A 40,708-nucleotide genomic window follows, 5' to 3' on the forward strand; every position below is an offset into this window, starting at 1 on the left:
GGGTCGTCGTGGCCGGCCGCGCACCCGTGGGGCCGTTCCTGATCAGCTGTTGGTGAAGATCAGACAGGTCAGGATGAGACAGGTGTACTGGCAGCCGCTGCCGTGGCCGGTCAGCTCGACGGACTCGGTCTCCGGCAGGTCCTGCAGCGCCGCGAGGTCGGTCTCGAAGTCCACCATGTTCTCCATGATCGGGTCCTCCCCTTGAGGGTGTCGCCCGCCGCGATCTGCCTGCGGGCGTCGGGTGTTGACCCCCGGCGCGGCCTCCATCCGCCGCACCGGGGTGGTGCCCCGGGCCTCGACGGGCCCGGGAGTCTGTGGGTGGCCGGGCGGGATCAGCCCGGTCGGCCGGTCCGCAGGAACGCGGCCAGCAGTTCGTGCAGCACGGCGGCGCCCTCCTCGGCGAGCACCTCGTGGCCGGAGCCGGCCGCCTCCACGTACCGGAAGTCCGCGCCCTCGACCCGGCCGATCCGCAGCAACTCGTGCCGCAGCGAACGGGATTGGCCGACCGGTACCACCTCGTCCCGGTTGCCGTGCACGACCAGCAGCGGCGCGCTCAGCCGGTGCGCGAGCTGGAGCACGTCGCGCGGTCCGCGGGCGTCCAGGATCGGGTCGCCGCCGCCCAGCCGGGTGGTCAACGCCCGTACGGGGGGCGCCGCTTCGGCCATCAGCCGGGCGCCGGACAGGAACGGTGCGACCACCGCGCAGCGGGCGACCTGCTCGGTCGGCGCGTGCGCGGCCGCCAGCAGCGCCAGGAAGGCGCCGTAGCTGACCCCGAACAGGGCGGGCGGTTCCAGGCCGAGTGCCGCCCGCTGGCCGGCGATGCCCTCCAGCAGGTAGAGCACGTCGTCCAGGTCGGGGCCGCCCCAGGCGCCCCGGATGGCCAGCGCGTGCGGCACCCCGTAGCCGGTGGAGCCGCGCTGGTTGGGCGCGACCACGGCCAGGCCCTCGGCGGCCATCCGTTGCAGCGCCGGGTCGAACTCCAGCCGCCAGGCGTCGGCGGGGCCGCCGTGCAGCGCCAGCACCAGGTGCGGGCTGCTCAGCCAGGCGTCGCCGCCGTACACCACGGCCTCCAACGGACCCGCTGGGCCCGCGAGTTCGAGGCTCTGCGCGGGCTGCCAGCGGCTGCCGTCGCCGGGCTGGGTGCTGCCGTCCAGACGCCAGCCGGCCGGCGGGGTGCGGGTGACGCGCGGTGCACCGGGCTGCCAGGGCAGGACGGTGTCCCGCCACGGGCCGGGCAGGCCCGAGCCCAGGGGCGCGAGTTGCAGCGGCAGCGGCATCGGGGCGGTCTCGGCGGGGGCCGGGCCGTGCGCCAGCAGGGCGTCCACGTCCAGGGTGGCCAGCGCCGCCGGGTGGTCGGGCGAGGAGTACGGGATCCGCAGCCCGGCGCCGTCCCAGTGCCCGACCGCGCCGAGCCGCCCGGGTGGCACCGGCAGCGGGTCCAGCCGCCCGACGGCGGGCCGCCACAGGGCGAGCGCCGAGCCGGCGCCGTGGTCGATCTGCACCGCGACCCGCGGGCCGTCCGCCGCCTGCCGCAGTGCCACCGGGCGCAGGAACATGCCCGAGACGTGCAGGCATTCCGGGAACCGCAGTGGTTCCCCGCCGCCCAGCACGCCCCAGCCGAGCCGGTCGGTGCCGGGCGCGTCGCTGCGCACCATCGCGAAGCGGCTGTCGGGGTCGAACAGCACCAGCCGGTCGTTGCTGTGCTCGCCGATCTCCAGCAGCGGGGTGGTGGTGCCGCTGCGCAGGTCCAGCACCACGCTGCGGACCAGCCCGCCGGCCACCCGGTCCAGGGCGAGCAGCGCGCCCGCGTGGTCCAGCCAGGCGCCGCCGCCGTGCAGGCCGGGGATCTCGGCGACCTGCACGGGCTCGCTGCCGTCCGCCCGGATCAGCCAGGCGGTGGTCGCCGGGCGGGTGTCGGTGCCCAGGGCGATCGCCACCGGGGTGCGCGGGTCGGCGCCGGGGGCCACCGGGAGCGGCAGCAGGCGCAGTCCGGGCATCCGGAGCGAGGCCAACTGCTGTTCCACGGTGCCGTTCCCGCCGTGCGAGAGGCGGACCAGGTCGTGCCGCTCGCCGTCGTGCCGGCAGACCAGCACCGAGCCGTCGGGCAGGGCGACGAGCTGCGAGCGCAGCTGCTCCGACCGGTTGCCGGACAGCGGCAGCGCGGCGGGTACGGCGGGGGAGCCGTCCGGTGGGAGTCGCCAACTCTCCACGTACCAGCCGCTGTCGGCGGCCGCGGCCAGGCAGGCCGCGTGGCTGCCGTCGGCGGCGAAGGAGAAGCTCAGCCGGCGCAGGGCCCGGGTGGTGGCGCGGGTGGCCGTGTTCACGTCTCGCTCACCCCGTCGCTGTCGCACGGCAGTTGGTCGCGGGCGGGGGTCGGCGGGCAAGGGGGAGCGAGCGGGTGGCTGGGGGAGGGTGGGTCCAGCCAGAGCCGGGGGCCGCCGTGCCGGAGCCGGAGGAGGAAGGCCAGCGGTCCTGCCGTGCCGGTGCCGTAGGCGGCGGCGCAGCCCGTGCCCGTCTCGTCGGGCAGGACCAGCAGGCCGTCGCGCAGTGCGCTCCGGGCCGCGATCAGTCGGGCCAACCGGCCTGCCCCGGAACGGAATTCGGGCTCGGCCGTGGCCTCGGCGAGGTCCAGCAGGTACTCGCCGTCACCGGCCAGGCCGTGGCAGGCGCTCACTCCGCCGTGCCAGCGGCCGGCCAGGACGGCCCGGCCGGCGGCCCGGGCGAGGCGCAGCGCCTCGGTGTCGCCGGTGGCCCGCCACAGCCGCAGCAGGAAGCTGCCCGCGCCGGAGGAGCCGCTGCACCAGTGCGGGAGCCGGATGTGCTCGGGGTCGGCGGCGCTCTGCGGCCACCAGGCGCAGGCCCGGTCGGTGCGGCGATCGGCCGCGCCGTTTCGGTCGCCGTCGCCCTCGCTCCACCGCACGGTGGCGCCGAGCGTCCGCCCGGCGTCGAGGGCGGCCGTCGTGCAGGCGTCCCGCAGGGCGCGGTCGCCGGTCGCCCCGGCGGCGGCGAGCAGGAAGGCGCCGACGCCCGCCACGCCGTGCGCGAAGCCGAGGTGGGTGATCCCGGCGAGCGCCGAGTCGAAGTCGGCCGGCACCGGCCAGACCGTCCCGTACGGTTCCCGTCGCGCGGCGGCGAGCAGGGCGCGGGCGCAGCGGTCGGCGCGCTCGGCGAAGCCGTGGTCCGCGCGGAAGTCCTCCCCGGCGAAGCGGAGTTGGGCGAAGCCCGCGCCCGCCGCGCCGTGGCAGACGTCCGGGTTGGGCCACTCGACGGCGATCCGCCGGGCGAGTGCGGCGGCCCGCTCGGCCGCCTCCTGGTCGCCCAGCACCCGGGCGGCGTCGAGCAGTGCCCAGGCCGTTCCCGACCGTCCGAAGTGCAGCCCGGGCAGTACCACCGGCTCGGCGGCGACCCGCCGCTCGATCCAGTCCGCGGCGGTCCGGGCCGTACCCGCGGCCGTCGCCCGGACCTCGGCCGGCAGGCCGGGTGCCGCGGCCGCCCGCGCCAGTACGGCGAGCACGCCCGCGGCGCCGTGCTGGACGTTGCACGGGTCCGTCCGTTCCCCGGCGGGCACTGCGGGCCACAGCCGGTCGGACCGTTCCGGTGTCGCGCCGGCGGCGAGGTGCCGCAGGCCGTCGTGCAGCAGCCGGTCGAGGGGCGGGGCATCGGCGTCCGTGCCCGGCCGAGGGGCGGCCTGCCACAGCGGGGCGACCAGAGCGGACACGGCCGGCCTCGCAGCCGCACCGGGCACGGCAGGAGCCGAAACGGCGCCGGGGTCCACGCGAGGGTCCACGCCCGGCACTCCGCCGCCGCCCCGCCTGCCCAGCGCCTTCCCGCCGAGAGCCTTCCCGCCCAGAGCCTTCCCTCCCAGCGCCTCCCGGGCCCGCGCCAGGCTCCACCGCAGCTCCGGCTGCTCGGCCCGCAGCCCCAGGACCACCGGCGCCAGCCGCCGCGCGGTGGCACCCGAGCGGGCCGCCAGGTCGAGCCAGCGGCCGAGCCGTTCGGCGACCGGGCGGGCCCGCGGCAGGTCCTCGGGCAGCAGCGGGTCGTGCCCGGTGGCCAGCAGGAAGAACAGCCCGCCGAGGGCGTAGCGGTCGGCGGCCGGGTCGGCGGTGCCGGCGCCGGCGAGGGCGAGCCGTCCCTGTTCGGGGGCGCGGTAGCCGGGGGTGCCGGCCGTGCCGGCCCGGTGGCCGGTCTCGGCGGCGAGTTCGAGGTCGATCAGCCGCAGGCTGCCGTCCGGCCGGACCATCACGTTGCCGGGGGAGAGGTCGCGCAGCACCAGGCCCTGGCCGTGCACCCGCCCGACCAGGTCGAGCAGTCCGTGCGCCACCGGTCCGGCCTCGGTCCAGTCGACGTCCGGGCTGCCGTCGCGCCGCAGCCGGGCGGCGACCCAGGCGCCGAGCGGCTGCCCGGCGATTCGTTCCTGCACCAGGAAGACGGAGTCGTCCTGCTCGATCAGTTCGACGGCGCGCGGTACCAGCCCCTGCCCGTCCAGCCGGGCGAGCAGCGCGGCCTCGTGCCGCAGCGCGTCGCGGGCGTCGGTCCCGGCGCGGTCGACCTCGATGTGCGCGCGGGCCTGCTTGACCACGACCTCCGCGCCGCTCGCGGCCTCGCGCCCGAGGAACACCCCGCCCTTGGCGCCGTGCCGTACGGCGGCGGTCACCGCGTAGCGCCCGGCCAGCAGCACCCCGCCGCCGCGCCCGCCCCCGGGCCGGTCGCCGCGCCCGCCCCGGCCTGCGTCCCCACGCCGGCGGGGGTCGTCGGCACCGCGGAACGGGTCCCGGACCCACCCCGGCGCCCGGTACGACCCGCCGCGCACGTCCTCGGCCCGTTCCCCGCCGGGCCCGCGCAGCACCGAGCGGTACTCCCCGTCGTTGCCGAGCTCGGCCCGGGCCGCGAACGCGCCGTAGCGGTAGTGCACCCGGCTGCCGGGCCGGTACGGCCGGTCGGAGAGCACCACCGGCCCGGGCAGCCCGGCCGTCACCCGGTCCAGTTCGGTTGCCAGCCGCTGGAACTGGGCGTCGTCCGCCGGGTAGACGGTGATGAACTTGCCCGCCGAACCACGGTCGCTGTTACGGGAGTTGAGCTCGCGCAGCCGCTCCTCGGCGGCGGCGAACTTGAAACTGCACGGGTCCGCGGCGAGCACCCGGACCACGCCCGCGAGCACCTCCCCACCGACCACCGAGGCAGCGCTGACGTGGAGCTTCCACCCCTGCGCCGGTAACGGCGCGGACGCGGACGGCCGGGCCGTGCACCAGAAGCCCCCGACGGTGACGTCCCAGTCGCCGTCGCCTCCCCGGCCCCCGGTGCCGGCCAGGGCCGCCCGCGTCGCCTCCGGCCACCCCATGCGTCACCACACCCCTTCGTCCTCTGCTCGGCTCCTCGCGACCCCCCTCCAGGGGCTCCCGGCCGAGGTGACCGGGGCAACTCCCGTTCGCAGGAATGAAGTTAGTTTCGAGAAATCCGAAGCCTCAACGCAGAGACGGTCACTTCACTCGTAAGGGTGATCAGTGGGCGGTTTCGAATTCGTACGAGAACACTGCTGTGAGTAACGGGCGCACGGCGTGCGGGCGCGTACGGCGCGCGCGGGACCCGGACACGCGCCCCAGCTGCAGGTTGACGCGCATCCGTACGCCTGCGGCACCCGCGTCCGAAGCACGCCCGCCGCCGCCCCGCCGTAGCCCCGGCACCGTCCTGCCGCCGTTCCGCCGCCGTCCCCCGATCGGCCGAGGCCCGACCGGCCCCGCGCGCACGGTAGTCTCGACAGGTGCCGAAACTGTCCGACGTCATCACCGCGCTCGAAGAGGTCTACCCCCCGCAGTGGGCGGAGTCCTGGGACGCCGTCGGCCTGGTCTGCGGTGATCCTCAGGCCGAGGTCAGCCGCGTGCTGTTCGCCGTCGACCCCGTCCAGGCGGTCGTCGACGAGGCCGTGGAGTGGGGCGCCGACCTGGTGGTCACCCACCACCCCCTGTACCTGCGCGGCACCACCAGCGTCGCCGCGACCACCTTCAAGGGCCGGGTGGTGCACACCCTGATCACCAACGGCATCGCCCTGCACGTCGCCCACACCAACGCCGACCACGCCGACCCCGGTGTCTCGGACGCGCTGGCCGAGGCCGTCGGCCTGCGGGTCACCGGCCCGCTGGTGCCGGACCCGACCGACCCGCTGGGCCGTCGCGGCACCGGCCGGATCGGCCTGCTGGAGCCCCCGCTGACCCTGTCGGCCTTCGCCGCGCAGGTCGCCGCCGGTCTGCCCGCGACCGCCGCCGGTGTGCGCGTCTCCGGTGACCCGGACCGGCTGATCGGCCGGGTCGCGGTGTGCGGCGGTTCGGGCGACGGCTTCCTCTCCGACGTACGGGCGGCCGGCGTGGACGCCTACGTGACCGCCGACCTGCGCCACCACCCGGCCTCCGAGGCCACCGAGGCCGCGCCGGTCGCGCTGGTCGACGCCGCCCACTGGGCCACCGAGTGGCCCTGGCTCGGCCTGGCCGAGCGCGCCCTGCGGGCCGTCGCCGACCAGCACGGCTGGGCCGTGGAGACCAAGGTCTCCCACCGGGTCACCGACCCGTGGACCGCGCACGCCCCCATGTCCTTCACCGCCTGACCCGATCCACAGGAGCTTTCCCCTTGAACGCCGCGCCCGCCGACCAGATCCGCCTGCTCGACCTCCAGGCCTTCGACTCGAAGCTCGACCAGCTGGCCCACCGGCGCCGGAGCCTGCCCGAGCACGCCGAGATCGACAAGGCCACCGCCGACCACACCGCGCTCAAGGACCTCGTCGTCGCCGCCGAGGCCCAGAAGGGCGACACCGCCCGCGAGCTGACCAAGGCCGAGCAGGACGTCGAGCAGGTCCGCGCCCGCTCCGCCCGCAACCAGCAGCGGCTGGACTCCGGCGCGATCACCTCGCCGAAGGACCTGGAGAACCTCCAGCACGAGATCGGCTCGCTGGCCAAGCGCCAGGGCGACCTGGAAGAGGTCGTGCTGGAGATCATGGAGCGCCAGGAGAGCGCCAAGACCCGGGTCGACGAGCTGACCGCCCGCCTGGAGCACGCCACCGTCGTCCTCGCCGAGGCCGAGGGCCGCCGCGACGCCGCGTTCGCCGAGATCGACGGCGAGGCCGACAAGGTCAAGCGGGACCGCGAGACCGTCGCCGCCGTCATCCCGGCCGACCTGCTGAAGGTGTACGCCAAGCTGCGCGAGACCCAGGGCGGCGTCGGCGCGGCCCGGCTCTACCAGCGCCGCTGCGAGGGCTGCCGCACCGAGTTCTCGATCACCGAGCTGAACGCCATCAAGGCCGAGCCCGCCGACAAGGTGGTCCGCTGCGAGAACTGCGGGCGGATCCTGGTCCGCACCGCCGACTCGGGCGCCTGATCCGGTGGCGGCGCGCTTCATCGTCGAAGCGGACGGCGGGTCCCGGGGCAACCCGGGGCCGGCCGGCTACGGCGCGGTGGTCCGGGACGCCGACACCGGGCAGCTCGTCGCCGAGGCCGCCGAGTTCATCGGCCACGCCACCAACAACGTGGCCGAGTACCGGGGCCTGATCGCCGGGCTCAAGGCGGCCCGCGCGCTCGACCCGGACGCCTCCGTGGACGTCCGGATGGACTCCAAGCTGGTCGTCGAGCAGATGTCCGGGCGCTGGAAGATCAAGCACCCCGACATGCAGCCGCTCGCCGCCGAGGCGCGCGCGGTCTTCCCGCGCGGCCGGGTCGGCTACACCTGGATCCCGCGCGAGAAGAACAAGGACGCCGACAAGCTGGCCAACGAGGCGATGGACGCCGGCCGCGACGGGCGCCAGTGGGAGCCCAGGCCCCTGGCCGAAGCCGGGGCCGCCGCCACGGCCGAGGAGCCGCTGCCGAAGCCCCCCGCCCCCAAGGCCGGCTGGGCCGCCCCGGCCGACCTCGGCACCCCGACCACCTTCGTCCTGCTGCGCCACGGCGAGACCCCGCTCACCCCGGAGAAGCGTTTCTCCGGCAGTGGCGGCACCGACCCGGAGCTGTCCGACAAGGGCCGCTGGCAGGCCGAGCGGGCCGCCGAGGCCCTGGCCGCGCGCGGCAGCGTCCAGGCGGTCGTCGCCTCCCCGATGCGCCGCACCCGGCAGACCGCCGAGATCGTCGCCGCCCGGCTCGGCCTGGAGGTCCGGTACGAGGAGGGCCTGCGCGAGGTCGACTTCGGCGACTGGGAGGGCCTGACCTTCGCCGAGGTGCAGGAGCGGTACCCGGACGACCTCTCGGCCTGGCTGGGTTCCGCGAAGGCCAAGCCGACCGGCAGCGCCGAGAGCTTCACCACCCTCACCCACCGGGCCGGCGTCGCCCGGGACAAGATCCTCGCCCGGTACGCGGGGAAGACGGTGCTGGTGGTCTCGCACGTCAGCCCGATCAAGACCCTGGTCCGGCTGGCGCTCGGCGCCCCGCCGGACTCGATGTACCGGATGGAGCTGTCCGCCGCCTCGATCTGCGCCGTCCAGTACTACGCGGACGGCAACGCCTCGCTGCGGCTGCTCAACGACAGCTCCCACCTGCGCTGACCCTCCCCACCCGGGGGGTCAGTGCACCTCGGTGACCACCACGTCCAGCTGCCACGGCTTGCGCGCCGTGCCCTCCGCCGCCAGCTCGACCCGGTGGCCCAGCGCCAGCAGCGCGTCCATCAGCTCGGCCGGCGTCTTCGGCTCGGCCCCGGCGACCAGCAGGTCCCGCACCAGCCGCCCCTTGGTCGCCTTGTTGAAGTGGCTGACCACGCTGCGCTTGCCGTTCCGCTCCTGGAGCACCCGGACGGTCGCCGTACGGGAGGCCACCTCGCCGGCCGGCTTCCAGGCCGCCGCGTACGCGGAGCTGCGCAGGTCCAGCACCAGCCCGTCCGCCACCTCCGGGAGCACGTCGGCCGTCACGCCCCGCCAGTACGCGCCGAGCGCCCCCAGCTCAGGGAGTTTCACGCCCATCGAGCAGCGGTAGGACGGGATCCGGTCGGAGATCCGCACCGCGCCCCAGAGACCGGAGAACACCAGCAGCGCCCGCTCGGCGCGGTCGTACGCGGCGGCGTCCAGGGTGGCCAGCCCCAGGTTGTCGAACAGCACCCCGGTGTACACCTCGGCCGCCGGGCGGGCCCCGGCGGTGAGCAGCCCGGCGTTCTTGGCGATCTCGCCGCGCAGCCCGGGGGTGAGGCCGAGCACCTCGGCGGCGGCGTCCTCGTCGCCCCGGCAGAGGCCCACCAGCGCCTCCAGCACCGCGCCGCGCGCCGCCGTCAGCCCCGGCAGCGACAGCCCGTCGAGCGCGAGCGGCGCGCCGTCCCCGGACGCGGCCTTGCCCTCCGAGGGCGGCAACAGCACCAGCACAGCGGACTCCTCAACAATCTGTGGCGGACGAACCCCGCCACCCTACTGCGGCCGCTCCGGCTCCCAACGCCACGCACAGGGGCGAGTAGTAGCGCAGGTTCAGCCGCCGGAACCGCGCCGAGCGCTCGCTGAGCCGCCCGAACACCACCGGCCCGGTGAGCCCGCGGGCCAGCAGCACCCCGGCCGCCGTCCGCACCCCGGCCCGTTGCAACCCGGCCCGCCGCAACCCCCGCGGGCCCGCCGCCGGCAGCAGCCCGGCCTCCGCCGCCACCAGGTAGGAGGCCGTCCCCAGCAGCCCCGCCACCACCAGACAGGCCGACGGCGGCGGCGGCCCCTCGCCCGCGCCCACCACGGTGTCCACGAACTCCTCCGGCGTCCGCAGCGGCCAGGGCGTCACCGCCCACACCGCGTGCAGCGCCCCCGTCACCGCCAGCCCCGCCGACACCACGCCCCCGGCCGCCTTGACCGCGTCCATCGCCCGCACCCCCTCCGTGAAGCAACGCCCGACCCCACCGTACGAGCCCTTACACCCCTCCGGCCCCCGGCCCGCCCGGGCGGCAATTCGGTGGGCCGGCCCGGCGTTGCCCACTACGGTGACCGGCGAAGGAGAGTGAACGAGATGACCATGCGACCCCTGGACCTGGTGCCCGGCGACGGCGACGCCGAGGAGGAGTCCCTGCCCGTGCGCCTGCCCGCCGGCCTGCCCGCGGAGACCAGGCAGGCGCTGGAGTTCGCGGTGCGGGCGGCGGCCGAGGCCGTGCTGGCCGGCCGGGTGCGCGTGACGGGGTCGGCCACGGAGGCGGACACGGCCGAACTGGCCTTCGAGGTCCGCCAGTCCGAGCTCCCGGAGGCGCTCGCGGACCCGCTCCCGCCGACGCCCGCCGACCCGGCCCCGCAGGACAGGGCCGCGCGCCGGGCCGCGATGGTGGCCCGGATCCGCGCCGGGAACGCCGAGACGCTGGAGAGGTTGAAGGACCTGTGACCACGGAGTACCTGGACCTCGACGACGTCACCTACCTCGCCGGGGGCCCGCAGAACGTCCGCGACCTCGGCGGCCTGCTGTCGGCGATCGCCCGCCCGCAGGCCACCCTGTTCGGCGACGACGCCTACCCCGACCTGTGGACCAAGGCGGCCGCCCTCGGCCAGAGCCTGGCCCGCAACCACCCGCTGGTCGACCGGAACAAGCGCACCGCCTTCGAGGCGATGCTGCTGTTCCTGGACTACAACGCGGAGCCCTACACCGACCCGCACCCGGACGACGCCGTGGCCTTCGTGCTGCGGCTCGCCACCGGCGGCTACGACGACGCGATCGCCCTGGCCGCCAAGGACCTCAGGTCCCTCCTGGGCCGTTGAGCCCCGACGGGCGCGGCCCCCGACGGGCGCGGGCCGCCGGCGGACGCGCCGGGGGCCTGCGCCCGGAACCTCCCGGTCCGCCCTACGCTGGCCTGCATGCCTCGCCGAAAACTGCGCGTCAAGGCCGTCGACTCCGCCCGGATCAACACCGAGCTCACCGAGCTCCGCACCCGCCTGGAGATCCACACCGAGTGGCCCGAGGCCGTGCTCGCGGAGGCGGAGGAGGCCGCCGGGCACCCCCGGCTGCCGGAGTACGACGCCACCGACCTGCCGCTGTTCACCGTCGACCCGCCCGGCTCCCGCGACCTCGACCAGGCCATGCACCTGACCCACCGCCCGGGCGGCGGCTACCGGGTGCACTACGCGATCGCCGACGTCGCCGCCTTCGTCCGCCCCGGCGGAGCCGTCGACGCCGAGGCCCGCCGCCGGGTCGAGACCCTCTACTTCCCGGACCACCGCGTCCCGCTGCACCCCGCCCGGATCTCCGAGGACGCCGCCAGCCTGCTGCCCGGCGAACCCCGCCCGGCCCTGCTCTGGCAGCTGGACCTGGACGCCGACGGCGCCGTCGTGCTGGCGGACCTGCGCCGCGCCCTGGTCCGGTCGCACCGCCGACTGGACTACGCCGCCGTCCAGCGCGCCGTGGACCTCGGCGGCGCCGACGAACAGCTCGCCCTGCTCGCCACCGTCGGCCGGCTGCGCGAGGAGCAGGAGCGGGCCCGGGGCGGGATCAGCCTGCCGGTGCCCGAGCAGGAGGTCGAGGAGACCCTGCACGGCTACGTCCTCGGCTACCGCGCGCTGAGCCCGGCCGACGGCTGGAACGCCCAGATCTCGCTGCTCACCGGCATGGCCGCGGCCGAACTGATGCTGGACGCGGGCGTCGGCCTGCTGCGCACCCTGCCGGCCGCGCCCGCCGCCGCGTACGAGCGGCTGCGCCGGATCGCGGCCGCCCTGGACGTCGACTGGCCGCAGGCCCTCCCGTACCCGGAGCTGATCCGCTCGCTGGACCCGGACGCGCCGCTGGACGCCGCCTTCCTGAACGCCTGCACCGGGCTGCTGCGCGGCGCCGGCTACCACGCCTTCGACGAGTCCCGCGGCCTGCCCGCCCCCGCCGAGCCCGGGCACGCCGCGCTGGCCGCCCCGTACGCGCACTGCACCGCGCCGCTGCGCCGGCTCGGCGACCGCTTCGCCCAGGAGGTGTGCGCGGCGGTCGCGGCGGGCGAGGACGTGCCGGACTGGGCGCGCGAGGCGCTGCCGGCCGTACCGGCGCTGATGGCGAGCGGGGACCGGCGGGCGGCCGAGGTGGAACGGGCCTGCGTGGACCTGGTGGAGGCCGAGCTGCTGGTGGGGCGGGAGGGCGAGGAGTTCTCGGCGGTGGTGATCGAGGTGGACGGCAAGCGCCCCGGCTCGGGCGTCGTCCAGCTGCGCGAGCCCGCCGTCCGGGCCCGCTGCGACGCCGCCGACGGCACCGGGGGCGGGCCGCCGCTCCCGCTCGGCCGGGTGATCGACGTCCGCCTCGCCCGGGCCGATCCGGCCACCCGTACGGTCCGCTTCGCCGCGGTCTGAGCCACCCTCACCCGGCCCGGGGTGGGAGGATCGGTCCGTGCCCGATGCCCAGCCTCCCGTCGCACCCGCCGCCGGACCCGCTGCCCCGTCACCCGCCGTGCCGGACACCGGTCGCCGCCGCCGGCTGCTGGTCCTCGCGATCTGCTGCCTGAGCCTGTTCATCGTCGGCCTGGACAACACCGTGGTGAACATCGCGCTGCCGGTGATCCAGAAGGACCTGGACGCCCCGGCCTCCGGCCTGCAGTGGATCATCGACGCCTACACCCTGGTGCTGGCCTCGCTGCTGATGCTGTTCGGCTCGGTGGCCGACCGCTTCGGCCGCCGGCGGGTGTTCCGGATCGGGCTGGCCTGCTTCGCCCTGGGGTCCCTGCTGTGCAGCCTGGCGCCGAGCCTGGAGTGGCTGGTGGCCTTCCGGGCCCTGCAGGCGGTGGGCGGCTCGATGCTCAACCCGGTGGCGATGTCGATCATCACCAACACCTTCACCGACCCGAGGGAACGGGCCCGGGCGATCGGCGTCTGGGGCGGCGTGGTCGGCATCTCGATGGCGCTCGGCCCGCTGCTCGGCGGCTTCCTGGTGGACGGCGCCGGCTGGCCGTCGATCTTCCTGATCAACGTCCCGGTGGCCCTGGTCGCCATCCTGCTGACCTACCGTTACGTTCCCGAGTCGCGCGCGCCGCGGCCCCGCCGGCTAGACCCGGTCGGACAGCTGCTGATGATCGTCCTGCTCGGCTGCGGCACCGCCGCGATCATCGAGGGCCCGGGCAACGGCTGGACCTCCCCGGTGATCCTGGCCCTCGCCGCGGCCGCGGTCGCCGCGCTGATCGCCTTCCCGCTCTGGGAGCGGCGGGTCGCCGAGCCGCTGGTGGACCCGCGCTTCTTCGCCAGCGCGCCGTTCACCGGGGCCACCGTCACCGCGGTCTGCGCGTTCTCGGCACTGGGCGGCTTCCTCTTCCTCAACACCCTCTACCTCCAGGACGTCCGGCACTACAGCCCGGTCGAGGCGGGCCTGTGGACGCTGCCGATGGCCGGGATGATGCTGGTCTGCGCGCCGCTGTCCGGGCGGATCGTCGGCAGCCGGGGCCCGCGCCTGCCGCTGGTGGTGGCCGGGCTGGGCCTGGCGGCGAGCGGCCTGCTGCTCACCCGGCTCGGCGCCGACTCCCCGGCCGCGCTGCTGCTGGCCGCGTACGCGCTGTTCGGCTTCGGCTTCGGCCTGGTCAACGCGCCGATCACCAACGCGGCGGTCTCCGGCATGCCGCGCTCCCAGGCGGGCGTGGCCGCCGCCGTCGCCTCGACCAGCCGCCAGGTCGGCCAGTCGCTGGGCGTCGCGGTGATCGGCACGGTCGTCACCTCGGCCGTGGTGGGCCCGATGGCCACCGGCTTCGCCCCGGCCAGCCACGCCGGCTGGTGGATCCTGGTCGGCCTCGGCGGCGCCGTCCTCGTCCTCGGCCTGGTCACCACCGGCGCCTGGGCCGACCGGACCGCCGCAGGGGTGGCCGCCCGCCTCGGCGGCGAGCCGCCGGCGGCCCGGCCCGGTGTTCGGGAGGCTCCGCCCGAGCGGCTACCATGACCACTACGGCGGAAGAGCCGGCCGGGCGGTCGCGACGGGTCCCTGACCCGCCGAGGAACGTCCGGGCTCCACAGAGCAGGGTGGTGGGTAACGCCCACCCGGGGTGACCCGCGGGACAGTGCCACAGAAAACAGACCGCCCACCGCTTCGGCGCGTGGGTAAGGGTGAAACGGTGGTGTAAGAGACCACCAGCGACCGGGGTGACCCGGCCGGCTAGGTAAACCCCACCTGGAGCAAGGTCAAGATCGGTGCCCTCGGGCACCGTGCGCGAGTGTTCGAGGGCTGCTCGCCCGAGCTCGCGGGTAGACCGCACGAGGCTGTCGGCAACGGCAGCCCTAGATGGATGGCCGTCTCCCCGGGCCGCGCGAGCAACCCGGGTGACAGAACCCGGCGTACAGGCCGACTCTTCCGCCCCTCGAACAGCCGAAGGCCCTCCGACCCGCAACGGGTCGGAGGGCCTTTCGCGTCGTCCTTTTCGCGTCGTCCCTTTCGCGTTGCCGCGGGGCCTTCGCGCGTCGCGGGGCCGGGTTCAGGCCGGGTGGGTGCCGACGGCGTCGCGGATCTGTTCGCCGAGGCCGCCGTTGACGCGGGCGCAGTTGGCGCAGCAGAAGAACATGCCGGCCACCTCGACGCCGTGTCCCACGATGCGCACGTTGCAGTGTTCGCAGCGGGGGGCGAGCTTCTCCATCGCGCACTCGAAGCTGTCGAAGGTGTAGGTGTCGCCGGTGACCGTCCTGATCTCGAAGGCGAGCCAGTAGTCGTTGCCGCAGGTGACGCAGATGGCCATGGCGGCCGTCTCCTTCCGGTGGGGGCCGGCCCTGGCGGGGCGGCTCCCTCCAGTCTCGAAGGCGTGCCCGGCGGCGGCCACCCGGCGGGCCCGTCCGGCGGGGCGGGCCGGTGGGAGCGGTCAGCCGGAGTCGGCGGAGAGCTGTTCCAGTGCCCGGACGGCGCGGTCGGCGTCGTCGGCGGCGACGAACAGGTGGTCGTGGTGGAAGCCGGCCACCACGTTGCAGCTGATGCCCTGCTCGGCGAGGCGCCCGGCGACGGCCGCGGTGAGTCCGACGGCCTCCAGTGCGGAGTGGATCTGCAGGGTGATCCAGGCGGCGACGTACTCGTAGCGCAGCCCGAGCGCGTCGGCCTCCTCCTGGGTGACCACCACCGTCACCCCTTCGGGTTCGGCGACGGTCACCACCGGCCGCATGCCGGCGGGCACCTTCGCGGGGAGGGTGCAGTAGACGTACCGCCCCGGGTTGAGCTGCGGGCGCATCCCGCGCAGCAGAGTCGCAAGGTCTCGTTCACCGGCCATGCCCGTCACCGTATCCGTTCCGCCCGGGCCCGCGCGGTCTGTCGCAACCGTGTCGGTATCCGTTGACGAGCGACAGTCACCGATATATCGTCGAACTATCGAGACAGTGACTCGACTGTCTCGACGGAACCGAAGGAACCATCGAGGAGGTGGGCGCCATGCGCTCAGGAATGCGATTTCGCGCGGAGGACCCGCGCGGCGGCGGACGCCGTAGCGGTCCGGGTCCGGAGTTCCGGGGGATGCCCGGAGAGGGCCCTGGCGGCTTCGAGGGGCGGGCGGCCTTCGGCGGCTTCGGCCCGCCGTTCGGCGGCGGCGGCCCCGGCCGGCCGATGGGCGGCCCGTTCGGGCACGGCTTCGGCGGCCACGGCGGCCGGCGCGGCGGCCCGCACGGGCGGCGCGGCGGCCGGGCCCGGCGCGGCGACGTCCGGGCCTCGCTGCTGGCGCTGCTCAAGGAGCGGCCGATGCACGGCTACGAGATGATCGCCGAGATCGCCGAGCGGACCAACGGGGCCTGGCGGCCCAGCCCCGGCTCGATCTACCCGAACCTCCAGCTGCTGGAGGAGGAGGGCCTGATCACGGCGGAGGAGGTCGGCGGCAAGCGGCTGGTCTCGCTCACCGAGCGGGGCCGCGCCGAGGCCGAGGCCGGCCCGGCGGAGCCGTGGGCCGAGGCCGGCCGGGAGGTCGACTGGGAGGCCGTCCAGGAGGTCGGCCAGGCGCTCGTCGCGGTCGAGCAGGCGGTCCAGCAGGTCATGCGCACCGGCACCGAGGCGCAGCGCGCCAAGGGCCTGGCGGTGCTGACCGAGGCCCGCAAGAAGCTGTACCTCGTCCTCGCCGAGGATGACTGACCGGTGCGGGGGGCCGGTCCCGGCGCAGGCCGGTGGCCCGGGCGGTGCCGCCGCTCAGGGGCGGACCAGGAACAGGCCCACGCAGGCGAGCAGCAGCACCGCCCAGCCGAACCAGAGCCAGCCGTCGGGCCCGATCGTGACGCTGTAGAGGCAGACCACCAGCAGCAGGGCCCCCGTCACCCAGGCGACCTGCCGGTTGTGGTGGGCGGCAGCCCGCGCGCGGCTCCTGCCGTGCCGTTCGGGGTGCGGAACCGTCCTGGCCATGCCGACCTCCCGGGGAGGGCGAAGGGGGAACGGGCGGCCGGTCAGTCCACGGGCCCGGTGGGGCCGGCCGGCTCCGTCGGTCCGGTCGCCTCCGCGGACCCGGCGGGCCCGGCGCCGGTGGAGGCCGCCTCGTCGTACTCGTAGCGCCAGAACCAGCTGAGCCCCCGCACCTGCTTGCTCCGGACGTACACCAGTGTGCGCGCGGGGGAGTCGCCCTGCGCGGGGACCGGGACCTTGTACTTCTTGGGCACGCCCAGCATCGGCCCCAGCGGGATCGGCAGGACCGTCCCGTCCAGGGGCCCGCCGACGAATTCGGTGTCCGCGCTCTTCACCCCTCCAGGGTCTCACCTCCACGGGGTGGCCACGCCGGGAGCACCCGGGAGCGGAGGCACGGTGACGGCCGGGTGCCCGGAGTGTGGCCCGCGTGGCCGGGGTGTGACCGGAGAGGCACCGCCCCCGGTCATCCGCAGGCCCCGCGCACCCCTATCCTTTCCTGTACGCCCCCGGGGTCCACCCCGGGTCAGCGGGCCCCGTACGGGCCGGGCGAGGCGCGAGTCAGTGTGCCCTCCGGCCGTCACCGGCGCGGACAGCGTGCTGCCGCGACAGGCGTACCGAGACCCGGGCGTCGGCCGTCCGGTGACCCCGGCCGCGGTCGGCGGGGCGCGGACAGCAGGGCCGAGCACCGCCCCGGGAAGCAGCGGGGGATGCCGCGCGTTGCGTCCGAGTGGTACGTCGAACGCTGTGTCGCACCAGGCACGGCAGTTGCGCGGAAGGGGCACGATGGAAGCCGGCAGCAGGTGGACGACCTGGTGGCAGAAGCGTGACCGTGAGCGGGCCCGCCCGGGAGGCGCGGACCCGGCCGCCAGACTGGAACAGCTGCTCGGCGCCGTGCGCGCCGGATTCCCGCTCGCACCCGCCGCCCACCCGGCCGGCTACCGCTGTTCCTGCGACCGGGTGGCCTGTCCGGCCCCGGCCCGGCACCCGGTCTCCTTCGCCTGGCAGACCCAGGCCACCACCGACCCCGAGCAGCTCTCCCGCTGGCTCTCCCGCGACCCCCAGGCCAACTTCGTCACCGCCACCGGCCGGGTGCACGACGTCCTGGACGTCCCCGCCGAGGCTGGCCGGCTCGCCCTGGAGCGGCTGACCGCGCTGGGCGTCGAGGGCCCGGTCGCCGCCGTCGGCGAGGACCGCTACCTCTTCTTCACCGCCACCCGCGGCACCCCCCAGGACGAGGACGAGTGGTGGGACAGCGCCCTCGACTCCACCCCGGACACCGTGTCCGAGCACCCCGGCCTGCGCTGGCACTGCCGCGGCTCGTACACCCTGCTCCCGCCCGCCGCGCTGCCGGACGGCTCCGAGGTGCGGTGGCTGCGCGGGCCCGAACTGCCGCTGCCGGACCCGCTGCGCGTCCTGGACGTGCTCACCGACGCCTGCACCGAGGTGGGCGCCGTCGCCGAGGAGCAGTGGCTGATCGGCTGATCCGGCGCCCACCGGGTGGCACGGCTACGGCAGGGTGAGGATCTCCGCGCCGTCCGCCGTGACCACCAGGGTGTGCTCGAACTGGGCGGTGCGCTTGCGGTCCTTGGTGACGACCGTCCAGCCGTCCGGCCAGATCTCGTAGTCGTAGGTGCCCAGGGTGAGCATCGGCTCGATGGTGAACGTCATGCCGGGCTTGATGACCTCGGTGGCCCGCTCGCTGTCGTAGTGCGGGACGATCAGGCCGGAGTGGAACGACGTGTTGATGCCGTGTCCGGTGAAGTCCCGCACCACGCCGTAGTCGAAGCGCTTGGCGTAGGACTCGATGACCCGTCCGATGACGTTGATCTGACGGCCCGGCTTGACCGCCTTGATCGCCCGGTTCAGCGACTCCCGGGTGCGCTCGACCAGCAGCCGGGACTCCTCGTCCACGTCGCCGACCAGGTAGGTGGCGTTGAGGTCGCCGTGCACGCCGTGGATGTAGGCGGTGGCGTCGATGTTGACGATGTCGCCGTCCTGCAGCACGGTCGAGTCCGGGATGCCGTGGCAGATCACCTCGTTGACGGAGGTGCAGACGGACTTGGGGAAGCCGCGGTACCCGAGGTCGGACGGGTAGGCGTCGTGGTCGCACATGTACGCGTGGGCGACGGCGTCCAGCGCGTCGGTGGTGACGCCGGGGGCGATCAGCTTCGCCGCCTCTTCCATGGCCCGGGCCGCGATCCCGCCCGCGATCCGCATCTTCTCGATCGTCTCGGCGGTCTGCACCTCGGGCCCGGTGTACGGCGTCGGGGCGGGCTTCCCGACGTACTCGGGGCGCGCGATGTGCGCCGGGACCTTGCGGGTGGGGGACTGGATGCCGGGTACGAGAGCCATGCCGGCGAGTCTAGTCGCCGCCCCCGCCGCCACCCGGCGGTTCCCGCGCGGTGTGCACGGCGGCCCCGCCCGGGGAATGATCGGTACCGACCCCCATGTCTGGACGGGAGAACGCGATGCCCCTCGGATTCCACCGCAAGCCGACCGGCCGACCCGGCGAATGGTTCTACTGCATCAAGCACGCCAAGGTCGAGGAGGGCCCCGAGTGCCCCGCCAAGGACCGCCTCGGCCCCTACGCCACCCGCGAGGAGGCCGCCCACGCCCTGGACATCGCGAACGAACGCAACCGCGAGTGGCAGAACGACCCGCGCTGGGACGACCGCCCCAAGGACGAGGGCAAGGAGTGACGAGGGGGCGGCACGACGGGGCGGCGCGGCTGTCAGGGGCGCCATCCATGCGCCCAGGTGTACACCTGGGACATCGGGTACTCTTGGGCACATGACGCAACCGCTACCCGTGGAGTCGATCCGCGATGTCCGCGCGCACCTGGCCGAGGTCGTGGAGCGGGCCGATCGGGACGACGTCCCCACCGTGATCACGCGTCGGGGCAAGCAGGTCGCCGCTGTCGTGTCGATCGAGGTCCTGAGGAAGTACCAGGAGTGGGAGGAGCGCGAGATCAACCGGATCATCGACGCCCGCATGGCCGACTCCTCGCCGGGCGTTCCCGTCGAGGACGTCATGAGGGAGACGCTGGCTCGCAGTGAGTGAGTGCCGCACCGTCTTCCGGCCCGAGGCCCGGGACGAACTCCGCAAGATCCCCCGTGACATGGCGCTCCGGATCCTGGCCAAGATGACCGAACTGGAAGGCGATCCGCTCGGCTGCAACACCACCGCACTCGTGTCGCAGCCCGACCGTCGGCGCCTGCGCGTGGGCGACTACCGCGTCGTCTACACGATCGACAACGGGCAGTTGGTGGTGTGGGTCGTCCACGTCGGCCACCGCTCCACGATCTTCGGCACCTGACGGTCCATCACCCGCCCCGGGGCGGTCAGGCCGGGGCGGGGGTGTCGAGGGCGTTGCGTTCGTGTTCGGCGCGGACGGCGGCGGTGTGCGGGTCGGTGCGGTCGTCGTAGGCGAGCAGGCGGGGGAGGGCGGCGGCGAGGGCGAGGACGCCGGCGACGCAGGCCAGGCCCCCGGTCCAGACGGCGGCGCGGACGCCGATCAGGCCGGCCATGGTGCCGGCCCGGACTTGGCCGAGCTGGGGCCCGACGGAGTAGCTGAGCAGCTCGACGCCGGCCATCCGGCCGCGTACCTCGTCCGGGATGGACTGGTTCCACATGGTGGAGCGGGCGATCCCGCTGATCTCGTCCGCGCCACCGGCCAGGGCCAGCCCGAGCAGTACCACCCAGACGCTGCCGGACAGTCCGGCCAGCGTCATGGCCGCGCCCCAGCCGACCGCGGCGGCCACCAGCAGCCGTCCGTGCCGGTGCACCCGGGACGTCCAGCCGCTGGTCGCACCGACCAGCAGGCCGCCGACGGCGGCGGCGGCGTACATCGGGCCGAGCGCCCAGTCCGCGCCCAAGTCCGAGGCCAGGAACGGGAAGACGGCCACCGGGAAGGCGAACAGCATGGCGCACAGGTCGATCGCGTAGGTGCCGAGCAGGTCCTTGCGGCTCCACGCGTACCGCACGCCGGTGAGCACCGCCCGGATCGACGGGCGCTCGGCGCCGGTGGCCGGCGGCACCGCCCTGATCCGGACGAGCAGCAGCAGCGAGACCGCGAAGGTCAGCACGTCCAGCGCGTACGCGGTCTGCACCCCGGACACCGCCACCACGACACCGGCCAGCGCCGGACCGGCCACCGAAGCGACGTTGTGGTAGAGCGACTTGAGGGCGAAGGCGGCCGACAGGTGCTGGTACGCGACCACCCGCGGCAGCAGCGAGTCCAGCGCCGGGCGCTGGAGCCCGTCGCAGGCCGCGACCAGGGCGGCGACCAGGTAGATCGGCCAGAGCACCGGGTGCGGCAGCAGGGCGTTGAGCAGCAGCAGCCCGGCGAGCAGCCCGAGCGCGGCCTCGGAGCGCAGCACCAGCCTGCGGCGGTCCAGGGCGTCGGCGAGGGCGCCGCCCCAGAGGCCGAAGACGATCAGCGGAACGAGTTCGACGGCGCCGATCAGGCCCACCGCGAAGGAGGAGTCGGTGAGTTCCTTGATCTGCATCGGAACGGCGACGTACGTCAGGAAGCTGCCGAAGCTGGTGACGCAGCCGCTCGTCCACAGGTAGCGGAAGTCGCGGGAGGCGCGCCAGGGGGACAGGTCGGGCGCCAGCGAGCGCAGCAGGGCGCGCGCCCGACTGACGGGCGGTGGTTCGTCGTCGTTCACGAACGACCATCCTCGGACGGTCGGTTCCCGGCCCGCAACGGATTTATCACCAGCGCGTGAACGCCGGCGGTGAGGTGAGCCGGCCGGCGAGGTCGGCCAGCCGGTCCAGGGCGGAGCGGCGGCCGACCGGCTGTCCTGCGGCGGCACTGACCAGGTGCTGCGCCAGGTCGAAGGGCTCCTCGGCGGCGGTGCCGACGGCGAGCCGCTCGTGCGCGAGACCCGCGAGGTCGGCGAGACCCGCGCGGTCGGCGAGGGCGGTGGGACCGGCCGGGGTGGTGGGGTCGGCGCCCTCCAGGGCCAGGACGGTCGCGCCCTGCCGGCGGGCGTCCTGCACCCGCTCCAGCAGCGGGGCACCGGCCGCGCCGGGGGCCACCACCAGCACGGTGGCGCCGCGCCCGGCCTCGGCGAGCCGCCGCAGACCGTGCGCCAGGTGGGCCGGGGCGGCGGCGGGCGGTGCGTGCCGCAGCAGAGTGGGCGCCAGCCGGGGGACGGCCGACCAGGCGGCCTCGTCCTCCAGGTGGGCGGCCAGGTGCCAGGGCTCGTACGCCTCGGTGCCGACCAGCAGCAGCGCACCGGCCCCGCGCCGGTCCACCGAACGCCGCAGCGCACCGGCGAAGCCGCCGACCGCCTCCAACCAGCCGGTGCCCGTGAGTCGTTCACGAAGTGCCGAAACTCTCACTGCGTCCATGCGGGCCAGGATGTCGCGCCGGGCCCGCGGTTTGGGAAGATCGGCCCATGACTTCCCTCGATTCAGCGACAAACCCGGCCCACGAGCTGCCGGACGTCTCGCAGTTGGTGGTCGGTGTCCTCGGCGGCACCGGCGACCAGGGACGCGGCCTGGCCCTGCGGCTGGCCAAGGCCGGCCAGCAGGTGATCATCGGCTCCCGCGACGCCGCCCGGGCCGAGGCCTCGGCCGCCGAGCTGGGCCTCGGCGTGCGCGGTGCCGACAACGCCACCGTCGCCCGGGAGAGCGACGTGGTGATCATCGCGGTCCCGTGGGACGGCCACGCCGCCACCCTGACCGCGCTGCGCGAGGACCTCGCCGGAAAGATCGTCGTCGACTGCGTCAACCCGCTCGGCTTCGACAAGCAGGGCGCCTACGCGCTCAAGCCGGAGGAGGGCAGCGCCGCCCAGCAGGCCGCCGCCCTGCTGCCGGACTCCCGGGTCACCGCAGCCTTCCACCACCTCTCGGCGGTGCTGCTCCAGGACGAGTCGGTGGAGCGGATCGACACCGACGTCATGGTGCTCGGCGACGAGCGGGCCGCCACCGACGTCGTGCAGGCCCTGGCGGGCCGGATCCCCGGCATGCGCGGCGTCTTCGCGGGCCGGCTGCGCAACGCCCACCAGGTGGAGGCGCTGGTGGCGAACCTGATCTCGGTCAACCGCCGCTACAAGGCCCACGCGGGCCTGCGGATCACCGACGTGTAGCAGTCGGAGGTTCGTGTCGACCTCACCCCTGGACCCGCTCCGGAGGTGAGGTCGGCGACAATGGGTGGCGGCCGACCCCGGCCGTCCGCACCCGGTCCTAGGAGCTCCGCGCCATGCCTCGCACGTCCCTCTTCGCCCTGCTCGTCGTCGTCCTCGCGCTGGCGGCCGCCGTGGTCTCGATGGTCGAGGGCTTCTGGATCGGGCTGATCTGGCTCCCGCTGGCCGGTGTGGCGAGCAACGTGCTGTGGCTGAACCGGCGCAAGGCGAAGATCGCCGAGGCGGCGGCCGAGCAGGGCTGAGCGGCCGCCGACCTCACGAGCGCCCCCGGGGCGCTCAGCTCTCCCAGAAGCGGAACAGCAGCTGCCCGTAGGCCGCGAAGTTGTCGTCCGTCACGCCGAACAGGTGCATCACCGCGAACACGGCGTCGAAGAGCAGGCTCCGCACCTGGGGCTGCCACATCAGGGCGAACACCGCGAGCAGCCCGTACGGCGCGAACGGCTCCACCGCGCGCCGGGTCTTGTACGACAGCCAGGGCTCGACGATGCCGTAGCCGTCCAGGCCGGGGATCGGCAGCAGGTTGAGGATCGCGGCGCTGACCTGGAGCAGGCCGAGGAAGGCGAAAGCGCAGGCCAGCGGGGTGTAGCGCCACGGCCAGTCGACGCCGTGCCACTCCATCGAGAAGCCCGGGTTGTCCAGCCACCCGGCGCCGACCGGGATCAGCAGGGCCGCCCCGATCACCAGGTTCACCAGCGGGCCGGCCGCCGAGATCAGGCTGTGCTTGAGCCGGCCCTGGATCCGGCTGCGCTCGATCCAGACCGAGCCGCCGGGCAGGCCGATGCCGCCGAGGATCACGAAGATGATCGGCAGCACGAAGCTGAGCAGGATGTTGGCGTACTTCAGCGGGTTGAGCGTGAGGTAGCCCTTGGCGCCGACGGTGATGTCGCCGCCGTGCAGGGCGGTGCGGGCGTGGGCGTACTCGTGCAGGCAGAGCGAGACCATCCAGCCCGAGACCACGAACAGGAACACCCCGAACGAGGCGTTGCCGTAGCCGGAGTACACCGCCCAGGCGGAGGTGCCCAGGGTGGCGAGGAGCACCCAGAACACCGGACTGATCCGGCGGTCCTCGCTGCGGGAGCGCGGCGTGGCGGCGAAGGTCATCTGTGGGTGCTCCGTGGACAGAGGGAAGGGGGATACCGGCTGGGACCGATCATGCCGGGCGGGCCGGTGGCCGGACAAGCCGCCCAGGGTGAACGTCCGAGGGGAGGCGTCCGGTTCCGACGCGCCCCGGGGCCGGGGAGGGGACGGCACAATTGTGCGGCCGCGCCGCCGTCCATCGACCAGAATGGTCCGGTGCACTACGGCATCCTCGGTACCACCACGGCCCACCACGACGACGGCACGCCGGTCCCGCTCGGCGGGGCCCGGCTGCGGGCGCTGCTCACCGCGCTGGCCCTGCGGCAGGGCCGGCCGGTCCCGGCCGACCTGCTGGTGGACGAGGTGTGGGACGCCGAGCCACCGCAGGACTCCTCCGCGGCCCTGCAGACCCTGGTCGGCCGGCTGCGCCGCACCATCGGCCGGGAGCGGGTCGGCTCCGGGCCGGCCGGGTACTGGCTGGCCGAGCCGGCCACCGACCTCGCCGACTTCCAGCGGCTGAGCACCGAGGGCCGGCACGCCCTCGACGCCGGTGACAGCGCGCTGGCCGCCGAGCGGCTGCGCGCCGCCCTGGCGCTGTGGCGCGGTCCCGCGCTCGCCGATCTGCCCGACCGCGCCGCCGCGGCCGCCCGGCTGGAGGCCCAGCGGGACGAGGCCCGCCGGCACCGGATAACCGCGGACCTCGGCCTGGGCCGGGCCGCCGAGCTGGTCGCCGAACTGGCCGAGCTCTGCGAACGGCAGCCGCTGGACGAGCCCTTGCAGCTGCTGATGCTGCGGGCGCTGCACGGGAGCGGCCGTACCGCCGAGGCGCTGCGCCACTACGAGCGCACCCGGCGCGCCCTGGCGGACGAGCTCGGCGTCGACCCCGGCCGTCAACTCCGGGACTACTACGCCGAGTTGCTCAGCTCGGCCGAGCCGACCCCGACCCCGGCAGCGCCCCCGGTCGCCGCCCCGGTCCGACCGCACGAGCCGCAGCTCCTGGCCCCGGCGCCCCAACTCCCGCGCGCCACCGGGAACCTGCGCGGCCGGCTGACCAGCTTCGTCGGCCGGGAGGGCGATCTCACCGCCCTGCGCGGCCTGGTGGCGACGAGCCGGCTGGTCACCCTGACCGGTCCGGGCGGCTCCGGCAAGACCCGGCTGTCGGTCGAGGCCGGTCGCGCCGAACAGTCCGCCGGGCACTGGCCGGACGGCGTCTGGCTGGCCGAACTCGCCCCGCTGGAGAGCCCGGAGGCCGTTCCGGCCGCCGTGGTCTCCGCGCTCGGGATGCGCGAGATCGTGCTGCACGCCAGCAGCATGGTCGCCGAGGTGATGGAGAAGCGCGCCCAGGACCCGGTGCGCCGGCTGGTCGAGTACTGCGGCCAGCGCCGGATGCTGCTGGTCCTGGACAACTGTGAGCACCTGATCCAGGCCGCCGCCGATCTGGTGGACACGCTGCTCGCCGAGTGCCCCGGGCTGACCGTGGTCGCCACCAGCCGTGAGCCGCTCGGCGTCCCCGGGGAGACCGTCGTGCCGGTCGAGCCGCTGCCCGACCCGGTGGCGCTGCGGCTGCTCACCGAGCGGGCGGCGGCCGCCCGTCCGGGCTTCGACCCGCAGAGCGACCCGGAGGCCTGCGCCGAGATCTGCCGTCGGCTGGACGGCCTGCCGCTGGCCATCGAACTGGCCGCCGCCCGGCTGCGGGTGATGACGGCCCGGCAGATCGCCGACCGCCTGGACGGCCGCTTCGCCCTGCTCACGGCCGGCAGCCGCACCCTGCTGCCGCGCCAGCAGACGCTGCGCGCGGTGGTCGACTGGAGCTGGGAGCTGCTGGGCAAGCGGGAGCGGGCGGTGCTGCGCCGGCTCTCGGTGTTCGCGGGCGGCTGGCAGCTGGAGGACGCCGAGCCGATCTGCGCCGACGGCACCGAGGTGGTCGCCGTGGAGGTCGCCGACCTGCTGCTCTCCCTGGTCGACAAGTCCCTGCTGGTGGCCGATCTGGCCGACGACGGCGTCCAGCCGCGCTACCGGATGCTGGAGACCATCCACGAGTACGCCACCGAGCGGCTCGCCGAGTCCGCCGCCGAGCGCGACGCCACCGGCGCCCGCCACCTGGCGCACTTCCGCGCGCTGGTCGCCACCGCCGACCAGAACATCCACGGCCCGCGGCAGCTGCACTGGCTGACGGTGCTGGACCGGGAGCAGGACAACATCCGGGCGGCGTTGCGCCGGGCGATCGACCTCGCGGACGAGCAGCAGGCGCTGGTCATCGCCGTCGGCCTGGGCTGGTACTGGTCGCTGCGCGGCTACAGCCTGGAGGCCCGCGGCTGGTACACCGCGATCGCCGCGCTCGGCCCGGACCCGTTCGGCCCGGACGCCCCGGCGCCGGTGCCGCTGGAGCACAACGTGCTCTCGTACGACCTGCCGATGCCCGACGGGGTGGTCGAGGAGGCCCGCCGGCTGGTCGCGATGTTCCTGCTGCTCGGGATGTTCGAGGGGAACCTGGACATCCTGGGCGACGCCGGTGCGGTCCGGACGGCGGAGCGGCTGCTGGACACCTACACCACCGAGCTGCCGCAGGCCTACCGGTTCCCGGCGCTGATGCGGGTGTTCGCGGCCTTCCTGGCCGGCCGCCTGGAGCTGATGAAGAGCCTGCTGGACGACGCGGTCCGGGGCTGCGAGCTGTACGGCGACCCGTACGACCTGGCGTTCGCCCTCCAGGTCCGGGCCAGGATGCTGAACGACTGGCCGGACGGCGAGGAGCAGGGCGTCCGGGACGGTCTGCGCGCCCTGGAGCTGTTCGAGGAGGCCGGTGACCTCTGGGGGGTGTCCCAGGCGCTGGCGGTGCGCGGTGAGTCGCTGGCCATCCGGGGTGACTCCCGGGGCGCCGCCGACGCGTACGAGCGGGCGATCCGGCTGGCCGAGGAGCTGGGCGCGCCGCACGAGGTGCCGATGCTGCGGGTGAGCCTGGGCAGCGCCCTGCTGGAGCAGGACACGGAGCGCGGGGAGCGGATCGTCCGGGAGGCGCTGGCCGCCATCGACGGCACGGGCCTCAACGAGTCCACCACCGGTGCCCTGCTGATCGGCCACCTGACGCTCAGCGGCCTCCACGCCCAGCGCGGCGACTTCCAGCAGGCCCTGGACGGGCTGGACGCGCTGGAGGGGGTCGGCATGGGCGGCTTCATGCCGGGTGTCGTGGGCGGGCTGCTGGTCAGCACCCGGGGCTGGATCACGGCTCGGGCCGGGGATCCGGACGCGGGGCTCGCCCTGCTGTGCGAGGGTCGTCGGATGCTCCTCTCGGTGACCATGGCGGCCGGTTTCGCCGAGCAGATGACGGTCATGGTGGTGCCGGCCGTGATCGGCGTGCTGCGCTCCTTCGCGGAGCGGGACGGCGACCTGGAGCGGGCCCGGCGGGCGGTGGTGCTGCTCGGCGCGCACAAGGGGCTGAACGGTCCCAAGGGCGGCTACCTGGACAAGGTGGAGCGGGAGCGGTCGTCCGCCGCCCTGCGGGGGCTGCTGGGCGACGCCGCGTACGAGGCGGCGTACGCCGTGGGCGAGGCGATGGCTCCGGAGCAGACCCAGGCGATGCTGTCCGAGCTGCTCGCCTGAGACGCCCGGAGGGCGGTCGCCCGGTGCCCGTCCCCTGGTCACCGGCCGACCGCCCGTTCGTCCCGGGCGGCGTCCTGTCCACGGTCGCCGCCCGGCCCTCGTCCCCGGCCCGCTCAGGTCCGCTTGCGGAAGCGGGCCACCGCGAGCGGGGCGAAGATCGCGGTCGAGGCGGCGGACCAGATCAGCACGATCATCACCGGGTGGGCCACCGCCCCCTCCCCGTTGAGCAGCGCACGGGAGGCGTCGGCCAGTGCGGACAGCGGGTTGACCTTGGTGAAGGCCTGGAGCCAGCCCGGCATGGTGCTGGTCGGGGCGAAGATCGAGCTGCCGAACTGCATCGGCATCAGGACCAGCATGGAGACGCCCTGGACGGCCTGGGCGCTCTTCATCGACATGCCCAGCAGCATCGAGATCCAGACGATCGACATGCCGAACACCAGCGACAGGCCGACCGCGGCCAGCAGCTCCGGAACGCCGGTCCTGAGCTCGAAGCCGAGGATGAAGGCGAAGGTCAGCAGGATCAGCGAGGAGAGCAGGGCCCGCAGCGTCTCCGCCACGATCTTGGAGAGCAGGACGGAGGCCCGGCCGATCGGCAGGGTCCGGAAGCGGTCCATCACCCCGCTCTGGAAGTCGGTGTTCAGGCCGGTGCCGACGGCCAGCGCCAGCGTCATGCCGGTCTGTCCGAGCAGCCCGGGGATCATGAACTGCTTGTACTTGTCCTGGTCGCCGCCCATCATGGCGCCGCCGAAGACGTAGACGAACAGCACGGTGAAGACGATCGGCATCAGCACGGCGTCGAACATCGACTCCGGGTCGGCCTTGATCCGCATCAGGTTGCGGCGGGTCAGTGCGCCGATGTGGCGCAGGGTGGCGGCCGGGCCGATCCGGGTCTCGTCGGCCGCCGGGTCCCGGAGCGCGGCGGGGGTGAGGGTGGCGGTGGTCATGCGACGGGCTCCTTGACGAGGGCGTCGGCGGCCGCGGCGGTCGCGTCGGCGGCGGGCTTGCCGGTGATGGCGAGGAAGACCTCGTCCAGGCTGGGGACCTTGGTGTCGATGCCGGCGATCGCGAAGCCGCGGCCGCCGAGCACCCCGATCACGGCGGTGAGCTGCTCCTCGCCGGTGAGCGGCACCGCGAGCAGGCCGTCGTCGGGGGAGAAGGTGGCGGAGGCGACGCCGTTCTCGTGCAGGCAGCGGGCCATCTCCGGCAGTTCGGCCGGGTGGGCGGGGCGGACCTGGAGGATCTGGCCGCCGACCTTGGCCTTGAGCTCGGCTACGCCGCCGGCGGCGATCACCTTGCCCCGGTCGATGACGGTCAGCTCGTCGGCGAGCTGCTCGGCCTCCTCCATGTACTGGGTGGTCAGCAGCACGGTGCTGCCCTCGGCGACCATCCGCTGCACCTCGTCCCAGACCTCGTTGCGGGTGCGCGGGTCCAGGCCGGTGGTGGGCTCGTCCAGGTAGAGCACCCGGGGGCGGCCCATCATGCTGGCGGCCAGGTCGAGGCGCCGGCGCATGCCGCCGGAGTAGGTCTTGGCGATCCGCTTGGCGGCGTCGGTGAGCGAGAAGCGCTCCAGCAGCTCGGCGGCCCGGGCCTTGGCCTCCCGGCTGGGGAGGTCGAGCAGCCGGCCGATCAGGTAGAGGTTCTCGTAGCCGGAGAGCAGCTCGTCCACGGAGGCGTACTGGCCGGTCAGGCCGATGGTGCGACGCAGTTGCTTGGGCTGGCGCAGGACGTCGTAGCCGCCGACGAACGCGCTGCCGGCGTCCGGCTTGATCAGCGTGGAGAGGACCCGCACCAGGGTGGTCTTGCCGGCGCCGTTGGGGCCGAGCAGGGCGAGGACGGTGCCTTCGCGGACGGTGAGGTCGACGCCGTCGAGGGCCTTGGTGGTGCCGAAGTGCTTGACGATGCCGTGGACCTCGACGGCGTTCCCGGCTGTTCCCCGCGTGTTCGGGGCGGTCGCGATTCCTGTCATGCCCCCAGGTTGTCCGCCCCGGCTGTCAGCCCCCTGTCGCCCGCCCGCCCCGGCTGTCAGCCCGCTGTCACGGCCCTCGGCGGCATGACAGCGCCCCTGCTCCGAGCGGCTCGGAGCAGGGGCGGGGGAGCCGTCCGTCAGTGGAAGCTGTGCTCCGCGGCCGGGAAGGCCCCGGTGCGGACCTCCTCGGCGAACTCGCGGGCGGCGTCGCCGAGGACGCCGCGCAGGTTCGCGTACTTCTTGACGAACTTGGGCACCCGGCCCGCGGTCATGCCGGCCATGTCGGTCCAGACCAGCACCTGGGCGTCGGTCTCCGGGCCGCCGCCGATGCCGACGGTGGGGATCGCCAGCTGCTCGGTGACCTGGGCGGCCAGCTCGGCCGGGACGGCCTCCAGCACCACGGAGAAGGCGCCGGACTGCTGGACGGCCTTGGCGTCGCGGAGCAGCTGGTGGGCGGCCTCGTCGCCGCGGCCCTGGACGGGGTAGCCGCCGAGGGCGTGCACCGACTGCGGGGTGAGGCCGATGTGGGCCATCACCGGGACGCCGGCCTCGACCAGCAGCTCGATGGAGCGGGCGCTGCGCTCGCCGCCCTCCAGCTTGACCGCGCCGACCCCGGCCTCCTTCATCAGCCGGGCCGCGTTGTGCATGGCCTGGGCGGGCGACTCCTGGTAGGAGCCGAACGGCAGGTCGGCGACGATCATGGCGCGCTGGGTGCCGCGGACGACGGCGGCGGAGAGCATCACCATCTGATCCATGGTCACCGGCACGGTGGTCTCGTAGCCGAGGTGGCAGTTGCCGGCCGAGTCGCCGACGAGCAGGACGGGGATCCCGGCCTCGTCGAACACGCCCGCGGTGAGGGCGTCGTAGGCGGTGAGCATCGCCCACCTCTCGCCGCGCTGCTTGGCGGTGGCGAGGTCGCGGACGGTGACGCGGCGGTTGGTGACCCCGCCGTAGAGGCCGGCGGTCGACGCCTGGTTCTGGGCAGGCGAAGGCGAAGAAGCGTTCATCGAACGGACTCCTGAAGGGTTGTCGTCTCGTGGCGCCGTACGGCGTCCCCGGATCACCTCCATGCTTGCACGCCCCGGCGTGAGCGCAAAGAGGGGTGCGGTCGGCAGGGTGCGATCCACGCCACACCGGCCCCTCGCGTCCCTCGGGCTTTGCTTCCATTTTACGAAACGGACTCGTCTCGTATCGTATTGGCCGCTACTCTGGTCCAGGGGGTTACGAGACGCAAGCGGCTCGCAAATGCCCGCCAGTGCCACGCCAACACGGACGGGAAGACCAATGACCACCGCAGCCGCGCCACCCCGCGTGCCGGAAGCCATCCACCGCCGGCGCTGGGCGATCCTGGGCACCCTGGTGCTCGCCCTGCTCGTCGTCGTGCTCGACAACTCGATCCTCAACGTCGCGATGAAGACCATCGCGACCCCCGCCCCGGTCGGACTGGGCGCCACCCAGAGCGACCTGGAATGGGCGATCAACTCGTACACCCTGGTGTTCGCCGGGCTGCTCTTCACCTCGGGCCTGCTCGGCGACCGCTTCGGCCGCAAGCGCGCCCTGCTCGGCGGCATGGTGGTCTTCGGGATCGCCTCGCTGCTGTCCTCGATGGCCGCCTCGCCCGGCGAGCTGATCGGCTACCGCGCCCTGATGGGCGTCGGCGGCGCCCTCGCGATGCCCGCCACGCTGGCGATCATCATGAACGTCTTCGAGCGCGAGGAGCAGCCCAAGGCGATCGGCATCTGGGCCGGCGCGGTCGGCCTGGCCATCGCCATCGGCCCGATCACCGGCGGCGTGCTGATCGAGCACTTCTGGTGGGGCTCGGTCTTCCTGGTCAACGTGCCGATCGTGATCGTCGCGCTGATCGCGATGGCCGTCCTGGTCCCCGAGTCCAAGGACCCGAACCCGGGCCGGATGGACCCGGTCGGCGTGCTGCTGTCGGTCATCGGCCTGGTCGCGCTGATCTACGGCATCATCAAGGGCGGCGAGCTGGCCGACTTCACCGCGTTCGCGGCCTGGGGCCCGACCCTGCTGGGCGTGCTCGCGCTGGCCGCCTTCGTCTGGTTCGAGCGCCGCACGCAGTTCCCCGCGCTGGACGTCACCTGGTTCCGCAACAAGGTGTTCAGCGCCTCGGTGGTGGTCGTCGCGGTGATCTTCTTCGCGCTGATGGGCGTCTCCTTCTTCGGCGTCTTCTACACCCAGAGCGTGCGCGGCTACAGCGCCCTCCAGGCCGGCGTGCTGATGCTCCCGCTGGCCGCCGCCCAGCTGCTGTTCGCCCCCCGGGCCCGGCTGGTGGTCGAGCGCCTCGGGGTCGCCGCCACGGCCGCGGGCGGCATGGTGCTGGTCGCGCTCGGCTTCCTCGGCTACACCGTGCTGACCGCGACGACCCCGATCTGGGTGCTGGTCGTGCTCGGCCTGGTGATGGGCGCCGGGATGGCCCACGTCATGCCGCCGGTCACCGTCGCGATCATGGGCTCGCTGCCCCGCGAGAAGGCCGGCGCCGGCTCGGCCGTCAACAACACCTTCCGCCAGGTCGGCGGCTCGCTCGGGGTCGCCGTGCTCGGCGCGGTGCTCTCCACCGTCTACCGCGACGGGATGACCGGCCCGCTGCACCAGCTGCCCCAGGCCGTGCAGGAGAAGGCCGGGGCCAACCTGGACCGGGCCGCCGAGTCGCTGGAGTCCACCCGGGCCTTCGTCGAGCACGTCCCCGGCGGCCTGGCCGACGGGCTGATCGGCCCGGCGAACGACGCCTTCATCCACGCCATGCACGTGGTGGCCTCGCTCTCGGTCGGCATCTCGCTGGTCGGCGCGCTGGTCGCCTGGTTCCTGCTCCCGCGCCGCACCGCCGCCCCCGCGGGTGTCCCCGGCGGTCCGGGCGGGCAGGTTCCCGGGCAGCAGGACCAGCCCCGGGCGGCCGCGGCCGCCTGACCTGCGGACGGCTGAGCGACAATGGCCCTGCCGGTCGGTGCCCCCCACCCGCAGGGTCCAGGTCCTGGACGGGGTCGCCCGGCCCGGACCGACGGACCCACCGCGGCGCCCGCGCGCCCGGGACCAGCGAGCGAGAGGCAGCGGGGATGAGGACGGACACGCCGAGCGCCGACACCGGGCAGGCCTGCGCGGCGGTACGCCGCGGCCGGCCCCGCAGCGAGGCCGCCGAGCAGGCCATCTTCACCGCCGTCGAGGACCTGATGGCCGACGGCAAGGCGCTGTCCGAACTCACCATCGAGGGCATCGCCACCGCCGCCGGCGTCGGCAAGGCGACCATCTACCGGCGCTGGCCCAACAAGGAGGCCCTGCTGGTCGACCTGGTCAGCCGGCTGGAGGAGCCGATCCCGGCCCCCACCGGCGCCGGCGCCCGCGAGGACCTGATCGCGATGGTCGACTACATCCGCCGGCGGGGCCTGGCCAAGCGCACCCGCTGGGTGCTCAAGGCGACGCTCGGCCAGATGCAGGCCCTGCCGGAGCTGCACAACGCCTACCGGGAGCGGGTGATCAAGCCGCGCCGCGAGGTCGGGATCCTCGCGATCCGGCGGGCCGTCGCCGAGGGCCTGATCCGCGACGACCTCGACGTGGAGCTGCTCGGCGACCTGCTGATGGGGCCGATCCTCTACCGCAGCGTCCTCTCGGACGACACCGACCTGGAGGACCCGGACCTGTCCCGCCAGCTGGTCGACTCCGTGCTCGACGGCATCGCGCGGCGCTGAGGTTCACTCCTTCGTGTCCGACGTGGCCTGGCTCACCAAAGCGGGCCACGCCGGAACCCGCTCCCGGGGCCGCGCGTCTGTCCCGGCATAGGCTGAGCCGGGTCACCGATCAAACCGGCACCAGTCCGGCACCGCGCCCGTACCCCCACGGACCGGACGACGGACCGGCGACGGCACGAGCGACGGGAGCCACGGCATGGCGCAGGCGGACAGCACCGAACGGACCACGTCCCGTGGCGGTGCGGGCGCGGACGCCGGCCGCAGCGGCGGCTTCCTCGGCCTGCGGCACTGGGGCCGGGACGCCCGCGGCAGCGGCACCTGGCGGCGCGGACTGCTGATCGCCCTGCTGGCCCTGCTCACCGCCGTGCTGCTGGGCTTCCACGCCCGGGTGCCGAACAGCGTCGGCAACCTCGGCAGCCTGCTGGAGACCTTCCTGCCCTGGGTGGGGCTGGCGGTCCCGGTGCTGCTGGTGCCCGCGCTGCTGCGCCGCTCCGCCACCGCCCTGATCGCCCTGCTGGTGCCCGCCGTGCTGTGGGTCAACCTGTTCGGCGGGCTGCTGTCCGACAAGAGCGGCGGCAAGGGCGACTGGACGGTGGTCAGCCACAACGTCGCCGCGGGCAACACCGACGTGCCGGGCACCATCCGCGGCCTGGTGGCCTCGAACGCCCAGATCGTCGCCCTCCAGGAGCTGGCCGGCAGCCAGCTGCGGGAGTACGAGACCGGGCTCGCCGCGGCGTACCCGTACCACTCCGTGGAGGGGACGGTCGGGCTCTGGTCGAAGTACCCGATCGACGGGGTCACCCCGGTGGACCTGAGGATGGGCTGGACCAGGGCGTTCCGGGCCCAGGTCACCACCCCGCAGGGCCCGCTCGCGGTGTACGTCGCCCACCTGCCGTCCGTCCGGCTCAAGGCCGAGGGCGGGTTCACCGTCCACCAGCGGGACATCAGCGCCCAGGCGCTCGGCGACGCCGTGCAGGCCGAGCCGGTGAAGAAGGTCCTGCTGCTCGGCGACCTCAACGGCACCATGAACGACCGCAGCCTGGCGCCGGTCACCTCGCAGATGCGCTCGGCCCAGGGCGCGGCCGGGGACGGCTTCGGGTTCAGCTGGCCCGCGGCGTTCCCGATGGCGCGGATCGACCAGATCATGAGCAAGGGCGGGCTCCGGCCGGTGGACTCCCGCACCCTGCCCCGGGACGGCAGCGACCACCTCGCGGTGGCCGCCGCCTTCACCTACAACTAGGGCGTGTCAGACACGCCCTAGCCGCCCGGTCAGCCGCGCCGCCAGCGGTTGGTGATCGGCAGCCGGCGGTCGCGGCCGAAGTTCTTCACCGAGGTCTTCGGGCCCGGCGGGTACTGGCGCCGCTTGTACTCGGCGGTGTCGACCAGCCGGACCACCCGGTCCACCACGGCCGGGTCGAAGCCCGCCGCGACGATCGCGTCCCGGCCCTCGTCGCCCTCGATGTAGCGCTCCAGCACGCTGTCCAGCAGGTCGTAGTCGGGCAGCGAGTCGGCGTCCACCTGGTCCGGCCGCAGTTCGGCGGACGGCGGCTTGCTGATGGTGTTCTCCGGGATCGGCGGCACCTCGCCGCGCCGCTCGGCCTCCTCGTTGCGCCAGCGGGCGAGGCGGAAGACCAGTGACTTGTAGACGTCCTTGATCGGGCCGTAGGCGCCCACCGAGTCGCCGTACAGGGTGGAGTAGCCGACCGCCAGCTCGCTCTTGTTGCCGGGCGCGAGCACGATGTGCCCCTCCTGGTTGGAGATCGCCATCAGCAGGGTGCCGCGCAGCCGGGACTGGAGGTTCTCCTCGGCCAGGCCGGTCAGCTCGGTGGCGCCCAGGTAGGCGTCGAACATCGGGGCGATGGAGACGGTCCGGAAGTGCAGCCCGGTGCGGCGGGCCAGTTCGGCCGCGTCGTCCCGGGAGTGCTGGGAGGAGTAGCGGCTGGGCATCGAGACGCAGTGCACGTGGTCGGCGCCGAGCGCGTCCACCGCGATCGCGGCCACCAGGGCCGAGTCGATGCCGCCGGAGAGGCCGATCAGCACCGAGCGGAAGCCGTTCTTGACCACGTACGCCCGGGTGCCGGAGACCAGCGCGGCCCAGATCTCGGCCTCGTCGGACAGCCGGGGCGCGATGTCGGCGGCGGGCCGGCCGGCGGGCACCGGGGCCGGCTCGTCGCTCAGTTCGGTGCGGACCAGGTGCAGCCCGTCGCTGAGCAGCAGGCCGTCGGTGTGGTCGCTGCCGGCGGCCGGCAGGTCGAGGTCCAGCAGCACCAGGTGTTCCTCGAACTGCGGTGCGCGGGCCAGGACTTCGCCGTCCGCGCCGACCACGATCGAGTCGCCGTCGAAGACCAGCTCGTCCTGGCCGCCGACCATGTTGACGTACGCCAGGGTGCAGCCCGCCTCGGCGGCGCGGCGCTGCACCAGCTCCAGCCGCTGGTCGTCCTTGTTCCGTTCGTACGGCGAGCCGTTGACGACCAGCAGCAGGCCGGCCCCGGCCTCGCGGGCGGCGGTGACCCGGCCGCCGTCCTGCCAGATGTCCTCGCAGATCGCCAGGGCGACGTCCACCCCGTGCAGCCGCAGCACCGGCAGCTGGTCGCCGGGGACGAACCAGCGGTACTCGTCGAACACGCCGTAGTTGGGCAGGTGGTGCTTGGCGAAGCGGGTGAGCACCTCGCCCCGGTGCAGCACCGCGGCGCAGTTCTGCGGCGACCCGGCGGGGCGGTTGAAGCGCGGCGAGGGGTGGTCGGAGCGCCCGAGGTAGCCGACCACCACCGGCACCTCGCCCAGCCCGTCGTCGGCCAGCCGGCCGGCCAGCTCCACCAGGGCGCCGCGCGAGGCCTCGACGAAGGAGCCGCGCAGTGCGAGGTCCTCGACCGGGTAGCCGGTCAGGGCCATCTCGGGGAACGCGACCAGCTGGGCACCGGCCTCCACGGCCTGCTTGGTCCAGCGCACCACCTCTTCGCTGTTGCGGGCGAGGTCACCGACCCAGGGGTCGATCTGGCTCAGGGCGAGACGGAGATTGGGCATGGTCCGAAGTCTAATCGTCTAACTGACGCAATGTCCCGTGGGGACGACTCCTCGGGGGTCGGCCCTGCCGTGTCGCGCGGGGATCGGCCATGATGGGGGCAACCGCTCGACGAGGTCTTCCGGGTGCCTCCCGGGCGTAACACGAGCGTAAAGAGCAGAGGTGAGACTGTCCCCATGGGCAAGCAGCAGCAGTTCGTGCTTCGGACGCTCGAGGAGCGTGACATCCGGTTCGTCCGGCTGTGGTTCACCGATGTTCTCGGGTTCCTCAAGTCGGTGGCGGTGGCGCCGGCCGAGTTGGAGCAGGCCTTCGAGGAGGGCATCGGTTTCGACGGCTCGGCGATCGAGGGATTCGCCCGGGTGTACGAATCCGACATGATCGCCAAGCCGGATCCGACCACCTTCCAGATCCTGCCGTGGCGCTCGGAGACCCCGGGCACCGCGCGGATGTTCTGCGACATCCTGATGCCGGACGGCTCGCCCTCCTACGCCGACCCCAGGTTCGTGCTCAAGCGCACCCTGGAGAAGGCCTCCGACCAGGGCTTCACCTTCTACACCCACCCCGAGATCGAGTTCTTCCTGTTGAAGAACCTGCCCGGTGACGGCACCGCGCCGATCCCGGCCGACCAGTCCGGCTACTTCGACCACACCCCGCGCGGGGTGGGCCACGACTTCCGCCGACAGGCCATCACCATGCTGGAGTCGATGGGCATCTCGGTCGAGTTCTCGCACCACGAGGGCGCCCCCGGCCAGCAGGAGATCGACCTGCGCTACGCCGACGCGCTGTCCACCGCCGACAACATCATGACCTTCCGCCTGGTCATGAAGGAGGTCGCGCTGGAGCAGGGCGTGCACGCGAGCTTCATGCCCAAGCCGTTCTCCGAGCACCCCGGCAGCGGCATGCACACCCACCTCTCGCTCTTCGAGGGCGACCGCAACGCCTTCCACGAGTCCGGCGCCGAGTACCAGCTCTCCAAGGTCGGCCGCTCGTTCATCGCCGGCCTGCTGCGGCACGCCGCCGAGACGGCCGCCGTCACCAACCAGTGGGTGAACTCCTACAAGCGGATCTGGGGCGGCTCCCAGCGCACCGCCGGCGCCGGCGGCGAGGCCCCCTCGTACATCTGCTGGGGCCACAACAACCGCTCGGCGCTGATCCGGGTGCCGATGTACAAGCCGGGCAAGCAGGGCTCCACCCGGATCGAGGTCCGCTCCCTGGACACCGGCTGCAACCCGTACCTCGCCTACGCCGTGACCCTCGCGGCCGGCCTCAAGGGCATCGAGGAGGGTTACGAGCTCCCGCCCGGCGCCGACGACGACGTGTGGGCGCTGACCGACTCCGAGCGCCGCGCCCTCGGCATCCAGCCGATGCCGCAGAACCTCGGCGAGGCCATCGACCTGATGCAGCGCAGCGAGCTGGTCGCCGAGACCCTGGGCGAGCACGTCTTCGACTTCTTCCTGCGCAACAAGCGCCAGGAGTGGGAGGAGTACCGCTCCGAGGTGACCCCGTTCGAGCTGCGGAAGAACCTCCAGGTGCTCTGAGCAGGCGCTCCGAGCACCTGCGGTGAGCTGCGGCTCCGACCTCTTCCGGCCCCGCCGTCGCCCGCCCGGGCCGTGGCGGGGCCGTCGTCACGGGGGCGGTCCGCCCGGTGGTCACGCCCGGCGCGGGGCCGCCGGTGAGCGTAACCTGCCTGCGGGGGCGGGCCCCCTTGGCGGACGGGATGGAGGGGCCGATGGCGGTGGAGGAACAGCGGGCCGGGAGCCGGGTCAGCCGGCCCGAGATCAGGCTGGTCCGGCGCGGGTTCACCGATCCCGCGAAGGCGGTGCGGCTGCTGGACGGCCCCGGGCTGGAGGGCCTGGCCGACGACCCGGTGGTGCTGGACGCGCTCGGCGCCACCGCCGACCCCGACCTCGCGCTGCTGGGCCTGGCCCGGCTGGTGGAGGCCGCCGACGAGGCCGAGCGGCACACCCTGCGGGACACCCTCACCACCTCCAAGCCGCTGCGCGACCGGCTGCTCGGCGTGCTCGGCGTCTCCACCGCGCTCGCCGACCACCTGGCCCGGCACCCGCACGACTGGCACGCGCTGGTCACCTTCGAACTGCGCGACATGCACCCCGGCCCGGCGGACTTCCGCCGCGCCCTCGCCGAGGGCGTCCGGGGCGCCGGCCGCAGCCCCGAGAACGCCCTGCGGATCGCCTACCGGCGCTGCCTGCTGGCCATCGCCGCCCGCGACCTCACCGGCACCACCGACCTCGCCCAGACCGCCGCCGAACTCGCCGACCTGGCCGGCGCCACCCTCCAGACCGCCCTGGACCTCGTCGCCGAGCAGGACCCGGAGGCCGCCGCGGCCTGCCGGCTCGCGGTGATCGGGATGGGCAAGTGCGGCGGCCGCGAACTCAACTACGTCTCCGACGTGGACGTCATCTTCGTCGCCGAGCCGCGCGAGGGCGTGGACGAGCACGCGGCCGTCAAGGCCGCCACCCGGCTGGCCGCCGCGCTCACCCGGCTCTGCTCGGACACCACCGGCGAGGGCACCATCTGGCCGGTGGACGCCAACCTGCGCCCGGAGGGCCGCAACGGCCCGCTGGTGCGCACCCTGGCCAGCCACCTCGCCTACTACCAGCGGTGGGCCAAGACCTGGGAGTTCCAGGCCCTGCTCAAGGCCCGCCCGGTCGCCGGGGACGCCGAGCTCGGCGCCGCGTACGTCGAGGCGCTCGCCCCGATGGTCTGGCAGGCCGCCGCCCGGGAGAACTTCGTCACCGACGTCCAGCAGATGCGCCGCCGGGTGATCGACTCCATCCCGGCCCCCGAGGTCGACCGCCAGCTCAAGCTCGGCCCGGGCGGGCTGCGCGACGTCGAGTTCTCCGTCCAGCTGCTCCAGCTGGTGCACGGCCGCACCGACCCGGCGCTGCGCAGCGGCAACACCCTGGAGGCGCTGGCCGCGCTCTCCCGCGGCGGGTACGTCGGCCGGGCGGACGCCGCCTCGCTGGACACCGCGTACCGCTTCCTGCGCTCGCTGGAGCACCGCATCCAGTTGCACCGGCTGCGCCGCACCCACCTGATGCCCACCGCCGAGGCGGACCAGCGCCGGCTCGCCCGCTCGCTCGCCGCGCTGATCAACGACGACACCCGCTCCGACCCGGTGGCCGCGCTGCAGCGCGAGTGGAAGCGGCACGCGGTGGAGGTGCGGCGGCTGCACGAGAAGCTGTTCTACCGGCCGCTGCTCGACGCCGTCGCCGAACTGCCGCCCGGCGCGGCCGGGTTGACCCCGGAGGCGGCCCGGGCCCGGCTGGAGGCGCTCGGCTACACCGACCCGGCCGCCGCGCTGCGGCACATCAGCGCGCTCGCCTCCGGGGTCAGCCGCAAGGCCGCGATCCAGCGCACCCTGCTGCCGGTGCTGCTCGGCTGGTTCGCCGAGTCGGCCGACCCGGACGCCGGACTGCTCAACTTCCGCCAGGTCTCCGACGCGCTCGGCCGCACCCCCTGGTACCTGCGGCTGCTGCGGGACGAGAGCGCCGCCGCCGAGCAGCTCGCCCGGGTGCTGTCGGCCGGCCGGCTCGCCCCCGACCTGCTGCTGCGCGCCCCCGAGGCGGTGGCCATGCTGGGCGACCCGCAGGGCCCGGTGCCGCGCGGCCGGGCGGCGCTCCAGTCGGAGATACTGGCCGCCGTCGGCCGGGCCGGGTCCGCCGCCGCCGCTGTTGCCGCCGCCCGCTCGGTGCGCCGCCGGGAGCTGTTCCGGACGGCCGCCGCGGACGTGCTGGGCCGGCTCGGCGACGACCCGGCCGAGGCGCTGGACGTCGCGGGGGAGGCGCTGACCGCGCTCAACGCCGCCACCCTCCAGGGCGCGCTGCGCGCCTGCGTGGCCGGCTGGGAGGCCGAGCACGGGGACCTGCCGACCCGGATCGCGGTGATCGCGATGGGCCGCTTCGGCGGGCACGAGCTGGGCTACGGCTCGGACGCGGACGTGCTCTTCGTCCACGAGCCGCTGCTCGGCTCGCTGGAGCAGGACGCGGCCCGGGCGGCCCAGGCGGTCTGCAACGAGCTGCGCACCCTGCTGGCCGCGCCGTCCACCGAGCCGCCGCTGCTGGTCGACGCCGACCTGCGGCCGGAGGGGCGCAGCGGCCCGCTGGTGCGCACCCTGGCCTCGTACGCGGCGTACTACCGGCGCTGGTCGCACGCCTGGGAGAGCCAGGCGCTGCTGCGGGCCGAGCCGGTGGCCGGGGACGAGGAGCTGGGCGCGCGGTTCCGGCAGCTGATCGACCCGCTGCGCTACCCGGGGACCGGGGTGCCGGAGCGGGACCTGGTGGAGATCCGCCGGATCAAGGCGCGGATCGAGGCCGAGCGGCTGCCGCGCGGTGCCGACCCGACCACCCACACCAAGATCGGCCGGGGCGGGCTGGCGGACGTGGAGTGGACGGTGCAGCTGCTCCAGCTCCAGCACGGGCACGAGGTGCCGGGCCTGCGGACCACCCGGACCAGGGCCGCCCTGGCGGCGGCGGTCGGGGCCGGGCTGGTGGAGCCGGCCGACGCGGAGGTGCTGGAGGCGGCGTGGGTGCTGGCCTCCCGGGTGCGCTCCGCGGTGATGCTGGTGCGCGGGCGGCCGGGGGACAGCTTCCCCGGGGAGGCCCGGGAGCTGGCCGGGGTGGCCCGCTACCTCGGGTACGGCGCCGGGCACAGCGGGGAGCTGGTGGACGACTACCGGCGCACCACCCGGCGGGCCCGGGCGGTGGTGGACCGGCTGTTCTACGGGTCGGCCTGAGTCCGACCGGAGCGCGGGAGCCGACCGGAGCGCGCGAGGCCGATCGGGAGGGGTCGGCGGGTACGCGAAAGGGGCCCCTGGATCAGGGGCCCCTCCTGGTGGCTCGTCCCTCGTCCCTCGGCCGTCGGCTAGGGCCTGTCCGGCGGATCTTGGCAGATCAGCGCGCGGCGTTGGGCGCCCGGCTGGGCGTGCGCCCGAGTCGGCCTCGTACTGGACG

37 protein-coding genes and 1 other RNA gene are annotated in these 40,708 nt (G+C 74.5%); 21 read left to right on the forward strand and 17 right to left on the reverse strand.

The genetic code is table 11. From position 1 onward, the window contains the following. Nucleotides 1-42 precede the first annotated feature (42 nt). From ACFWXO_RS29565 to lanL, 3 genes are all read right to left on the reverse strand, one after another. Nucleotides 43-186: a VenA family class IV lanthipeptide gene (locus tag ACFWXO_RS29565; protein ID WP_157882160.1), complete on the reverse strand. Its 144-nt coding sequence runs from the start codon at nt 184-186 to the stop codon at nt 43-45. Nucleotides 187-332: 146 nt separating this feature from the next. Next, nucleotides 333-2,324, reverse strand: a complete 1,992-nt coding sequence (locus tag ACFWXO_RS29570) for an alpha/beta fold hydrolase (protein WP_380527359.1) — start codon at nt 2,322-2,324, stop codon at nt 333-335. Next, nucleotides 2,321-5,341 (reverse strand): class IV lanthionine synthetase LanL, encoded by a 3,021-nt coding sequence (lanL, locus tag ACFWXO_RS29575; protein WP_380527360.1) that lies wholly within the window; start codon nt 5,339-5,341, stop codon nt 2,321-2,323. Before lanL ends, ACFWXO_RS29570 begins: the two co-directional genes overlap by 4 nt. A gap of 420 nt (nt 5,342-5,761) precedes the next feature. Here lanL and ACFWXO_RS29580 point away from each other — a divergent pair, with 420 nt between their 5' ends. The 3 genes from ACFWXO_RS29580 to ACFWXO_RS29590 are packed head-to-tail and all read left to right on the forward strand — an operon-like array spanning nt 5,762 to nt 8,518. Further along, nucleotides 5,762-6,598: a Nif3-like dinuclear metal center hexameric protein gene (locus ACFWXO_RS29580; RefSeq protein WP_380405641.1), complete on the forward strand. Its 837-nt coding sequence runs from the start codon at nt 5,762-5,764 to the stop codon at nt 6,596-6,598. A gap of 23 nt (nt 6,599-6,621) precedes the next feature. After that, nucleotides 6,622-7,365, forward strand: coding sequence for a zinc ribbon domain-containing protein (locus ACFWXO_RS29585; RefSeq protein WP_380527362.1), 744 nt, complete (start codon nt 6,622-6,624; stop codon nt 7,363-7,365). A gap of 4 nt (nt 7,366-7,369) precedes the next feature. Further along, entirely contained in the window at nt 7,370-8,518 is a 1,149-nt protein-coding gene (locus tag ACFWXO_RS29590; protein WP_380527363.1) for a bifunctional RNase H/acid phosphatase, read from the forward strand. 18 nt (nt 8,519-8,536) lie between these two features. On the opposite strand, the gene yaaA is transcribed toward ACFWXO_RS29590, so the two are convergent. After that, a complete protein-coding gene (yaaA, locus tag ACFWXO_RS29595; RefSeq protein WP_380527365.1) occupies nt 8,537-9,322 on the reverse strand; it encodes a peroxide stress protein YaaA in 786 nt (261 codons plus the stop codon). A gap of 10 nt (nt 9,323-9,332) precedes the next feature. After that, nucleotides 9,333-9,797, reverse strand: coding sequence for a DUF3995 domain-containing protein (locus ACFWXO_RS29600; protein WP_375887984.1), 465 nt, complete (start codon nt 9,795-9,797; stop codon nt 9,333-9,335). Nucleotides 9,798-9,941: 144 nt separating this feature from the next. On the opposite strand from ACFWXO_RS29600, the gene ACFWXO_RS29605 reads away from it, so the two are divergent. The 5 genes from ACFWXO_RS29605 (at nt 9,942) to rnpB (ending at nt 14,216) form a co-directional block, all read left to right on the forward strand. Beyond that, nucleotides 9,942-10,304 (forward strand): hypothetical protein, encoded by a 363-nt coding sequence (locus tag ACFWXO_RS29605; protein WP_380527367.1) that lies wholly within the window; start codon nt 9,942-9,944, stop codon nt 10,302-10,304. Continuing rightward, a complete protein-coding gene (locus ACFWXO_RS29610) occupies nt 10,301-10,675 on the forward strand; it encodes a type II toxin-antitoxin system death-on-curing family toxin (protein ID WP_375887989.1) in 375 nt (124 codons plus the stop codon). Before ACFWXO_RS29605 ends, ACFWXO_RS29610 begins: the two co-directional genes overlap by 4 nt. Nucleotides 10,676-10,771: 96 nt before the next feature. Next, nucleotides 10,772-12,238: an RNB domain-containing ribonuclease gene (locus ACFWXO_RS29615; protein ID WP_380527369.1), complete on the forward strand. Its 1,467-nt coding sequence runs from the start codon at nt 10,772-10,774 to the stop codon at nt 12,236-12,238. A gap of 97 nt (nt 12,239-12,335) precedes the next feature. Then, nucleotides 12,336-13,805 (forward strand): MFS transporter, encoded by a 1,470-nt coding sequence (locus ACFWXO_RS29620; RefSeq protein ID WP_375888129.1) that lies wholly within the window; start codon nt 12,336-12,338, stop codon nt 13,803-13,805. Nucleotides 13,806-13,818: 13 nt separating this feature from the next. Beyond that, an RNA gene (gene rnpB, locus ACFWXO_RS29625) (RNase P RNA component class A) lies at nt 13,819-14,216 on the forward strand. Between the two features lie 118 nt (nt 14,217-14,334). On the opposite strand, the gene ACFWXO_RS29630 is transcribed toward rnpB, so the two are convergent. Together ACFWXO_RS29630 and ACFWXO_RS29635 are read right to left on the reverse strand one after the other, a co-directional pair. After that, nucleotides 14,335-14,592 (reverse strand): Prokaryotic metallothionein, encoded by a 258-nt coding sequence (locus ACFWXO_RS29630; RefSeq protein ID WP_375887995.1) that lies wholly within the window; start codon nt 14,590-14,592, stop codon nt 14,335-14,337. A 120-nt stretch (nt 14,593-14,712) separates the two neighbouring features. After that, nucleotides 14,713-15,111 carry an ACT domain-containing protein gene (locus tag ACFWXO_RS29635; protein ID WP_375887996.1) on the reverse strand — a complete coding sequence of 133 codons (399 nt, stop codon included), beginning with the start codon at nt 15,109-15,111 and terminating at the stop codon, nt 14,713-14,715. A gap of 170 nt (nt 15,112-15,281) precedes the next feature. Here ACFWXO_RS29635 and ACFWXO_RS29640 point away from each other — a divergent pair, with 170 nt between their 5' ends. Further along, nucleotides 15,282-15,956: a PadR family transcriptional regulator gene (locus ACFWXO_RS29640; protein ID WP_375888132.1), complete on the forward strand. Its 675-nt coding sequence runs from the start codon at nt 15,282-15,284 to the stop codon at nt 15,954-15,956. 54 nt (nt 15,957-16,010) lie between these two features. Here ACFWXO_RS29640 and ACFWXO_RS29645 read toward each other — a convergent pair whose 3' ends face one another. Continuing rightward, nucleotides 16,011-16,220 carry a hypothetical protein gene (locus ACFWXO_RS29645; RefSeq protein WP_375887998.1) on the reverse strand — a complete coding sequence of 70 codons (210 nt, stop codon included), beginning with the start codon at nt 16,218-16,220 and terminating at the stop codon, nt 16,011-16,013. Between the two features lie 41 nt (nt 16,221-16,261). Continuing rightward, a complete protein-coding gene (locus ACFWXO_RS29650) occupies nt 16,262-16,552 on the reverse strand; it encodes a hypothetical protein (RefSeq protein WP_380527372.1) in 291 nt (96 codons plus the stop codon). Between the two features lie 448 nt (nt 16,553-17,000). On the opposite strand from ACFWXO_RS29650, the gene ACFWXO_RS29655 reads away from it, so the two are divergent. Continuing rightward, nucleotides 17,001-17,699, forward strand: a complete 699-nt coding sequence (locus tag ACFWXO_RS29655; protein WP_375888002.1) for a bifunctional DNA primase/polymerase — start codon at nt 17,001-17,003, stop codon at nt 17,697-17,699. A gap of 24 nt (nt 17,700-17,723) precedes the next feature. On the opposite strand, the gene map is transcribed toward ACFWXO_RS29655, so the two are convergent. Next, nucleotides 17,724-18,569, reverse strand: a complete 846-nt coding sequence (map, locus tag ACFWXO_RS29660; RefSeq protein WP_375888004.1) for a type I methionyl aminopeptidase — start codon at nt 18,567-18,569, stop codon at nt 17,724-17,726. 116 nt (nt 18,570-18,685) lie between these two features. Here map and ACFWXO_RS29665 point away from each other — a divergent pair, with 116 nt between their 5' ends. The 3 genes from ACFWXO_RS29665 (at nt 18,686) to ACFWXO_RS29675 (ending at nt 19,533) form a co-directional block, all read left to right on the forward strand. Beyond that, nucleotides 18,686-18,916, forward strand: a complete 231-nt coding sequence (locus ACFWXO_RS29665) for a hypothetical protein (RefSeq protein WP_380405707.1) — start codon at nt 18,686-18,688, stop codon at nt 18,914-18,916. A gap of 91 nt (nt 18,917-19,007) precedes the next feature. After that, entirely contained in the window at nt 19,008-19,277 is a 270-nt protein-coding gene (locus ACFWXO_RS29670) for a type II toxin-antitoxin system Phd/YefM family antitoxin (protein WP_380527375.1), read from the forward strand. Further along, a complete protein-coding gene (locus tag ACFWXO_RS29675) occupies nt 19,270-19,533 on the forward strand; it encodes a type II toxin-antitoxin system RelE/ParE family toxin (protein WP_380527378.1) in 264 nt (87 codons plus the stop codon). Before ACFWXO_RS29670 ends, ACFWXO_RS29675 begins: the two co-directional genes overlap by 8 nt. 25 nt (nt 19,534-19,558) lie before the next feature. Here the strand turns inward: ACFWXO_RS29675 and ACFWXO_RS29680 are convergent, their stop codons facing one another. Further along, nucleotides 19,559-20,887, reverse strand: a complete 1,329-nt coding sequence (locus tag ACFWXO_RS29680) for an MFS transporter (RefSeq protein ID WP_380527380.1) — start codon at nt 20,885-20,887, stop codon at nt 19,559-19,561. A 46-nt stretch (nt 20,888-20,933) separates the two neighbouring features. Next, nucleotides 20,934-21,575, reverse strand: coding sequence for a hypothetical protein (locus ACFWXO_RS29685; protein WP_380527383.1), 642 nt, complete (start codon nt 21,573-21,575; stop codon nt 20,934-20,936). Nucleotides 21,576-21,622: 47 nt separating this feature from the next. On the opposite strand from ACFWXO_RS29685, the gene npdG reads away from it, so the two are divergent. Together npdG and ACFWXO_RS29695 are read left to right on the forward strand one after the other, a co-directional pair. Beyond that, nucleotides 21,623-22,315 carry an NADPH-dependent F420 reductase gene (npdG, locus tag ACFWXO_RS29690; RefSeq protein WP_375892651.1) on the forward strand — a complete coding sequence of 231 codons (693 nt, stop codon included), beginning with the start codon at nt 21,623-21,625 and terminating at the stop codon, nt 22,313-22,315. 113 nt (nt 22,316-22,428) lie between these two features. Then, complete coding sequence (locus tag ACFWXO_RS29695) at nt 22,429-22,614, forward strand: hypothetical protein (protein ID WP_375892649.1); 186 nt, start codon at nt 22,429-22,431, stop codon at nt 22,612-22,614. A 34-nt stretch (nt 22,615-22,648) separates the two neighbouring features. Here the strand turns inward: ACFWXO_RS29695 and ACFWXO_RS29700 are convergent, their stop codons facing one another. Next, nucleotides 22,649-23,473: a site-2 protease family protein gene (locus tag ACFWXO_RS29700; RefSeq protein WP_380527385.1), complete on the reverse strand. Its 825-nt coding sequence runs from the start codon at nt 23,471-23,473 to the stop codon at nt 22,649-22,651. A gap of 192 nt (nt 23,474-23,665) precedes the next feature. On the opposite strand from ACFWXO_RS29700, the gene ACFWXO_RS29705 reads away from it, so the two are divergent. Then, nucleotides 23,666-27,046 (forward strand): BTAD domain-containing putative transcriptional regulator, encoded by a 3,381-nt coding sequence (locus ACFWXO_RS29705; protein WP_380527388.1) that lies wholly within the window; start codon nt 23,666-23,668, stop codon nt 27,044-27,046. Between the two features lie 113 nt (nt 27,047-27,159). On the opposite strand, the gene ACFWXO_RS29710 is transcribed toward ACFWXO_RS29705, so the two are convergent. From ACFWXO_RS29710 to panB, 3 genes are all read right to left on the reverse strand, one after another. Beyond that, complete coding sequence (locus tag ACFWXO_RS29710) at nt 27,160-27,990, reverse strand: ABC transporter permease (RefSeq protein WP_380527390.1); 831 nt, start codon at nt 27,988-27,990, stop codon at nt 27,160-27,162. Then, on the reverse strand, nt 27,987-29,012 hold the full coding sequence (locus ACFWXO_RS29715) for an ATP-binding cassette domain-containing protein (RefSeq protein ID WP_375892642.1): 1,026 nt from the start codon (nt 29,010-29,012) through the stop codon (nt 27,987-27,989). Before ACFWXO_RS29715 ends, ACFWXO_RS29710 begins: the two co-directional genes overlap by 4 nt. 137 nt (nt 29,013-29,149) lie before the next feature. Next, nucleotides 29,150-30,019: a 3-methyl-2-oxobutanoate hydroxymethyltransferase gene (panB, locus tag ACFWXO_RS29720; RefSeq protein ID WP_380527392.1), complete on the reverse strand. Its 870-nt coding sequence runs from the start codon at nt 30,017-30,019 to the stop codon at nt 29,150-29,152. 277 nt (nt 30,020-30,296) lie between these two features. Here panB and ACFWXO_RS29725 point away from each other — a divergent pair, with 277 nt between their 5' ends. From ACFWXO_RS29725 to ACFWXO_RS29735, 3 genes are all read left to right on the forward strand, one after another. Beyond that, nucleotides 30,297-31,937 carry an MFS transporter gene (locus ACFWXO_RS29725; protein ID WP_380527394.1) on the forward strand — a complete coding sequence of 547 codons (1,641 nt, stop codon included), beginning with the start codon at nt 30,297-30,299 and terminating at the stop codon, nt 31,935-31,937. Between the two features lie 146 nt (nt 31,938-32,083). After that, a complete protein-coding gene (locus ACFWXO_RS29730) occupies nt 32,084-32,713 on the forward strand; it encodes a TetR/AcrR family transcriptional regulator (RefSeq protein WP_375892637.1) in 630 nt (209 codons plus the stop codon). A gap of 196 nt (nt 32,714-32,909) precedes the next feature. Then, entirely contained in the window at nt 32,910-33,953 is a 1,044-nt protein-coding gene (locus ACFWXO_RS29735) for an endonuclease/exonuclease/phosphatase family protein (RefSeq protein ID WP_375892635.1), read from the forward strand. 29 nt (nt 33,954-33,982) lie between these two features. Here the strand turns inward: ACFWXO_RS29735 and ACFWXO_RS29740 are convergent, their stop codons facing one another. After that, nucleotides 33,983-35,737: an NAD+ synthase gene (locus ACFWXO_RS29740; protein ID WP_380527398.1), complete on the reverse strand. Its 1,755-nt coding sequence runs from the start codon at nt 35,735-35,737 to the stop codon at nt 33,983-33,985. A 174-nt stretch (nt 35,738-35,911) separates the two neighbouring features. Between ACFWXO_RS29740 and glnA the strand changes: the two genes are divergently transcribed. Together glnA and ACFWXO_RS29750 are read left to right on the forward strand one after the other, a co-directional pair. Further along, the gene (gene glnA / locus ACFWXO_RS29745; protein ID WP_375892633.1) at nt 35,912-37,273 is read left to right on the forward strand and encodes a type I glutamate--ammonia ligase; all 1,362 of its coding nucleotides are present in this window, start codon (nt 35,912-35,914) and stop codon (nt 37,271-37,273) included. Between the two features lie 191 nt (nt 37,274-37,464). After that, entirely contained in the window at nt 37,465-40,491 is a 3,027-nt protein-coding gene (locus ACFWXO_RS29750; protein WP_380527400.1) for a bifunctional [glutamine synthetase] adenylyltransferase/[glutamine synthetase]-adenylyl-L-tyrosine phosphorylase, read from the forward strand. Nucleotides 40,492-40,708: the final 217 nt, after the last annotated feature.

Source organism: Kitasatospora sp. NPDC059088 (genome assembly GCF_042738155.1).
GTDB lineage: Bacteria > Actinomycetota > Actinomycetes > Streptomycetales > Streptomycetaceae > Kitasatospora.

Excerpts from the sequence above, each read along its gene's own strand:
- ACFWXO_RS29565 (WP_157882160.1), bottom strand. The coding sequence starts at position 186 with ATGGAGAACATGGTGGACTTCGAGACCGACCTCGCGGCGCTGCAGGAC.
- lanL (WP_380527360.1), bottom strand. The coding sequence starts at position 5,341 with ATGGGGTGGCCGGAGGCGACGCGGGCGGCCCTGGCCGGCACCGGGGGC.
- ACFWXO_RS29600 (WP_375887984.1), bottom strand. The coding sequence starts at position 9,797 with ATGGACGCGGTCAAGGCGGCCGGGGGCGTGGTGTCGGCGGGGCTGGCG.
- ACFWXO_RS29605 (WP_380527367.1), top strand. The coding sequence starts at position 9,942 with ATGACCATGCGACCCCTGGACCTGGTGCCCGGCGACGGCGACGCCGAG.
- ACFWXO_RS29615 (WP_380527369.1), top strand. The coding sequence starts at position 10,772 with ATGCCTCGCCGAAAACTGCGCGTCAAGGCCGTCGACTCCGCCCGGATC.
- ACFWXO_RS29630 (WP_375887995.1), bottom strand. The coding sequence starts at position 14,592 with ATGGCCATCTGCGTCACCTGCGGCAACGACTACTGGCTCGCCTTCGAG.
- ACFWXO_RS29635 (WP_375887996.1), bottom strand. The coding sequence starts at position 15,111 with ATGGCCGGTGAACGAGACCTTGCGACTCTGCTGCGCGGGATGCGCCCG.
- ACFWXO_RS29640 (WP_375888132.1), top strand. The coding sequence starts at position 15,282 with ATGCGATTTCGCGCGGAGGACCCGCGCGGCGGCGGACGCCGTAGCGGT.
- ACFWXO_RS29645 (WP_375887998.1), bottom strand. The coding sequence starts at position 16,220 with ATGGCCAGGACGGTTCCGCACCCCGAACGGCACGGCAGGAGCCGCGCG.
- ACFWXO_RS29655 (WP_375888002.1), top strand. The coding sequence starts at position 17,001 with ATGGAAGCCGGCAGCAGGTGGACGACCTGGTGGCAGAAGCGTGACCGT.
- map (WP_375888004.1), bottom strand. The coding sequence starts at position 18,569 with ATGGCTCTCGTACCCGGCATCCAGTCCCCCACCCGCAAGGTCCCGGCG.
- ACFWXO_RS29665 (WP_380405707.1), top strand. The coding sequence starts at position 18,686 with ATGCCCCTCGGATTCCACCGCAAGCCGACCGGCCGACCCGGCGAATGG.
- ACFWXO_RS29670 (WP_380527375.1), top strand. The coding sequence starts at position 19,008 with ATGACGCAACCGCTACCCGTGGAGTCGATCCGCGATGTCCGCGCGCAC.
- ACFWXO_RS29685 (WP_380527383.1), bottom strand. The coding sequence starts at position 21,575 with ATGGACGCAGTGAGAGTTTCGGCACTTCGTGAACGACTCACGGGCACC.
- npdG (WP_375892651.1), top strand. The coding sequence starts at position 21,623 with ATGACTTCCCTCGATTCAGCGACAAACCCGGCCCACGAGCTGCCGGAC.
- ACFWXO_RS29695 (WP_375892649.1), top strand. The coding sequence starts at position 22,429 with ATGCCTCGCACGTCCCTCTTCGCCCTGCTCGTCGTCGTCCTCGCGCTG.
- ACFWXO_RS29700 (WP_380527385.1), bottom strand. The coding sequence starts at position 23,473 with ATGACCTTCGCCGCCACGCCGCGCTCCCGCAGCGAGGACCGCCGGATC.
- ACFWXO_RS29710 (WP_380527390.1), bottom strand. The coding sequence starts at position 27,990 with ATGACCACCGCCACCCTCACCCCCGCCGCGCTCCGGGACCCGGCGGCC.
- ACFWXO_RS29715 (WP_375892642.1), bottom strand. The coding sequence starts at position 29,012 with ATGACAGGAATCGCGACCGCCCCGAACACGCGGGGAACAGCCGGGAAC.
- panB (WP_380527392.1), bottom strand. The coding sequence starts at position 30,019 with ATGAACGCTTCTTCGCCTTCGCCTGCCCAGAACCAGGCGTCGACCGCC.
- ACFWXO_RS29725 (WP_380527394.1), top strand. The coding sequence starts at position 30,297 with ATGACCACCGCAGCCGCGCCACCCCGCGTGCCGGAAGCCATCCACCGC.
- ACFWXO_RS29730 (WP_375892637.1), top strand. The coding sequence starts at position 32,084 with ATGAGGACGGACACGCCGAGCGCCGACACCGGGCAGGCCTGCGCGGCG.
- ACFWXO_RS29735 (WP_375892635.1), top strand. The coding sequence starts at position 32,910 with ATGGCGCAGGCGGACAGCACCGAACGGACCACGTCCCGTGGCGGTGCG.
- ACFWXO_RS29740 (WP_380527398.1), bottom strand. The coding sequence starts at position 35,737 with ATGCCCAATCTCCGTCTCGCCCTGAGCCAGATCGACCCCTGGGTCGGT.
- glnA (WP_375892633.1), top strand. The coding sequence starts at position 35,912 with ATGGGCAAGCAGCAGCAGTTCGTGCTTCGGACGCTCGAGGAGCGTGAC.
- ACFWXO_RS29750 (WP_380527400.1), top strand. The coding sequence starts at position 37,465 with ATGGCGGTGGAGGAACAGCGGGCCGGGAGCCGGGTCAGCCGGCCCGAG.